Consider the following 54,291-nt stretch of genomic DNA (forward strand, 5'->3'; position numbering starts at 1 on the left):
GTTTATCCTGTCGTTCATACCAGTGGTCAACCTGATCGCCGCCCCGCTGTGGCTGCTGTTCGGCGTGTGGATGATGGCGATCCAATACATCGACTACCCAGCGGACAACCACAAGCTTGGCTGGAACGAGATGCTCGCCTGGCTGCGCCAGAAACGCTGGCAGAGCATGAGCTTCGGCGGGATTGTTTACCTGGTGCTGCTGGTACCGGTGGTCAACCTGCTGATGATGCCGGCAGCGGTGGCTGGGGCGACGTTGTTCTGGGTGCGTGAGCAAGGTGCCGAAGCGATGGCGCAGCAGCAAAAGATAACCCAGTCATAAATCCATCATCTCGATGACACAATGACGACATGGCCCGCGGTGACACTGTGGGTCATGACGACAGCTTCGCTTCACATCACCCTCATTACCGAAACCTTCCCGCCTGAGATCAACGGGGTGGCCAATACCCTTGGTCGCCTGTGCGAGGGGTTACGGGCCCGCGGCCATCAAGTCGAGCTGGTGCGCCCGCGCCAAGGTGTCGACCAGAGCCGCCCCAGCGACGACGCCTTGCTGCTGTGCCGTGGCTGGCCGCTGCCGGGTTATCCGGGGCTGCAATGGGGGCAGTCGTCGATGCACAAGTTGCTGCGGCGCTGGACCCGTCAGCGCCCGGACGTGCTGTACATCGCCACGGAAGGGCCTTTGGGCCTGTCCGCCCTGCGCGCCGCGCGTCGCCTGGGGATCAGCGTGGTCAGCGGCTTTCACACCAACTTCCAGCAGTACTCGAACCAATATGGCATGAGCCTGTTGAGCCGGATGGTCACTCACTATCTGCGCTGGTTCCACAATCGTTCGACGCTGACCCTGGTACCCAGCGCCAGCCAGCGCCTGGAGCTGGAACGCAAGCATTTCGAGCGTCTGGGGATGTTGGCGCGCGGAGTGGACAGCCAACTGTTCCATCCCGCCAAACGCGATAGCGCGCTGCGGGAAAGTTGGGCACTGAACAGTGAGCAAACCGCCGTGCTCTATGTGGGCCGACTGGCCCAGGAAAAAAACCTGGGCTTGCTAAAGCGCTGCTTCGAGGCCTTGCAAGACACCTATCCCCTGCGTCAGATGAAGCTGATCATCGTCGGCGATGGCCCGCAACGCGCGACGATGGAAAAGGAACTGCCAGAGGCGATTTTCTGCGGCACCTTGCGTGGAGAAGAACTGGCACGGCATTACGCGTCAGGCGATGTGTTCCTGTTTCCCAGCCTGACTGAAACCTTCGGCAACGTGGTGCTGGAAGCAATGGCGTCGGGGTTGGGCGTGGTGGCCTACGACCAAGCCGCTGCGACCCAGCATATTCGCCATGGCTACAACGGTGTGCTAGCGATGCCTGGGGATGAGAATGCGTTTTGCGAGGCGGCCAACTGGCTGCTGGAAGACGCTGAAAGCCTGCGTCGTATGCGCCTGAACGCGCGCCAGCATGCGAGTCGCCAGGGTTGGCCGGCGATTATCGAGCAGTTCGAGCGCCAGCTGCGCGGGGTATGCAAGGACGGGCACCCGGTGCCCGCCCTGTTGCCACTTACACCAGGGTCGTCAACGCCTCACGACTGAATGGCAGGATGTCGCTCTCGCGGCCTTCGCGCACCTTCACGGCCCAGTCCGGGTCCACCAGCAGGGCACGGCCCACGGCTACCAAGTCGAACTCGTCGTTGTTCAGGCGCTCCAGCAACTTCTCCAGGCTCGCCGGTTGCGCGACCTTGTCGGTGTTGACCATGAACTGCAGGAACTCGCCATCCAGGCCGACGCTGCCTACAGTAATGGTCGGCTTGCCGGTGAGCTGCCGGGTCCAGCCGGCCAGGTTGAGGTCGGAACCTTCGAACTCTGGCTCCCAGAAACGACGGGTGGAGCAGTGGAAAATATCCACACCCGCTTCAGACAATGGCTTGAGAAACTCGCCCAGCGCCTCGGGGGTTTGCACCAGGCGCGCGGTGTAATCCTGCTGCTTCCACTGGGAGAACCGGAAGATGATCGGGAAGTCCGGACCCACGGCAGCGCGGGTGGCCTGAATCAGCTCAATGGCGAAACGCGACCGGTTGGCCAGGCTGCCACCGTACTCGTCGGTACGCTGGTTGCTACCTTCCCAGAAGAACTGGTCGACCAGATAGCCATGGGCGCCGTGGATCTCAACGCCGTCCATGCCGATGCTCTGGGCATCCTTGGCGGCTTGGGCGAAGGCGTTGATCACCTCCTTGATGTCTTGATGCGTCATGCCGTGCACGACCACGTTGCCATCCTTGAGTTTTTCCATCGGGCCATAGGCCGGCACGCTGGCATCCGGCTCGGTGCCGATGCGGCGCACGCTGCCCACGTGCCACAACTGCGGGACGATCTTGCCGCCTTCGGCGTGTACCGCGTCGACGACTTTTTTCCAGCCAGCCAGCGCGGCTTCACCGTAGAAGTGCGGCACATTGGGGTAGCCATTCGAGGCTTGATGACCGACCACGGTGCCTTCGGTGATGATCAGGCCTACGCCGGCAGCGGCGCGGCGACGGTAGTACTCGATGACTTTGGCGTTGGGAACGCCACCCGGCGAGAACGAGCGGGTCATCGGTGCCATGACGACCCGGGTCGACAGTTGCAATGCACCGAGCTGAAAGGGTTTGAACAAAGCTTGGACGGGCATGGGAGCACTCCACGGAAGACGGGGTTTATGATGTGGATAATATGGGGAGCGCAAGGTGCTGGGTAGCACTATTGATCTGGGTGATTAAGGGGTAAAAGTGGCACAACCGGTTGCCGCTAACCTGTAGTGAGCGGGCTCGCCCCGCGCTGGGTGGCGAAGCCGCCCCAGTAAAAACGCCGCGTTCTGTCTAGAAATGCGGCGTCTGATTTTAGGGCGGCTTCGCCACCCAGCGCGGGACAAGCCCGCTCACCACAAAAGCCTCCTGGACGTCTTCAGGCCAGGGCTTTTTCGATGGCCTGGACGATCGTCGGATCATCCGGCGCAGTACGCGGGGAAAAGCGTGCGAGCACCCGCCCATCCTTGCCCAGCAGGAACTTCTCGAAATTCCAGGTGATGTCCCCAGGAAACTCGGCCCCCTCGCCCGCCAGCAAGCGGTACAGCTGATGACGATCAGGCCCATTGACCTCAAGCTTGCTGCCCAACGGGAAGGTCACCCCGTAATTCAGGCTACAGAACGCCTGGATTTCTTCCTCGGTGCCCGGTTCCTGACCGGCAAACTGATTGCACGGCAGGCCAAGTACGGTAAACCCCTGGTCCTTGTACTGCTGGTAGAGCTTCTCCAGCGCGGCGTATTGCGGGGTCAAACCACATTTGGAGGCCACGTTGACCACCAGCACCACTTGCCCCTTGAAGGGCGCCAGCGGTAGCTCTTGTCCGTCCAAAGCTTTGAGTTTCAGGTCGTGGAAAGCACTCATGACGAACTCCAGATATCCCATGTTCTTCGCATTGCGGCACGTCGAGATTACAACCCGCAAGCCAGCAATCATAGACGCCGATTGCAAAACCCGCCCGCGAGTTACTGAGCGGTCGGCCAGGGCAAAATCGGAATGGCGGTCACGGCGTTTTGCGGGCTGCCTTCGATCAGGCGGTCGCTGTACACCAGGTAAACCAGGGTGTTGCGCTTCTTGTCGAGGAAGCGCACCACCTGCATGGTCTTGAACACCAGCGAGGTGCGCTCCTTGAACACTTCGTCGCCGTCCTTGAGCTCGCCCTTGAAGCGGATCGGGCCCACCTGACGGCAGGCGATCGAGGCTTCGGCGCGGTCTTCGGCCAGGCCCAGGCCGCCTTTCACGCCGCCGGTCTTGGCACGCGACAGGTAGCAGGTCACGCCGTCGACCTTGGGGTCATCGAAGGCTTCAACCACGATCCGGTCGTTGGGGCCGACAAACTTGAACACTGTCGACACCTGACCGATTTCCTCGGCCGAGGCCAGCAACGGCATGGCCAGCAGCAGGCCGAGCAATCCCTTCATGACACGCATTGTGTATTCCTTTGGTTAGACCAGGATCAGGTTATCGCGGTGAACCAGCTCTGGTTCGGCCATGTAACCTAGTAGTCCGACAATCGCATCGGAGGATTGTCCAATGATTTTCTGGGCTTCAAGGGCGCTGTAGTTGGCCAGGCCACGGGCAATCTCACGACCGTCCGGCGCCACGCACACCACCATCTCGCCCCGGCGGAAGCTGCCCTGCACCAGCTTGACGCCGACCGGCAGCAGGCTCTTGTTGCCTTGGGACAACGCCGATACGGCGCCATCGTCCAACACCAGGGTGCCACGGGTTTGCAGATGACCGGCCAGCCATTGTTTGCGCGCCGCCAGCATGCCGCGTTCCGGCGACAACAGCGTACCGATGCGCTCGCCCGCCTTGAGCCGGTCCAGCACGCGCTCGATGCGCCCGCCGATGATGATGGTGTGGGCGCCGGAACGCGCCGCCAGGCGCGCCGCACGCAGCTTGGTCTGCATGCCGCCGCGGCCCAGGGCGCCGCCAACACTGCCGGCCACGGCGTCCAACGCCGGGTCATCGGCGCGAGCCTCATAAATAAGCTGGGCTTCGGGGTTGTTGCGCGGGTCGGCGTCGAACATGCCGTCTCGGTCGGTGAGGATCACCAGCAGGTCAGCTTCCACCAGGTTGGCCACCAGGGCGGCCAAGGTGTCGTTGTCGCCAAAGCGGATTTCGTCAGTGACCACGGTGTCGTTTTCGTTGATCACCGGGATAACCTTGAGTTCCACCAGCGCGCGCAGGGTGCTGCGGGCGTTGAGGTAACGCTTGCGGTCGGACAGGTCGTCGTGGGTCAGCAGGATCTGCGCCGTGTGCCGGCCGTGCTCGGCAAAGCTGGATTCCCAGGCTTGCACCAGGCCCATCTGACCGATGGCGGCGGCGGCTTGCAGTTCGTGCATCGCGCTGGGTCGCGCAGTCCAGCCGAGGCGGCTCATCCCGGCGGCAACCGCTCCGGACGACACCAGCACCAACTCCACACCGGCCTCATGCAGGGCCACCATCTGCTCGACCCAGACGCTCATGGCTGCACGATCGAGCCCCTTGCCATCCGCCGTCAGCAACGCACTGCCGATCTTTACTACCCAGCGCTGCGCACCTGTCACTTTGCTCCGCATCATCTTCAACCTTAGATTGAGGGCTGCGCGACCCAGCGCGGCCCATAACGTTAAACCCGGATACTAAAACGCCGCTCTAACAGGAGCGGCGTTCAAGTTTATCGCAACGACTCAGTCGCGCACGTAAATGATTTCAGGACCGTCTTCATCATCCACGTCTTCTTCGTCCCAATCGTCGTCACCGATGTCATGGACCGACTTCACGCCGCTGCGGCGCAGGGCACGCTGGTCGTCCAGCGCTTGCAACTGGGCGCGGGCTTCGTCTTCGATCTGTTGATCGAGCTCAGCCAGTTCGGCCTTGAACACCGGATCGGCCGCCAGGCGGTCGGCGCGGTCTTCGAGGTAGCGCATGATGTCACGGGTCAGGCGCTCGGTGCCTTCTTTGGCGATGGCCGAGATCACGTAGACCGGACCTTCCCACTCCAGGCGGTCAACGATTTCCTTGACGCGCTCTTCGTGCTCTTCTTCCAGTATCTGGTCGCACTTGTTTAGCACCAACCAGCGATCACGCTCAGCCAGGGCCGGGCTGAACTTGGTCAGCTCGCTGACGATCACTTCGGCGGCGTCCGGTGCGCTGGTGTCATCCAGCGGCGCCATGTCGACGAGGTGCAACAGCAAACGGGTACGCGACAAGTGTTTGAGGAAGCGAATCCCCAGGCCGGCGCCATCGGAGGCGCCTTCGATCAAGCCGGGAATGTCGGCGATCACAAAGCTTTTCCAACGGTCGACGCTGACCACACCGAGGTTTGGCACCAGGGTGGTGAACGGGTAGTCGGCGACTTTCGGCTTGGCGGCCGAAACCGAGCGAATGAAGGTACTTTTACCAGCGTTCGGCAGGCCCAGCAGGCCCACGTCAGCGAGTACTTTCATCTCCAGCTTGAGGTCACGCTGCTCGCCCGGCTTGCCTGGCGTGGTCTGGCGTGGCGCACGGTTGGTACTGGACTTGAATCGGGTGTTACCCAGACCGTGCCAGCCGCCCTGTACAACCATCAGCTTCTGGCCAGCCTTGGTCAGGTCGCCGATCACTTCCTGGGTCGCAGAATCGATAATCGTGGTACCGACCGGTACGCGCAGTACCAGGTCTTCGCCTTTTTTACCGGTGCAGTCGGTGCTGCCGCCGTTGGAGCCACGCTCGGCATCGAAGTGCCGGGTGTAACGGTAGTCGACCAGGGTGTTGAGGTTTTCGTCGGCCATCATGTAGATGGAACCGCCGTCACCGCCGTCACCGCCGTTGGGGCCACCGTTTTCGATGAACTTTTCGCGACGGAAACTCATGCAACCGTTACCGCCGTCGCCTGCTTTTACTCGGATGGAAACTTCATCAACGAACTTCATAACAAAACGCCTCTCGTCGCATGGACGAGCTTAAGAAACCAAGACATAAGACTCTTGCAAAAATGAGCGCAGCGACCTCAATCAGCGACCGCAAACCAGCGCCTGAGCCCATTACAAACAGCTTTGCAAGAGACTCACCCCACAAACGAAAAAGCCCCGTCGCAAGACAGGGCTTTTCCAGCGATCTCGCAATTAAGCTGCGACAACGCTCACGTAACGGCGGTTGAACGCGCCTTTTACTTCAAACTTGATCACGCCTTCGATTTTCGCGAAGAGGGTGTGATCTTTACCCATGCCAACACCGTAACCGGCGTGGAATTGGGTGCCGCGCTGACGCACGATGATGTTGCCCGGAATGATTTTCTGGCCGCCATACATCTTCACGCCAAGGCGTTTGGCTTCTGAGTCGCGACCGTTACGGGTACTACCACCAGCTTTTTTGTGTGCCATGAGTCAATTCTCCTAGTGAGGAATTAGGCTGAAATTAAGCCTGAATACCGGTGATTTTGATCTCGGTGTACCACTGGCGGTGGCCCATACGCTTCATGTGGTGCTTACGACGACGGAACTTGATGATGCGGACTTTATCGTGACGACCTTGGGAGATCACTTCAGCCACAACGGTAGCGCCAGCAACAACTGGAGCGCCGATGTTCACGTCATCGCCATTGGCGACCAACAGAACGCGATCAAAAGTAACGGATTCGCCGGTAGCGACTTCCAGTTTTTCGATCTTCAGGTATTCACCTGGGGCGACTTTGTATTGCTTGCCACCAGTAACAATTACTGCGTACGACATGGTATTTCTCCGATAATCCTGCTCACCCAGCGCTTTATAAGAAGAGGTATTGGCTGGCATGGCTGCATGGGATGGACGTCCCGAATGCAATTGCGTAAGGCAGGTGCTGCCCAGGAAGTTCAGGGTGCGCGATTGTACGCAAGGCTTTGATGCCTTGCAAGTGGCCGTCTATCGCGCCTTGACACTACGGGGCGTGGGTCCTAGCATGCCGCGCAACCCTTCTGGAGCGACTGTCGCTGATGCAACCCCAAGCTTTCTACCGCGCGGTCGCGGACGATTTTAGCGCCGTCGACGGCATCATCAAGCAGCAGCTGACGTCTAAAGTGCCGCTGGTCTCCAAAATTGGTGACTATATTACGTCGGCGGGCGGTAAGCGCCTGCGTCCTTTATTAGTGCTGCTGTGCGGCAAGGCCCTGGGTCGCGAAGGCGATGACCTGCGCCTGCTGGCCGCCACTATCGAATTCCTGCACACCGCCACCCTGCTGCATGACGACGTCGTCGACATGTCCGGCATGCGCCGTGGCCGCGAGACCGCCAATGCCATGTGGGGCAACGCCCCTAGTGTGCTGGTGGGCGACTTCCTGTACTCGCGCTCGTTCGAAATGATGGTTGAACTCGGCTCGATGCCGGTGATGAAGATTCTTTCACAGGCCACCCGCATCATCGCCGAAGGCGAAGTGCTGCAACTGTCGAAGGTCCGTGACGCCAGCACCACCGAAGAAACCTACATGGAAGTGATTCGCGGCAAAACCGCGATGCTCTTCGAAGCCTCCACCCACAGCGCCGCCGCGCTGTGCGGCGCAACGGCCGAACAGGCCGAAGCCCTGCGCACCTTTGGAGACCACCTGGGCGTGGCGTTCCAACTGGTCGACGACCTGCTCGACTACAAGGGCGACGCTGAAACCCTGGGCAAGAACGTCGGTGATGACCTGGCCGAAGGCAAGCCGACCCTGCCGCTGATCTACACCATGCGCGAAGGCACGCCGGAACAGGCCGCCCTGGTGCGCAAGGCGATCCAGAAAGGCGGGATCGAAGACCTTGAGGCCATCCGTGCCGCCGTGGAAGCCTCGGGTTCGCTGGAGTACACCGCACAACTGGCGCGTGACTACGTGGCCCGTGCCATCCAGTGCCTGCAAGCCCTGCCCGCCAGCGAATACCGCGACGCCCTGGTCGAGCTGAGTGAGTTCGCGGTCGCGCGTACTCACTAAAGCGCGGCCTATGTGGGAGGGCCCCCTCCCACATTTAGATTTCATACAACCTGTAAGACTGCAAAACCCTATATAATGTGCGCCCTTTAGCCATCCTGACTCTCAAGGAGCCTTAGTGAGCACGTTGCCACCCTGCCCGAAATGCAATTCCGAATACACCTACGAAGACGGCGCCCAGCTGATCTGTCCGGAATGCGCCCATGAGTGGTCCGCCAATGGCGAGGCCGAAGCAGCCAGCGACGAAACCGTGAAGAAAGATTCTGTGGGCAACGTCCTGCAGGACGGCGACACCATCACCGTGATCAAGGACCTCAAGGTCAAGGGCACTTCTCTGGTCGTCAAAGTGGGCACCAAGGTCAAGAACATCCGCCTGTGCGACGGCGACCACGATATCGACTGCAAGATCGACGGTATCGGCCCCATGAAGCTCAAGTCCGAATTCGTGCGCAAAGTCTGAATATGCTGCCCCCCATCCCGCGCCCGCCGCGGGATGGCGTTTCGCCCTCCCGTTTGATCCAGCGCAATATCCACACAGAAAAACCCAGAAACCGCCAATAGGCACTTGCTATTCTACGAATAAGAATTATTCTCATTGAAACCCATCAAGGAGATGAGACCCATGACTTATTTGATAGATGCCTGGCTGGACCGCCCACAGCCTTACCTGCGGATCCTGCATCGGGAAACCGGTGAAGTCTGTGCCGTGCTGGAAGAAGAAGCGCTGAATGAACTGCAGGACCAGGGCGACCTGGACGTCAATGGGCTGAGTTCGAGCGAACCTGGCGTGTTGAAGGAAGTGGTGCGCAATCTGTTTCTGTTCTGCTATGCCCGAGCGTTGCGCCCGGCGACAGAGCTGAATGGCAAGTTCCATCCATGAGCGAGGTTGAATGCACCTGCTTTATGTGGGAGCTGGCTTGCCTGCGATGGCATCAACTCGGTAAGACATCAGACCGAGTCGCCGGCATCGCAGGCAAGCCCGGCTCCCACATAAAGCCAGGCGCAGTAATCAGCAGGTCTTACAGAACGTCGAGCAGCTCGACGTCAAACACCAGAACGCTGTGCGGCGGGATGCTGCCAACGCCTTGAGCGCCGTAAGCCAGTTCGCTCGGCACGTACAGACGCCATTTGCTGCCGGCATTCATCAGTTGCAGGGCTTCGGTCCAGCCGGCGATCACGCCGCCTACCGGGAATTCCGCAGGCTGGCCACGCTCGTAGGAGCTGTCGAACACAGTCCCGTCGATCAGGGTGCCGTGGTAGTGAGTGCGCACTTGATCTTCACGGGTCGGCTTGGCGCCGTCACCGGCGGTCAGCACTTCGAATTGCAGGCCGGAAGCCAGAGTGGTGATGCCATCACGCTTGGCGTTTTCAGCCAGGAACGCCAGGCCTTCGCCAGCAGCCGCTTCAGCCTTGGCTGCCGCTTCGGCTTGCATGACTTCGCGGATCACTTTGAAGCTGGCGGCCATTTGCTCTTGATCCACACGGCTTGGTTGGCCGGCGAAAGCGTCGGTCAGGCCAGCGAGGATCGCGTCCAGGCTCACACCCGGTGGCGGGTTGTCGCGCAGTTGGTCGCCCAACTGACGGCCGATACCGTAGCTGACGCGGGTTTCGTCGGTGGACAGATTAACTTCGGACATTAAGAGGCTCCGCTGTAGGACAACACGGTTTCCCGCGCAATCCAGAACTAAAAGGGCCCGCAGACTAGCACACAAGACCGGCCCAAGATCAGCCCCCTCCCCGGCCAGCCACTGCGGCGGCGACCCTTCGTCGCACCTTACGAATTAGCATTTCAGATTCAACACCTGCCGCCGATACAGCCCTACACAGCAGCTGGCTCCAAAACCAATAACCGTCCAGCACCCCCCATCATTCTTGCGGAGCATTCGATGAATAGCTGGTTCGGCAACATTAGCGTCAATCTAAAACTGGGCCTGGGCTTCGGCCTGGTACTGGTCCTCACCTCGATCCTGGCCCTGACCGGCTGGACCAGCCTGGGCGGCCTGATTGATCGCAGCAACTGGATGAGCGACATCACTCAGCTCAATGCGTCGTTGACCAAGCTACGTATCGTGCGCCTGCAATATATGCTCGCCAACGGCGACGAAGCCGTGGCCCAGAACGTACAGACCAACCTGGATGCGTTCGCTGCCCAGCAACAGAAGCTGCTCGACAGCTTCAAAAGCCCGGAAAACCTCAAGCTGCTCAACGAGCAAAAGTCCATCATCACCGCTTACCAGCAGTCGCTGAACAAAATGCGCGAGGCCTACCGTAACGGCAACGCCTCGCGCCAGGTGATGGGCGACAAGGCGGATATCGCCAATGCGCAGATCAACGCATTGGAAACCAGCGTGAAGCAAATGCCCGACAGTTCGGAGCACCTGGCGCAGTTCCAGGCGGTGGCCGACGCCAAGATGCAGTTCCAGTTGGCTCGCTACGAAGTACGCGGCTACACCGGTAACGTCAGCCCGGAGACCGAAGCACGCGCGGCTGCACAGATTGAAAAAGCCATCGCCGGCGTGAAAGACCTCAGCGCCGCATTCGGCGCCAGCCAGCAAAGCGCGCTGACCGCATTGGAAACCGCCCTGGGCGCCTATCGCAGCGCCGTTCAGAACTACAAGGCAGCCAACGCCAACATCGTCACTGCCCGCGCCGAAATGACCACCCAGGGCGCTGATATCGTCACGATCAGCGACAAACTGTATGACATCCAACTGACCCGCCGCGACGCAGAAAGCGCCCAGGCCCGCAGCCTCCAGCTGATCAGCACCTTGTTGGCCCTATTGGTTGGCGTCATCGCAGCATGGGTCATCACCCGCCAGATCACCCGCCCGATCCAGGAAACCCTGGCGGTGGTGGAGCGCATTGCCTCCGGCGACTTGAGCCACAACATCCAGGTCACTCGTCGCGATGAACTGGGCGTGTTGCAACAAGGCATCCAGCGCATGGGCACCACCTTGCGCGAGTTGATCAGCGGTATTCGTGACGGCGTGACACAGATCGCCAGCGCCGCCGAAGAACTGTCGGCCGTGACCGAGCAGACCAGCGCCGGCGTAAACAGTCAGAAGATCGAGACCGACCAGGTCGCCACCGCGATGCACGAAATGACTGCCACCGTGCAGGAAGTGGCGCGCAACGCGGAGCAAGCTTCCCTGGCCGCCGCCGATGCCGACGGCCAAGCCCGCGCAGGCGACAAGGTGGTGGCCGAGGCCATCGCCCAGATCGAGCGTCTGGCCGCTGAAGTGGCGCGTTCCACCGACGCCATGACCCACCTGCAACAAGAGAGCAACAAGATCGGCAGCGTGATGGACGTGATCAAGGCCGTCGCCGAACAGACCAACCTGCTGGCCCTCAACGCGGCGATCGAAGCCGCGCGGGCTGGTGAAGCCGGGCGTGGGTTTGCCGTGGTCGCCGACGAGGTGCGCGGCCTGGCCCAGCGCACGCAAAAATCCACCGAGGAAATCGAAGGCCTGGTCGCCGGCTTGCAGAACGGCACCCAACAAGTGGCCAACGTGATGAACAACAGCCGCAGCCTCACTGACAGCAGTGTCGAGCTGACGCGCAAGGCCGGTGTGTCACTGGAGAACATCACCCGTACGGTGTCGAATATCCAGTCGATGAACCAGCAGATCGCCGCCGCCGCCGAGCAGCAGAGCGCCGTGGCTGAAGAGATCAGCCGCAGCATTGTGAATGTGCGGGATGTGTCGGAGCAGACCGCTACGGCGAGTGACGAGACGGCCAAGTCGAGTGTGGAACTGGCGCGGCTGGGTAGTCAGTTACAGCAGATGGTCAGTCATTTCCGGGTGTAAGAAACCAAAAAGCCGCCTCAGCCTAAACCGGGGCGGCTCCACTTCTCAGACCTTAGCGGTCATCGAAGCTGTCCCGCAGGAACTTCCAGACGTGATAAGCACGCAGGCAGTTCACCACGAGGTTCCACGTACGTCGTGCAAACTTAGACATACTCGGCCCTCCGTGAGTTGGGCCTTACCTCCAGCGCACTTACCGGAACACGTGAGCCTTCGGACGCGGGTCAATGCGTCCTTTGAGGTGGCCGGGCTAATGGTCCTTCCGCATCAATCCGGCACGGATTACTAGCCCGTGGCGGTCAGTCCAGAATTCGCGCGCAGACCCAGCCCACCCAAAAGCGACCAACGCAGAACGGGGAAGATCCTAACCAACATCCCCGTTGAAGGTGTTTCAAAGAGTGGTCAAATATCCAGTATTGACCGATAGATTCATTGCAAGCTTTTGCAGTCGAATCACGCGAGAAAAGAATGCCGAAAAGCGCTCCATGCCAACTATCCTTCCGTCTTGCGTGATGACGTGACCGGCGGTAGTATTCACCTGCGGGTCAATGCGTCTTTTGAGATCGCAACCCCAGCCGAAAACTGGGATTGCAAAAAAAAACCGCCCTACTAAGGCGGTTTTTTATTGCCTGCGATTTACCCCTCAGCCCTCGCCTTCCTCGACAAACACCACCCGATTCCCAAACGGGTCCTTGATGCTCATCTCCCGCGATCCCCAAGGCGTTTCCTCAACCCCAGGCTTGGCATACCGGTAATCCTTGCCTACCAATTGCTGCTGGTAAGCGTCCACACCCTGAGCCTGAATCCGCACCGCCGCGCCCGGGGAGGCGTCGCCATGATGCTCAGTCAAATGCAGCACGCACTCACCCAGAGACACTTGCAGGTACAACGGAAAATTCGCCTCGAAACGATGCTGCCAATCCACCTTGAACCCCAGGAAATCGACGTAGAATTCCAACGCCTTGGCCTCGTCGAAAATCCGCAGGATGGGGGTGACTTTTCCTAAGTGCATGGCAACCGCTCCGTCTAAATAAGCGTCCACTATAGAGGCGAAAAACCCCGACGCAAATCCCCACTGCGCGCCAGGAACCGACCCGGCCGCTGACCGTTCGCCTGCCCATCGCTGTAGCTCAACACCCCGTTGACCCACACCCCATCGATGCCCTCGGCCGCGCGCTGCGGTTCCTTGAAGTCCGCCACATCGCGCACGCGCAACGGGTCGAACAACACCAGGTCGGCCCAGTGCCCTTCGCGGATTTCACCCCGCTCCGCCAGGCCAAAACGCGCGGCTGAAAGGCCCGTCATCTTGTGCACGGCGGTATGCAATGGGAACAACCCCACATCCCGGCTGAAATGCCCCAGCACCCGTGGAAACGCCCCCCACAAACGCGGATGTGGGAACGGATCTTCCGGCAGCCCATCCGACCCGACCATCGACAACGGATGCGCCAGGATCCGTCGCACATCCGCCTCATCCATCCCGTAATACACCGCCCCTGCGGGTTGTAGCCGACGGGCTGCGTCCATCAACGAAACATCCCACTCAGCGGCGATATCCTGCAAATCACGCCCGCCCATTTCCGGGTGTGGTGTCGACCAGGTGATGGTGATCCGAAAGGCGTCAGTCACCTGCTTGAGATCCAGGGTCGAAGAACTCGCCGCATAGGGGTAGCAATCACACCCCACGGGATGGGTTTTAGCCGCCAGTTCCAGCGACGCCAACAACTGCGGGCTACGCCCCCAGTTACCGGCGCCGGCACATTTGAGGTGGGAAATGATCACCGGCGCTTTGGCATGCCGGCCGATCAGGAACGCCTCGTCCATCGCCTCCAGCACCGGCTCGAATTCACTGCGCAAATGGGTGGTGTACACCGCGCCGAATGCGGTGAGTGCTTCACTCAGTTGCAGCACTTCATCGGTCTCGGCATTGAATGCACTGGCGTACGCCAAGCCTGTGGATAAACCAAGGGCACCGTCTTCGAGACTCTCTTGCAACTGCGCGCGCATGGCGGCAATTTCATCCGCTGAGGCAGTGCGGTGCAAGTCATCCATATGGTTGCTGCGCAGCGCCGTATGGCCGACCAACGCCGCGACGTTGACCGCCGGGTGAGCGTTTTCGACCGCCGTGCGATAGTCGGTGAAACGCGGATACACAAACGCCGAAGCACTGCCCAGCAGGTTCATCGGATCCGGCGGATCACTGCGCAACGTCACCGGCGACGCGCTGATGCCACAGTTGCCGACAATCACCGTGGTCACACCCTGGCTCAGTTTGGGCAGCATCTGCGGATGGCGGATCACCACGGTATCGTCGTGGGTATGCACGTCGATAAACCCCGGCGCCAGCACACGTCCGCACGCCTCGATTTCATGCTCGGCCACAGCCGTCGACAAGTCGCCGATCGTCTCGATGCGCCCGTCGCGCAGCCCAACATCGGCGACGTAGCCTGGGGTGTTACTGCCATCAATGATCAGCGCCTGGCGGATCAACGTGTCGTACTTCATATCAGTCTCCAAGCGGCAGGCTGTCGGGGCCGCCGCGATAATCGTCCAGGGCCAGCTTGATCCGGCGCAGGCGTTCCTGGTTGTCGTCCGGCAGGGCCAATGCCAACTCGGTGGCGAGCAAGTCGATGGCCAGCAGCATTCCGTAGCGCGCCGCAGTGGGCTTGTAGATAAAACTGGTTTCGGCCGGTTGCAGCGGCAGCAGCACGTCCGCCAACTGGGCCAGGGGCGACTCGGCCAGGGTGATGGCGACAATGCGCGCGTCGTAGTTGCGTGCCAGCGTCACCACGTCCAGCAACTCGGGGGTGAGGCCGGTCAGGGAGCACACGATCAACGCATGCTCCGGTCCCAGCGTCGCCGCCGTGACGCGCATCATTACCGGGTCATGGCAGGCGGCAATCGGATAACCCAGGCGTACCAGGCGCACCTGCAACTCATCGCTGCACAGGCTCGACGGGCCGCCCATGCCGAACGCGTGGATCATCCGCGCCTTGCCCAGCAGGTTGACCGCATCGACAAAACCCGCCTGGTTGAACCCCGACAAGTGCTGACGCAACGTCGCCTCGATATCCCCCAGGATCTGCCGATGAAACGCCGATTGCTCCGGCAACCCCGCCGGGTCGAGGAAGCGACTGCCGACCCCGCTGGCCTGGGCTAATTGCAGACGCAAATCCCGCAGATCCCGGCAACCCACACTGCGCGCGAACCGCGACAAGGTGGCCGTACTGACCTCGGCCCGCTGGGACAACGCTTCCAGGCTGGCCGACGCGGCAAAGCCCACGTCCTCGAGCATCAGTTTGGCGATACGCCCTTCGCCGGCGCTGAAAGAGTCCTGGCGGGCGCGGATCTGGTAGAGGATGTCCATGGGCTCTCCGGTTACAAAATGCGGCTCATAAAACAAGAGACAGGCCGTAAGTCAGACCGAAGGCGACAACAGAAATCAGAGTCTCCAACACGGTCCAGGTCTTGAAGGTCTGGATCACCGTCATATTGAAGTATTCCTTGATCAGCCAGAAGCCGCCGTCGTTCACGTGGGAAAAGATCACCGAACCCGCGCCGGTGGCCAGCACCAGCAATTCAGGGTGTGGATAACCCAGGCCCATGGCAACCGGTGCTACCACGCCGGACGCGGTGGTCATGGCGACGGTGGCCGAGCCCGTGGCAATACGCATCAGCGCGGCAAACAGCCAACCCATTACCAAAGGCGACAGGTGGAAAGCATGGGCCAGGCCGAGAATTTCGTTGGTCACACCCGCATCCACCAGGATGCGATTCAAACCGCCGCCCGCGCCCACCAGCAGGGTAATACTCGCGGTCGGCGCCAGGCATTCATTGGTGAACTTGAGGATCGATTCGCGGTTGAAGCCTTGGGCGATACCCAAGGTCCAGAAGCTGACAAGGGTCGCCACCAGCAGCGCGATCACCGAGTTACCGATAAACAACAGGAACTGATTGAAACCGGTGCCCGGCGTGGAAATCACGTTGGCCCAACCGCCGATCATCATCAGCACCACCGGCAACAGGATGGTGCCCATGGTCAGCGTGAAACTCGGCAAGCGAGTACGCGGTTCGCGCTCGATGAATTGGCGTTCCAGCGGGTTTTCCGCCGGCAGATGAATACGCGGCACGATGAATTTGGCGTAGACGGGACCTGCGATGATTGCCGTCGGAATACCGATCAGGATGGCGTAGAGCACGGTCTGCCCCACCGACGCGTTGTACGCCAGCACTGCCATCATCGCCGCCGGGTGCGGTGGCACCAGCGCATGCACCACCGACAGGCCGGCGACCATCGGCAAACCGACCATCAGGATCGATACGCCTACACGCCGCGCCACGGTAAAGGCAATCGGCACCAGCAGCACAAAACCGACCTCGAAAAACAGCGGCAGCCCTACCAGGAAGGCGATGCACACCATGGCCCAGTGCGCATTGCGCTCGCCGAAACGGTTGATCAGCGTGCGCGCCACCTGCTCGGCACCGCCTGACTCGGCCATCATCTTGCCCAGCATGGTGCCTAGCGCCACCACCAGGGCAATGTGCCCCAGGGTCTTGCCGACGCCCGCTTCATACGAGCCCATGATGGTGTCTGCCGGCATCCCGGCCATCAGCGCCAGGCCAATGGACACCAGGGTGATGACGATAAACGGGTTGAGCCGGTAACGTGCTATCAGCACGATCAAAGCAATGATGGCGATGGCAGCGTATGCCAATAGCCCGAAGCCCGGTGATGCGGCCATGCGGTACTCCTCGGAAAGGGTCACGTCGAATTGGTTGTGAAACTCATAAATCATTACCGAAGAGTATTTTCAATTTTTATGAAAGTAATTTTCGCCCACGGATAAGCGCTGTCGCGCTGGGATATGCCCAACGGTCGCCTATGAAAATTCGGGGGGTGTTCTTACATGAAGATCAGAAGATGCTGGAAACTCAAACGCCGCCATCGAGTCATAGAATGCGCCTCCCCTCATGCCCAGGAAAACCGACCATGATTCGCACATCCCTAGCCGTCAGCGCTTTGTTTCTCGCCCTGTGCGGCAGTGCTGCGGCCGCTGATAACGCGGCGTTGAAAAAATGCATGGACAGCGCCGACACGACCGCGGACATGGTCAATTGCAACGCCAAGGAAGCCAAGGTCCAGGACACGCGCCTGAACAAGGCCTACAAGACCGCCCTCGCCGCCCAGGAAGGTGCGCGCAAGCAGCAACTGCAAGACGTGCAGCGCCTGTGGATAAAATACCGTGATGCCAACTGCGGCTTCGCCGGCTCCGCGACCGGCGGCACCATCGACCAGGTCAACGGCTCCGGCTGCGTGCTGGACATGACCCAGACCCGCGCCCAGGAACTCGAAGACCTGGTCGGGCCGTGATCACTTACTCATGATGGACCCGGGCGCGCTTGAGCAGTTTCTTGCAGCGCTCCGACAAATGCAGTACCCGCAGGTGCTTGCCGGCTTTGGTGTAACGCTCACGCAGGGTCATCAGCGCCGCAATCGCTGAATAGTCGACAAAGCTCAGGTGACGGCAATCCAGCGTCACCTGGGCCGGGTCGTTGGCCGGGTCGAACTGGTTGAGGAACGGCGTGGTCGAGGCAAAGAACAAGGTGCCATGCAGGCGATAGAGCTTGCTGCCATCGGCCTCCAGATGCTCATCGGCATACAGCTCGCGCGCCTGTTGCCAGGCGAAGTTCAGCGCTGCAATCACAATCCCGCACAACACGGCCGTGGCCAGGTCGGTGAACACGGTGATCACCGTCACCGCGATAATCACCAGCACGTCATTCAACGGCACTTTGTTGATCACCCGCAAGGACGCCCAGGCGAAGGTCTGCTGCGACACCACGAACATCACGCCCACCAGCGCCGCCAGCGGGATCCGCTCGATAAAGGGCGACAGGAACAGGATGAACAGCAGGATCATCACCCCGGCAAACACCCCGGAAAAACGCCCGCGCCCGCCGGAGCTGAGGTTGATCACGGTTTGCCCGATCATCGCGCAACCGCCCATGCCGCCAAACAGGCCCGAGACCATATTGGCCGCGCCCAGGGCTACGCTTTCGCGGTCCGGGTAGCCACGGGTCTCGGTGATTTCGTCGGTGAGATTCAGGGTGAGCAGGGTTTCCAGCAGGCCGACCATGGCCATCAGGAACGCGTACGGCGCGATGATGGCGAGGGTTTCCAGGGTCCAGGGGATTTGCGGCAGGGCAAAGGTGGGCAGGCCACCAGCGATATGGGCCATGTCGCCCAGGGTGCGGGTCGGCAGGCCGAGCAGGTACACCGCCAGGCCCACGCCGAGGATCGCCACCAATGCAGGCGGCACCGCGCGGGTGATGCGTGGCAACAGATAGACGATGGCCATGGTCACCAACACCAGGCCGATCATCACGTACAGGGGCGTGCCGCTGAGCCAGTGTTCACCGCTCTTGAAATGCTCCAACTGCGCCAGGGCAATGATGATCGCCAGGCCATTCACGAACCCTAGCATTACCGGGTGCGGCACCATGCGCACCAGCTTGCCCAGGCGCAGCAGGCCGAAGGCGACCATGATCAACCCGCCCAGCAACACCGTCGCCAGCAGGTATTCCACACCGTGTTGCACCACCAGCGCCACGATCACCACCGCCATCGAGCCGGCCGCACCGGACACCATGCCGGGTCTGCCGCCGAACAATGCCGTAAGGGTGCAGATGATAAAGGCGCCATAGAGCCCCATCAGCGGATTAAGGTGAGCCACCAGGGCAAAAGCGATGCATTCGGGCAGCAGCGCAAAAGACGTGGTGAGGCCGGCCAGGGCATCGGCGCGCAGACGGGTGAGATTCATGAGGTACCAGGGCATTGCGGGGGATAAGGCGGGGAATGGTACGGAATTGAAGGGAATGGGGCTAGTCTCGAAGACCGTATCGTCCCCTTCGCGAGCAAGCCCGCTCCCACATTTGACCGAGTTCCGGCTTTGGAATGCAGTCAGTGTGGAAGCGGCGGTGCGACGATTCGACTTGCTCGCGAAAGAAGCGCCCCGGTATCAAGCGAACATCACACCATCTCGTGGCGTATCCACTCCACCACCGACGTACGCTTCGGCGCCCAGCCCAGCAACTCACGGGCATGCTTGCCACGCACCCGGCTGTTGGAGCCCAGGCCATAGTTGGCCATTTCGTAGCCCCACTCGGCTTCAGCATCGACCAATGGCCAATCCTGGGGTTTGCCCAGATCCAGGGCTTCGGCGATGGCGGTGGTCATGTCGATAAACGCCGCCTCGCTGCTTTCCACAAAGTAGAAGGTGCCCGGTACGTTCTTGTTCAGTGCCAGCAGGTACAGCGCCACCACGTCTTCAATGTGCACGTTGGACCAGATGTTCTGCCCACTGCCCACATGGCGCACCACCCCACTCTTGCGCGCCTGCTTGAGCAGACGCGGCAATTGCACGCTGTCGCGCTTCACGCCCAGGCTGTGACCGTAGATCAGGGTGTTGCAGATCACCGCCGAGTTCACGCCTTCGTTGGCAGCCGCCAGGATCAGGTTGTCGATAGCGACGCGAGCGGCCTTGTCGACGGTCGGCTCCGGAAGGTTGTCTTCGAAGTAGATGACATCGCTGGACTTGCCGCCCGACGCATCCCCCACGATGCTTGAACCGCTGGTGTGCAGGAATGGCTTGTTCGAGCCCTTCAACGCTGCCAGCAGGGTTTCCACGGCTGCGCGATGGTCGCTGCTTGCGGCATTGATCACGGCATCGGCCTTGTGCGCTTGCTCGGTCAATACAGCGGCGTCATCCAGAGTGCCGATCACTGGGGTGATAACCAATGCGGTCATCTCGGCCGCCTGCTCAGCGCTGCGCACCAGGCCAGTCACGCTGTGGCCTGCCTTGACCAGGCCGGTTGCGATGGAACCCCCGATAAAACCTGCTGCGCCGGTGACGAATACGTTCATGGAGAGTGCTCCTGAGTGAGTAAGTGATGGCACCAGTATCAAGGGCCGATCCCTGACGAATAAGCCCTTATTGCCCAATTCACTCTTGCGCGAAGGTCACGAATCAGCAGGCATACCGCGCCAGCTTGGCCTGGATGAAGTCGAGGAAACACTGGATGCGCAAGGCCAGCTGCGAGTTACGGTAGAACACCGCGTGGATCGGCTGACGATAACCGCTGTTGAACGCTTCCAAGACCGGCACCAGGCGCCCGGCTTCAATGTCGTCGATGGTCATGAAGTTCGACAGGCAGCAGATGCCCTGCCCTTCCAGCGCCAAATGACGCACGGTTTCACCGCTGGACGCGGCCACGCCGGGCTGGATCAACCAGCGGTCGCCTTCCACATGGCGCAGCGGCCAGTGGTTGAGGGTCTCGGTCTGGGTGAACCCCAGCAAGGTGTGGTTCGCCAATTCGGCGACCGTAGTCGGCGTGCCGTACTGCTTAAGGTAGTCGGGGCTGGCGAGGATATGCAGCGGCGTACAACCGAGCGCGCGCGCATGCAGGGTGGAGTCGGCCAACGCACCGATGCGGATGGCGATGTCGGTACTCTGCTCCAACAGGTCGATGATCAGGTCATCGCTGTTCAGCTCCAGCTGGATATCCGGGTAAAGGCTGCGAAACTCTGCGATATACGGCACGATCCCATGCAGCATAAAGGGCACCGCCGCATTGATGCGCAGGCGCCCCGCCGGTTTTTTCTGGCGTGACGACAGGCGTTCTTCCAACTCGTCCATCTGCGCCAGGATCACCTTGGCCTGTTCGAAGAAGTACTTGCCTTCCTCGGTCAGGTCCATGCGTCGCGTCGTGCGGTTGATCAGCGTGGTGTCGAGCTTGGCTTCCAGGCGTGACAAGGTGCGGCTGACCGCCGAGGGCGTCTGCCCGACTTGTTCCGCGGCAGCGGAAATCGAACCGCATTCAATCACGCTGACGAAGATCTGTAGCTCATCGGATCGGGCTTTCACAGGCGCTCCTCGTTATCGGTTCACAGCAGCTTACACCGAGAAATTGAACACCTGCGCCAGATGCTGCTCATAGCGTGCTACGTCAGCCTCGATCGCCGGGCGCTTCATCACGTCCACGCACAAGAAGGTCGGCAGGCCAGTCATGCCAAGGAATTCGTTGGCCTTGTGGAACGGGAAATACACCGCGTCCACACCCTTGGCTTCGAAGAAGTCGGTCGGGTCGTCGAAGGCTTGCTGCGGCGCGTTCCAGGTCAGCGAGAGCATGTACTGCTTGCCCTGGATCAGGCCGCCGCTGCCATATTTCTGCGAGGCATCGGAGCGCGTGCGGCCGTCGCTGGCGTACAGGCTGCCGTGGCCTTCGGTGAAGACTTCGTCGATGTATTTCTTGACGATCCACGGCGCGCCCATCCACCAGCCGGGCATCTGGTAGATGATCACGTCGGCCCAGAGAAATTTTGCGACTTCTTCGGCCACGTCGTAGCCTTCGTCGATGTGAGTGACTTTGACGTCGAGGCCGGCGCGGTCCAGCACGGCCACGGCGGCATCATGCAGGGTGGTGTTGTAGCGGCCATCGGAGTGAGCGAATTTTTTGCCGCCGTTGAGCAGGAGGATTTTTTTCATGGGAGGGCATCCAGAAGGGTTAAAAATGTCTGCCGGCAGGCTATCGACATTGGCCCCTCGGAATAAGCGGCGGCACGGCAAAATACATTTGACCGCAAAGCACGAATTCACCACCCATTGTTAACCGCTGATCAGCAGATGCGCGCCCAGCAAGGCCATGCCGACGAAAAACACGCGCTTGAACAACACGGCACTGATGCGCTGACGCACCGCCTGGCCCAGCCACATGCCCAGCAGTGCCGGCACCAGCGCCAGCAGTGACGCGTTGATTTCACCCCCACCGAGGGTGCCGCGCCAGGCCAGCCCCGCCGCCAATGCCAGGGTGGAAGCCGTGAACGACAGCCCCAGCGCCTGTACCAACTGATCACGGTTCAAGCCCAGGGCCTGCAGATAGGGCACAGCAGGAATCACGAACACACCGGTCGCTGAAGTGATGACTCCCGTGATGACCCCGCACAGAGGGCCCAGCCAACGTTCAGTCTCAGGTTTTACCTTGAGCGTCGGCAGGAACAATCCGCTCAGCGCATACACCAGCAACGCACCGCCCAACGCCTGGCCCACCCAGCTTCCCCCGCTCATGCCCAGCCACAGCGTGCCAAACCCGGTGCCGAGGAAGATCAGCAGCAGCATCGGCCACAGGCGTTTGAGCAACGCACTCAGATGCCCACCGAACGCCAATTGCCACAGGTTGGTGATCGTCGAAGGGATGATCAGCAACGCCGCAGCCTGCGCCGGTAACATAGCCAGGCCGAGCAAGCCCATGGAGACTGTCGGCAAGCCCAGGCCGATAACACCCTTGACGGTGCCGGCCAGCACGAAGGTGCCGATCACCAGCAGGGTCAAGGCGGGGCCGATTTGTTGGTAGAACGCGAGGAAGGTATTCATGGGGGGATTGTGCGGCTTTTCGCTGAAGGCTGAAATTCGCCATATACTGAGGCAGCCTCTTGTTTTGTGAGAGGCTGATGCCGCCTTCGCGAGCAAGCCCGCTCCCATATTTGAAATGCGTTCCAAATGTGGGAGCGGGCTTGCTCGCGAAGGGGCCAGTCCAGTCACCCGAGAACCCCGGCATGCACTTTGACCTGATCGACCTGCGGCTTTATCTGCACATTCTCGACACCGGCAACATCACCGCTGGCGCCGGGCGCAGCCATTTGTCCCTGGCCGCCGCGAGTGCGCGTATCCGGGCGATGGAGGCTTCGCTGGGTATCGATTTCCTGGAGCGTAACCGTCGAGGTGTCACCCCAACGCCCGCCGGCAAAGCCCTGGCCCGCCACGCACGCCTGTTACTGCAACAGGCCGAACACCTGCAGCAGGACCTCGCGGAATACGCCAACGGCATCAAAGGCCAGGTGCGCTTGCTGTGCAACACCACCGCCCTCAGCGAATACCTGCCGGAACTGCTGGCAGACTTTCTATGCGAGCACCCCAACCTCGACATCGACCTGCAAGAGCTGCCAAGCCTGCGTATCACCCAGGCCTTGCGCCAGGGCACGGCGGATCTGGGGATCATCTCCGACGCCGTGGACACCCACGGCCTGCAGACCCAGCCCTTCCGTGATGACCCGCTGGTGCTGATCGCGCCACTGGATCATCCGTTCGCCGAGGGGAGTTTTGTCGATAGCCTGCAACACGAATTTATCGGCCTCGCCACGCACAGCGCGTTGACGGTTTACCTCGAAGAACAGGCACTGCACGCGGGTTTCCGCCTGCAGACTCGCATCCGTGCCGAGGGCTTTGACGGGGTGATTCGCATGGTCGCCCGTGGCGCTGGCTTGGGCATCGTGCCCCAAGCCGCGCTGGAGCGCTGGCCGCAGAAGCGCACCTTCAAGGCCCACCCTCTGCAAGAAGAGTGGGCCTGTCGGAAACTGCTGTTATGCGCGCGCTCGTTCGAACAGCTGCCCGGTTATGCCAAGGCCTTGTTCGACGCCTTGGCCCTGCCCTTGCGGAAAAACCCGTAATACACCGCCGACAGAATCAACAGGAACGGCACACCAAACACCAGGGTCATCTTGAACGCCTCGGTGAAATACGTGGTGATCATCACCGCGCCCATCAGCACCAGACCCAGCGACGTGCTGTAGGGAAACAGCCGCAGTTGGAACGACAGCTTCGGCCCACCGTGACGCTTGCGGTAGCGACGGAAAAACAGGTGGGTGAGGAAGATCATGAACCAGGTGAAGATCGCGCCAAACATCGAGATCGCCATCATCAGGGTGAACGAGCTTTCCGGGTACACGACGTTGAGCAACGTCGCCAGCGCAATGCCCGAGCTGGACAACAGCAACGCGTTCAGCGGGATGCCACTCTTGCTCAACGCACCCATGGATTTGGGGGCAAAGCCGGCGCGGGACAGGCTGAACATCATGCGGGTAGTGATGTAGAGCTGGCTGTTCATCGCCGAGAGCGCCGCGATCAGGATCACGAAGTTCATCACCCCGGTGGCGCCGGGAATGCCGATGGTCTGCATCACCGTGACGAACGGGCTCTGGGTTTGTCCAGCCTGGTTCCAAGGCACGATGGCCAGCATCAGCGCCAGGGTCAGCAGGTAAAACACCACCAGCCGCACGATGGTGGCGCGGAAGGCTTTCTTCACCGCCTGTTCCGGATCAGCGGCTTCACCGGCCGCCACGGCAATCATCTCCACGCTCAGGTAGCTGAAGATCGACACGATGACCGCGATCCACATACCGCTCAGGCCATGGGGGAAAAAGCCGTCGTGGGCCGTGTAGTTCTGCACCCCGTATTCCGGGTTGCCGGAGCCGAACACCACGTACACGGCGAGGATGATGAAGCCGACAATGGCGCTGATCTTGATCGTCGAAAACCAGTATTCGAAGTTGCCGAAGGTCTTCACGCTGATCGCATTGAGCAGGATCAGCACGCTGGAAAACGACACGATCCACACCCATTCCGGTACGTTGGCGAACCAGTACTTCATGTACATCGCCACCGCTGTGACCTCGGCGCCCACCGCCAGCACAATCGCCGCCCAGTAGGCATAACGCACCAGGAACCCGGCCAGCGGGCTGATGTAGAACTCGGCGTACGCACCAAAGGAGCCCGAGGTGGAATGGGCCACCGTCATCTCCGCCAGGCAGCCCATCAACAGCAAGGTGATCAATGCGCCAATGGCATAGCTCACCAAGACGCTGGGCCCGGCATAACCGATGGCGTAGGCGCTGCCCATGAACAGCCCAGTGCCAATGGCGCCGCCGATGGCGATCATGCTCATCTGGCCGGAAGTGAGCTGGCGCCGCAGGCCCAGTTCGCGGTGGGTGATCTCTGCAAAGCCGTTGTCTGGCGTGGTCACGTGGGGTGCCCCTTTATTATTGTGATTGCACAGGAAATTTGCGCCGTCCTGTGTAGGAGCCCGGCTTGCCGGCGATGGCGATCTCAAGGCCGCTATCGCCGGCAAGCCGGGCTCCTACAAGGGAGGGGTCGTTCTTAAGTGACGCTGTTGCGAACTTTGAATTGCGGCTGGTCCCAGGTGTGGTGGTCGAGGATGTCGCCGAGGATTTCTACGGCGTCAAACACCTCGGTAAAGCTGGTGTACAAAGGCGTAAAACCAAACCGCATGATGCGCGGCTCACGGTAGTCACCGATCACCCCACGGGCGATCAAGGCCTGGATCACCGCGTAGCCTTCGGGGTGTTCGAAGCTCACATGACTGCCGCGCCTGGCGTGCTCACGTGGGGTGATCAACTTCAAGTCATGGGCAGCGCAACGGGCTTCGACCAACGCGATAAACAGGTCGGTCAACGCCAGGGACTTGCTGCGCAAACTCGCCATATCGGTCTGGGCAAAAATCTCCAGCCCACATTCAACCATCGCCAGCGAAGTAATCGGCTGCGTGCCACACAGGTAGCGAGCGATGCCGGCACTCGGTGCATAAGTCGACTCCATGGCGAACTGCCGGGTATGCCCGAACCAGCCTGACAACGGCTGGCGCACCACATCCACCAACGCCGGGTTGACCCACACAAACGCCTGGGAACCCGGGCCGCCGTTGAGGTACTTGTAGGTGCAGCCGATCGCATAATCGGCGCCCGCCTGATGCAGGTCGATAGGCACCGCGCCGGCCGAATGCGCCAGGTCCCAGATGCTCAGCGCACCGCACTCATGGCTCAAGGCGGTCAGCGCCTGCATGTCGTACATGTAGCCGGTCTTGTAGTTGACGTGGGTGAGCATCACCACCGCCACGTCCTGGTCGATGGCCTGGGGCAGTTCATCCGGGCTGTTCACCAGGCGTAGGGAATAGCCCTGCTGAAGCAGTTCGGCCAGGCCCTCGGCGATGTACAGGTCGGTGGGAAAGTTGCTCGCCTCGCTGACGATGACCTTGCGATGCGGCTGGCGTTGACGCTGCACAGTCAACGCGGCGCTCAGCACCTTGAACAGGTTGATCGAGGTGGTATCGGTGATCACCACTTCGTTGTCGCGCGCGCCAATCAACGGCGCCAGGCGATTGCCCAGGCGTTGGGACAAATCCGCCCAGCCCGCGCTGTTCCAACTGCGGATCAGCCCGTTGCCCCACTCTTCGGCAATCACCGCCTGCGCCCGCGTCAACGCCGCCACCGGGCGTGCGCCGAGGGAGTTGCCGTCGAGGTAGATCACGCCCTGCGGCAAGGCGAACTGGCGGCGCAAGGGCGCCAGTGGGTCTTGGGCATCGAGGGCTTGGCAATGGCTTCGAGTGGTCATGGGCGATCCTGGTTTTTATAAGTAAGAATGGACCAAATAATGAACGAAGTTTTAGAGAATTTTCGTGCAAAGTGAGTAGCAACAGGCTAATTAAGCTGTAGGAAATTCGAATTTAACCCCCAAACACGCGGATTTATTCTAACCATGATTCTCGACGCCACCGACCTGCGCCTCCTGCATTTCCTGCAACAGGATGGCCGCATCAGCAACCAGGAACTGGCGGAAAAAGTCGCGCTGTCGCCGTCCGCCTGCCTGCGCCGTTTGCGCTTGCTGGAGAGCGAGGGAATCATCAGCGGCTATCGCGCGGTGTTAAACGCAGAGCAACTGGGGATTGAACTGGAGGCCATCGTCCACCTGTCCTTGCGCCAGGATGTGGAGGATTGGCATGAGACGTTCATCAAGAAGGTGCAGGGCTGGCCGGAAGTGGCCAGCGCCTATGTGATCACCGGCGCCAGCAACTATGTGCTGCGGGTGCAGGCACGCAACCTCAAGCACTTTTCGGACTTTATCGTGAACCACCTGAACCGCACGGCGGGGGTGATGGATATACGCTCGGAGATTGTGTTGCAGAAGATCAAGGATCGGGATGAGGTGCTTGACCTGGTCATCCGCAAATAGCGGCAACACCACAAAACTCTGTGGGAGCAAGCCCGCTCCCACATTTTTAACCGTGTTTAATCTTCCAAAGCACGCACGCGCTGCATGCGCTTTTGCTCTACCGGCGCATCCGCCACTTGCAACTCAAAGTCAAAATCAATCTGCGCAAACCGCCCTTCCACGCCAAACTCTCGCGCCAACTGCGGATCTTCACTGAAGCGAATCTCGGCGATCAACTCATCCCGCGTCGCATAGGCAAAATCATCATGCAGGTACGGGTCATCCGACAGGTTGATCTGCGTGGTCAGGTGCCGATGCCCCGGCGCCGAAATGAAGAAGTGAATATGCGCCGGCCGCTGCCCGTGGCGCCCCAGTTGATCCAGCAGTTGCTGGGTCGGCCCGGTCGGCGGGCAGCCGTAGCCGGATGGCACGATACTGCGGAATCGGTAGTTGCCCTGGGCATCAGTCTCGATGCGTCGGCGCAGGTTGAATTCGGACTGTGTCGGATCGAACCACGAATACGTACCACCGGTATTGGCCTGCCACACATCCACAATCGCCCCAGCCAGCGGCTTGCCCTCGGTGTCACGCACTTGCCCGCGCATGAACAGCGGCACCGCTTCATCGTTGCCATCATCCAACCGTGCCTCGACCTTCGACAGCGGCGCACCGGCCACATACAACGGGCCTTCGATGGTGCGCGGCGTACCACCGGATTTGCCGGCCTCCTCATCGGCCGCGTCCATCAACAGGTCGAGGTAATGCTCCAGGCCCAGCCCGGCGGCGAGCAGACCGGCTTCTTGGTTCTTGCCCAAGTCGTTCAGATAGTTGACCGCCTTCCAGAATTCTTCCGGGGTCACTTCCAGGTCTTCGATGATGTTCACGGTGTCGCGCAGGATCCGGTAAATCAGCGCCTTGGTGCGCGGGTTACCGCCGTCGTTGAGGTTGCCGCTGGCTTCTTCGAGAAACTGTTGGGCATGGGCAGTCTGGGACAGTCGGATGGACATGGTGCATTCCTCATCTTGTAGTTATTAGGGTGAAAACCGGCTTAGCGGTCATCCTCATGGATCGACGACGGGTGACGGCACAGGGCATTCACTTCGATGGCCATGTAGGGAAAGAGCGGCAGTTGCATCAGCAAATCGTGCAGGTCCTGCACGCTGTCGACATCGAACACGCTGTAGTTGGCGTAGTGCCCGGCGATGCGCCACAGGTGGCGCCATTTGCCTTCCTGTTGCAGGCGCTGCGCCAAGGCTTTTTCCTCGGCCTTGAGGCCAGCGGCGCGCTCGGGGTTCATATCGAGGGGCAGGTTCACGGTCATTTTTACGTGGAACAACATGGCAGGTGCCTCTTAGTGTTTGTCACGACGGAAGAACGCCAGACGCTCTTCATCGATGGCCAGGCCCAGGCCCGGTGCGGTGGAGACATGCAGCTGGAAATCGCGGTACACCGGCGGCTCGGTGAGGATGTCTTCGGTGAGCAACAACGGGCCGAACAGTTCGGTGTCCCACGCCAGTTTGCTCAGCGTGAGAAAGGCATGGGCCGACGCCAGGGTGCCGATGCCGCCTTCCAGCATGGTGCCGCCGTACAGGCCGATGCCCGCCGCTTCGGCAATCGCCGCCGTACGCAACACCGCACGCGGGCCGCCGTTCTTGGCGATCTTGAGGGCGAACACCGACGCCGCGCCTTCGCGGGCCAGGTTGAATGCATCTTCGACGCACTCGATGGATTCATCCGCCATGATCGGCGCCGGGCTCGACAGGTTGAGCCGCGCCATACCGCCGCGATTGTTGCGTGAGATGGGTTGTTCGATCAGGTCGATACCGTTGTCGCCGAGCACCTTGCAGGCACGCAGTGCCACCGCTTCATCCCAGGCCTGGTTGACATCGACGCGCACACTGGCGCGGTCGCCCAGGGCTTTTTTGATCGCGATCACATGGGCCAAGTCGTGGCTGACTTCACCGGCGCCGATCTTCAATTTGAAAATGCGGTGGCGGCGCAGGTCGAGCATTTTTTCGGCTTCGGCAATGTCCTTTTCCGTGTTGCCGCTGGCCAGGGTCCAGGCCACCGGCAAGGCATCGCGCACACGGCCGCCGAGCAGTTCGCTGACCGGCAGGTTCAGGCGTTTGCCCAGGGCATCGAGCAAGGCGCTTTCGATCCCGGACTTGGCAAAGGTGTTGCCGCGAATGCTGCGCTCCAGGCGCAACATGGCCGCGTTGATATTGCTCGCGTCTTGGCCGATCAGCAGCGGCGCGAAGTGGCGGTCGATGTTGACCTTGATGCTGTCGGGGCTTTCGTTGCCGTAGCTCAGGCCGCCAATGGTGGTGGCCTCGCCAATGCCTTCGATGCCGTCGGCGCAGCGCAGGCGGATGACCACCAAGGTCTGGTTTTGCATCGTGTGCATCGCCAGCTTGTGCGGGCGGATGGTGGGGAGGTCGACGATGATCGTGTCGATCGACTCGATGGCGCAAATCGGCATGGCTATACCCGTTGGGTTCTTTATAGATTTGAGCCGATTCTGTGCCGTATCTTTCAAGGGTTCCAATATAGAATGGGTCTCGAACAATACCCTCAAGGTATGAAAGGAGCCGTCATGGAACTGCGTCACCTGCGCTATTTCCAGGTGCTGGGGGAGACCCTCAACTTCACCCGCGCGGCCGAACGCCTGCACATCGCCCAGCCGCCGTTGAGCCGGCAGATCCAGCAATTGGAGGATGAACTGGGCGTCATTTTGCTTGAGCGTGGCCGACCGCTGCGGCTGACCGAGGCCGGGAGGTTTTTTTATGAACACGCCAACGTGCTGCTGGAACAACTGAACAAGGTCTGCGACAACACGCGACGCATCGGCCAGGGCGAAAAGACTTGGCTGGGCATCGGCTTTGCGCCCTCGACCCTGTATGGCGTGCTGCCGGAACTGATTCGCCGGCTGCGCACCCATGAGGCGCTGGAGCTGGAGTTGGGGTTGTCGGAAATGACCACCTTGCAGCAGGTCGAAGCGCTCAAGGCCGGGCGCATCGATGTGGGATTCGGGCGGATTCGCATCGACGACCCGGCCATTGTACAACGCGTCTTGGTCGAGGATCGGCTGGTCGCTGTGCTGCCTGCCGGCCATCCGTTGCTGGGCGCGCCCACCACCCTCGCCCAACTGGCCGCCGAGCCTTTTGTGCTCTACCCCGGCAACCCACGCCCCAGCTACGCCGACCATGTGATCGCACTGTTCGACGCCCATGGCTTGAGCCTCAGGGTGGCGCAGTGGACCAACGAATTGCAGACCGCCATCGGCCTGGTCGGCGCCGGCATGGGCGTGACGCTGGTGCCCGCGTCGGTGCAGGTGTTGCACCGTGCGGACATCGGCTACACGCCGATTGTGGAGGCGACTGCGACCTCGCCGATCATCCTCAGCCGACGGGTGAATGATCAATCGCCGGGGCTCAGTCATTGCCTGCAACTGGTGGAAGAGTTGATCTAGCCACGCAGGCGTCGCGCATCATTGCGCTGCAGGGTCTGGCTCGGCGACTCATCGAACAGCTTGCGGTACTCCGCCGAGAACCGCCCCAGGTGGGTAAAGCCCCAGCCCAGGGCAATCTCAGAGATGGTGCGTGTAGAGCCGTGCTCAAGGATTGCCTGGCGCACCGCAGAAAGCCGATGCTTCTTCAAATAAGCCATCGGCGACAGCGCAAAGTACTTGCGAAACGCATCGAACAGCTTGAACCGCGACACACCCGCAGCGGCTTCCAGGTCTTCCAGGTGCACCGCTTCGCGAGCGTTGTCGTGGATGTACTGGCGCGCACGGATCAGGTAATGCGGCAGTTTCACCCCCAGTACATCGCGCAGCTCTTCGGAGTAGTTGTTCGGCTGGGCCAGGATCAGCCCCTTGATCAACGAGCTTTCCAGGTCGCGGGTAAAGGCGGCCTGCTCATACAACTCGCTGCCGTGCTCCAGTTCTGCAATGAAGTAGCGCGCCATGCGCCACCACGCCGCCGATGCGCCGTCCACCGCGTCCATCCCCGACTCAAAGCGCAGCGGCGCATCAATCGGCCGTTGCAGCAAACCTTCCAGCGACTCACTCATCGCCGCCCGCGTGATCACCACCTGCAACTTGCGGCAGTCGCCGGAAATCGCCAGCACCTGGTGCTCGTTGGGCGAGATGATCACGCCCTGGTCGCGGTTGGAGTTCAGGCGCTCACCGTTCTTGCTCAACTCCTGCTCGCCCACCAACGGGAGGCTCAGGCTGTAGCTGCTGAAGTGCTCGGCGTCTTCGATGTCGATGGTCACGTCGGTGCCGTATTCGATCACACCCAAGGTGGTGGCGCGGGACTTGAACATATTGGCACTGTGGTGGAAACGCAGGCGCTCGGGCGTGGCGGTGGCCAGGCGATGGGGCCCGCAGATGCCGGACATCCAGCTGCGTGCGCCTTCCAGGTCGAAGCGTTGAATCGTTTGGCTGCTCATCAGGGTGCACCCACGGCGGTTAGGCTGTTGCGCGCTCTGATGGCGCGTCGTTGTTGTTCGACAGCAAATAATGCGCCACGCCGACGCAATGGCCAGCGGGTGGATAGCAATGGTCGACTAAGTGGATAAGACGCCGACTTTTACGGCCATTACCCTGCCAGACAGTAGCGCATCCCGTCACCGCTGCGCACCGGGTTGGGTATTTGCTGCCCAATTATCCGGCGCAGGTTCCCCCACTAACCGGATAGCCCGCGCCCTGCCCCGCTGCCTCTAATAAACCACCGATTAGCCCTATCAAAAGGTGCCTCCCATGAGTGGTGCAAGAAGCGTCGAGCAGTGGAAAACATTTATCGAAGGTTGTCTGGATTTTCGCCCGGCGGATGAAGTGTTCCGCATCGCCCGTGACATGTTCACCGAGCCGGAGCTGTTCGATCTGGAGATGGAACTGATCTTCGAAAAAAACTGGATCTACGCCTGCCACGAAAGCGAACTGGCGAACAACCATGACTTCGTGACGATGCGCGCCGGGCGCCAGCCGATGATCATCACCCGCGACGGCGAAGGTCGGCTCAATGCACTGATCAATGCTTGCCAACATCGCGGCACCACGCTTACCCGTGTCGGCAAGGGCAACCAATCCACCTTCACTTGCCCGTTCCATGCCTGGTGCTACAAGAGCGATGGCCGGCTGGTGAAGGTCAAGGCGCCGGGGGAATACCCGGAGGGTTTCGACAAGGCGACGCGCGGGCTGAAAAAGGCACGCATCGAGAGCTACAAAGGCTTTGTGTTCATCAGCCTGGATGTGGCGGGCACCGACAGCCTGGAAGACTTCCTGGGCGACGCCAAAGTGTTCTTCGACATGATGGTCGCCCAGTCCGCTACCGGCGAGTTGGAGGTATTGCCAGGCAAATCCGCCTACACCTACGACGGCAATTGGAAGCTGCAAAACGAGAACGGCCTGGACGGTTATCACGTCAGCACCGTGCACTACAACTACGTGGCCACGGTGCAGCATCGCCAGCAAGTAAACACCGAAAACGGCACCGGCGCAGGTAGCACCCTGGACTACAGCAAGCTTGGCGCGGGTGACGCCAACACCGACGACGGCTGGTTTGCCTTCAACAATGGTCACAGTGTGTTGTTCAGCGACATGCCCAACCCCAGCGTGCGCTCCGGCTACGCCACCATCATGCCGCGCCTGGTGGAAGAACACGGCCAGCCAAAGGCCGAGTGGATGATGCACCGCCTGCGCAACCTGAATATCTACCCGAGCCTGTTCTTTCTCGACCAGATCAGCTCGCAACTGCGCATCATCCGCCCGGTGGCGTGGAACAAGACCGAGATCATCAGCCAGTGCCTGGGGGTTAAGGGCGAATCCGACGCGGATCGCGAAAACCGTATTCGCCAGTTCGAGGACTTCTTCAACGTCTCGGGCATGGGCACGCCGGATGACCTGGTGGAATTTCGCGAAGCCCAACGCGGTTTCCAGGGCCGCCTGGAACGCTGGAGCGACATCTCACGCGGCAGCCATCGCTGGGAAACCGGCCCCACGCCGAACAGCGAAGCCATCGGCATCCAACCGGCCATGACCGGCACCGAATTCACCCATGAAGGCCTTTACGTGAACCAGCACCGCAACTGGCAGCAGTTCCTGCTCAAGGGCCTGGACAGACAAGCGCTGACATTGCGGGAGGTGGAATGATGAATGCGCAACTGCAGTACCAGATCGAGCAGTTCTTCTACCGTAAATCCGAGCTGTGCGACGCCCAGGATTGGGACGCTTATGTGCAGCTGTTCGACCCGCAGAGTGAGTTCCACCTGCCGCAATGGGACTCGGAACACGTCTACACCCGTGATCCCAAGCGCGAGATGTCGTTGATCTACTACGCCAACCGCTCGGGCCTGGAAGACCGTGTGTTCCGTTTGCGCACCGGCAAAGCCGCGTCGGCCACACCGATGCCGCGCACCTTGCACCTGATCAATAACGTGCGCATTGCCGAGCAGGCGGATGGAACGCTGGAGGTGAAATTGAACTGGCACACGTTGTTCTATCGATTGGCTACGTCGGAGCAGTTCTACGGACAGGCTACCTACAGCCTCAAGCCCCATGACGACAGTTGGTTGATCACCCGCAAACACGCGCTGCTGCTCAACGACACCATCAACTCGGTGCTGGATTTCTATCACCTGTAACCCTGTAGGAGCCGGCTTGCCGGCGATGGCGTCTGACCTGTTGAACACTGTCGCCCGACAGACCGCTATCGCTGGCAAGCCAGCTCCTACAGTTATTGAATCCATGGAGAATGGTGGATGAATCACAAAGTGGCCTTCAGCTTTGCCGACGGCAAGACCCTGTTCTTTCCCGTCGGCGCCCATGAAATCCTGCTGGATGCGGCACTGCGCAACGGCATCAAGATCCCACTGGATTGCCGTGAAGGTGTGTGCGGCACCTGCCAGGGCCGTTGCGAGTCCGGCGATTACAGCCAGGACTATGTAGACGAAGAAGCCCTGTCCAGCCTCGACCTGCAACAGCGCAAGATGCTCAGTTGCCAGACGCGGGTAAAGTCCGACGCGACGTTCTATTTCGACTTTGATTCGAGCCTGTGCAACGCGCCGGGACCGGTTCAGGTCAAGGGCAGCGTGAGCGCGGTGGAACAGGTGTCGGCCAGCACGGCGATCCTGCAGGTGCAGTTGGATCAGGCACTGGATTTTCTGCCTGGCCAATATGCGCGCCTAGCGGTGCCTGGCACGGACAGTTGGCGGTCCTATTCTTTCGCCAACCTGCCGGGCAATCACCTGCAATTTTTAGTGCGCCTGTTGCCCGATGGGGTGATGAGCAACTACCTGCGCGAACGCTGCCAGGTGGGCGATGAACTGTTGATGGAAGCGCCCCTCGGCGCCTTCTACCTGCGCCACGTCACCAAGCCATTGGTACTGGTGGCGGGTGGCACCGGGTTGTCGGCCTTGCTGGGCATGCTTGATGAACTGGCCACCAATGGTTGCGACCAACCGGTGCACCTGTATTACGGCGTGCGCGGTGCCGAGGACTTGTGCGAAGCGGCGCGTATCCAAGGTTATGCTGCAAAAATCGCAGGCTTTCGCTACACCGAAGTCCTCAGCGCTCCCTCCGACGATTGGCCCGGCAAGCGCGGCTACCTCACTGAGCATTTTGACCTGGCCGAATTGCGGGACAGTTCGGCGGATATGTACCTGTGCGGCCCCCCTCCAATGGTCGAATCCATCCAGCAATGGCTGGCGGATCAGGCACTTGATGGCGTTCAGCTGTATTACGAAAAGTTTACGCAGAGTAATATCTGACCCCTCAGCACTTCTGAGGGGCTGATGCGGCGTGCACTCAACCCTGAGAAAAACAAGTAGAAGGGAATGTTAATGGCGGATGACATGGTTAACCCGGTAGGCCTCAAGCGTGGCCTGAAGAACCGGCACATTCAGCTGATCGCCTTGGGAGGGGCGATCGGCACGGGGTTGTTCCTCGGCTCGGCCGGGGTGCTCAAGTCGGCGGGGCCGTCGATGATCCTGGGTTACGCGATTGCGGGTTTCATCGCGTTCCTGATCATGCGCCAGCTCGGCGAGATGATCGTCGAAGAGCCGGTGGCCGGTTCCTTCAGCCACTTCGCCCACAAATACTGGGGCGGCTACGCAGGCTTCCTGGCGGGCTGGAACTACTGGGTGCTCTACGTGCTGGTGGGCATGGCCGAACTGACGGCGGTGGGTAAGTACATCCAGTTCTGGTGGCCGGAGATCCCGACCTGGGTCAGTGCACTGGTGTTCTTTGTCGCGGTGAACCTGATCAACACCCTGAACGTGAAGTTCTTTGGTGAAGCCGAGTTCTGGTTTGCGATCATCAAGGTGGTGGCGATTGTCGGCATGATCGTGCTCGGCTGCTACCTGCTGTTCAGCGGTACCGGCGGCCCGCAAGCCACGGTCAGCAACCTGTGGAGCCACGGCGGGTTCTTCCCGAATGGCGGCATGGGGCTGTTGATGTCCATGGCGTTCATCATGTTCTCGTTCGGTGGCCTGGAGCTGGTCGGCATCACTGCCGCCGAAGCCAGCGAGCCGCGCAAAGTGATCCCGAAAGCGATCAACCAGGTGGTCTACCGGATCCTGATTTTCTACGTGGGTGCCCTGACCGTGCTGCTGTCGCTGTACCCGTGGGACCAACTGCTGCAAACCCTCGGCGCGTCGGGCGATGCCTACAGTGGTAGCCCGTTCGTGCAGATCTTCTCGCTGATCGGCAACGACACCGCCGCACACATCCTCAACTTCGTGGTGCTGACCGCGGCGCTGTCGGTGTACAACAGCGGCGTGTACTGCAACAGCCGCATGCTGTTCGGCCTGGCCGAGCAAGGTGATGCACCGAAATCGCTGATGAAGCTGAACAAACAAGGCGTGCCGATCCGCGCCCTGGCGATTTCAGCGTTGGTGACGATGCTGTGTGTAGTGGTCAACTATGTGGCACCGCAGAGCGCGCTGGAGCTGCTGTTCGCGCTGGTGGTTGCCTCGTTGATGATCAACTGGGCGCTGATCAGCATCACCCACATCAAGTTCCGCAAAGCCATGGGCGAACAAGGCCTGACGCCGTCGTTCAAGACCTTCTGGTTCCCGTTCAGCAACTACCTGTGCCTGGCGTTCATGGTGATGATCATCAGCGTGATGCTGGCGATTCCAGGCATCAGCGAGTCGGTGTATGCGATGCCGGTGTGGGTGGGGATTATCTACATTGCCTACCGTTTGCGGGTTCGAAACACGAAAGCAGCCGTGGCGCAGTAACCCCTGTGGGAGCGGGCTTGCTCGCGAATGCTGTGCGTCAGTCACCAGATGTGCGGGCTGACCCACCGCTTTCGCGAGCAAGCCCGCTCCCACAGCGTGGATAGCATTCCAAAACAAAAAGCCCCGGAATTCCGGGGCTTTTTGTTTACAGCGTTGAGCGCACTCGCCACAACTCGGGGAACAACACCGTGTCGAGCATCTTGCGCAAATACCCCACACCTTCCGTGCCGCCCGTGCCGGGCTGGAAGCCGATGATCCGCTCTACCGTCGTCACATGGCGGAAGCGCCATTGGCGGAACGAGTCCTCCAGGTCGATAAACTTCTCGGCCAACTGATACAGGTCCCAGTAGCGGTTCGGATCGCGATACACCTCGCGCCACGCCGCCTCCACCGATTCATCGTGAACCGTCGCCGCCGTCGGGTCGCGCTCGGCACGTTTCGGGTCAATCGCCAGGCCAGCCTTGATCATCAGGTTGATCGCTTCGTCGTACAGCGACGGCGTGGCAATCGCTACTTTCAACTCGTTCAACAGCTCCGGCCGATGGGCGTGAGGCCGCAACAGCGCCGCGCTTTTGTTGCCGAGGATAAATTCGATCTCACGGTACTGGAACGACTGGAACCCCGACGACTGCCCCAGGAACGGACGGATCGACTTGTACTCCGACGGCGTCATCGTCGCCAGCACTGCCCAGGCATGCACCAGTTGATCGAAGATCCGCGACACCCGCGCCAGCATCTTGAACGCCGGCGGCAACTCGCCCAGGCGCACGTGTTCGCGGGCGGCCTTGAGTTCGTGGAGCATCAGTTTCATCCACAGCTCGGACGTCTGGTGCTGGATGATGAAGAGCATTTCGTTGTGGTCCGGCGACAGCGGGTGCTGGGCGCTGAGGACTTTGCCCAGGTCCAGGTAATCGCCGTAGCTCATGGACTCGGAGAAATTCAGTTCGGCGTTATGCCATTCTTCAGGCGGCTGGTAGTCAGCAGAGAAAGGACATTGGCTCATCGCGTGGGCTCCTTGAGCGGGCGGAGAATGGCGCGGACCGGGCTCGCGTCCAGGTTGGCAAACCGCAGCGGCAGTGCGATCAATTCATAGTCGCCCTCCGGTACGTCATCGAGCACGATGCCTTCGAGAATCGCCATGCCATGGCGGGCCACGGCGTTGTGAGAATCCATAGTCTTGGACTGCTGCGGGTCCAGCGAGGGCGTATCGATGCCGATCAAGCGCACCCCCAGACTGGCCAGCAGTTCGATGGTTTGTGGAGCGATGGCGGTGAAATTCGAATCCCATTCAGTCAGCGGCGCTTGTGGATAAGTGCGCAGCAACACACGCTCGGGCAGGTTATCCACACGGCTTTCCAACTGATGCGGCTGCACCAGCGCGCCGCTGTCCAGGCAATGCAGCACCCGGCATGGGCCCATGTACACATCCAGCGACACTTCGCCAATTGGCGCACCGTCCGCGCTGTAATGCAGCGGCGCGTCCACATGGGCGCCGGTGTGCGGAGACAAGGTGATACGCCCGACATTCACCGGACACTCCGGGCCAAACTGCCACACGCGCTCTTCCTGGAACGGCGTATCTCCCGGCCAGGTCGGGGTCGCCGTACTCAAGGGCGGGCTGATATCCCACCACGTTTTTATTGGGTTCATTTGAAGGCTCTCGGCGGTTACTGGGGTGAATGATACGAGGGCCGGCTGCGAATTTTCTTGCGAATTCTGGCGTGAGGGGGGAAATCTTTCGCACTTACTGCGAGGAAATGACGGATTGGTGATGGGTTATATCAAATAAACACCGCTGCGCTTCTGGGCATCCCGATGTCGAGTTCAGACCACTGACGCAACGCCCTAGGCCTTAGGGTGGACCTTTCCATTCCCTGCCCTGGAGACACCATGTCCAAGCCCATCACCGTACTGCGCGACACCCACCCCCTGCCGGTCCTGGACGCCTGCAAATGGGAAAAACTCGAAGGCGATCCGCATACCGTCAATCTCAACGCCTACACCAGCGAAGACGGCAGCAAGATCATGGGCACCTGGATCTGCACCCCGGGCAAGTGGTACGTGGACTACGTGAAGTGGGAATACTGCCACTTCCAGGAAGGCTACTGCATCATCACGCCCGAGGGGTTGGCGCCGATTCACTTGCGAGCTGGGGATATCTTCGTGGTGGAACCGGGGATGAAGGGGACGTGGGAAGTTGTGGAGACAGTGCGTAAGTATTTTGTGTTTGCTTGAGCCGCAAAAACCCGGGAGCCCACTATTAGCAGGCTCCCGGAAACGCCCCTATTTGGGCTTGCGATAGCTGTTGATAATCGCCGAGAAGTCCTTGCCCCCTTCCCCACGCTGGCTCATCGATTGATACAACTGCTGGGCCACAGCGCCCAGAATCACGGGTTGCTTGGCCTGACGCGCCGCTTCGGTGGCCAAGCCCAAATCCTTGAGCATCAGGTCAGCACCAAACCCACCGGTATAACCACGCGACGACGGTGCGGTTTCGATCACGCCCGGCCATGGGTTGTAGGTATCGGAACTCCAGCAACGTCCGGTGGAGCTGTTGATGATGCCGGCCAGCACCTGGGTGTCGATGCCCAGCGCATCGCCCAAGGCCATGGCCTCACTGACGCCGACCATGCTGATCCCCAACAACAAGTTGTTGCAGATCTTCGCGATTTGCCCCGTGCCCACATCACCGCAGTGCACGATGTTGCGGCCCATCTGCGCCAGCACCGGTTGTAGGGTGGCGAACAGTTCCGGGGTAGCGCCGACCATGAAGGTCAGCGTCCCGGCTGCGGCGCCGCCCGTGCCTCCGGAGACGGGGGCGTCGGCTACGGCCACACCTTGTTTGGCCGCCACAGCCGCTACGTCGCGGATGGTCTGCGGGTCGATGGTGCTGCAATCCACCGCCGGTACGCCTTTACCGATGCCGGCAAGTACACCGTCTTCATTCAGCCAGACGCTGCGCACATGGGCGGCGGCGGGCAGCATCGTGATCACCAGTTCAGCACCGGTGGCCGCATCACGCGGCGAATCGCTGATGGTGCCACCCAGCTCGGCCAGTTCCTTGAGCACCGTCTGGTTCAGGTCGAACAGGTTCAGCGCATGGCCGGCCTTGATCAGGTTGCGGGCCATGGGTGCGCCCATGTTGCCCAAGCCGATAAATGCAATCTTCATGGTCTTCTCCCAGAATCAGCGCAGGTTGATGGTGGTGTTGACGCCATCGTTTACCGTGTCGTCATCGAACCAGCGGCTGGTGACGGTCTTGGTCTGGGTGTAGAACTGCACCACTTGCTTGCCATACGGGCCCAGGTCGCCGAGCTTGGAGCCACGCGAACCGGTGAAGCTGAAGAAAGGGACGGGCACCGGGATCGGGATGTTGATGCCGACTTGGCCTACGTCGATTTCGCTCTGGAACTTGCGCGCCGCCGCGCCGCTCTGGGTGAACAGGCCGGTACCGTTGCCGAACGGGTTGGCGTTGACCAGGGCGATGGCCTCGTCGAGGGTCGCGACCTCCAGCACCACCAGCACCGGGCCGAAGATTTCCTGGGTGTAGATCTGCATATCGGTGGTCACGCCCGAGAACAGGGTCGGGCCGACAAAGTTGCCTTGCTCGAAGCCCGGCACCTTGATGTCGCGGCCGTCCAGTTCCAGCTTGGCGCCTTCTTTCACGCCGCTCTCGATGAGTTCCAGGATACGTGCCTTGGCGCGCTTGGAAATCACCGGGCCGACATCCGTGCCCGCTTCACTGCCCGCGTTGACCTTGAGCTTTTGCGCCAGCACTTTCAGGTCCGGCAGCCATTGCTTGGACGCGCCCACCAGCACCACCACCGAGGTCGCCATGCAACGTTGGCCCGCCGCACCGAAACCGGCGCCGACCAGAGCATTGAGGGTGTGTTCACGGTTGGCATCCGGCAGCACCACGGCGTGGTTCTTGGCACCCATCATCGACTGCACACGCTTGCCGTGTTTGCCGGCCAAGTCGTAGACGTGAGTGCCCACTGCGGTCGAGCCCACGAAGGACACGGCCTTGATGTCTTTGTGAGTGCACAGCGCATCCACCACATCCTTGCCGCCGTGCACCACGTTGAGCACGCCAGCCGGCACGCCAGCTTCCAGCGCCAGCTCCACCAGCAGCATCGTTGACAGCGGGTCCTGCTCGGACGGTTTGAGAACGAAGGTGTTACCGCAGGCGATGGCCATCGGGAACATCCACAGCGGGATCATCGCCGGGAAGTTGAACGGAGTAATGCCGGCGCACACGCCAATGGGTTGGCGAAGGGTGTAGGTGTCGACGCCACCTGCGACGTTTTCAGCAAACTCGCCCATCTGCAGGGTGCCGATGGAGCAGGCGTGCTCCACCACTTCCAGACCACGGAAAATATCGCCCTCAGCATCGGCAATGGTCTTGCCCTGCTCGTTGCTGAGCACCACGGCAATGCGCTTGGAATGTTCGCGGATCAAGGCTTGCAGCTTGAGCATGATGCGCATGCGCGCGCCGATCGGCGTCAGCTTCCAGGTCTGGAAGGCGCGGTGGGCAGCGTCGATGGCAGCGTTGACTTCATCGGCAGTAGCGAATGGGACTTTGGCCAGCACCTCTTGGGTGGCCGGGTTGACGATGTCTTGCCACTCGGTGGTCTTGGACTCGACCCACTCGCCGTTGATCAGCAACTTGACCTGTTGCACGGAAATATCGGCAGATGCGTTCATGTGGTCTCCAATCTTATATTTATGCAGAGACAAGGCGCGTAACCGCCTTGGGAAATGAGGCGTTCGGACTGTTTTTGGAGTATAGATGTGCAAATCTCTAATAAGAACGCACATAAAAGCCGGACCAATATGCAAAAAAACATCACGTCGCTGGGCTCCCTGAACTGGGATGACCTGAAGTTTTTCCTCGAAGTGGCCCGCACCCGCAAGGCCAGCGTGGCCGCCAAGCGCCTGGCGGTGGACTACACCACCGTGTCGCGGCGCATCAGTTCACTGGAAGTGTCCCTCGGCACCCTGCTGTTCGAAAAATCCCGGACCAACGGTTTCGTGCTCACCACCGAGGGCCAGCGTTTGCTGGGCTACGCCGAGTCCATCGAAAGCACCCTGCACATGGCCTGCGAGCAAGTCTCCGGCTCAGGCGTGGCGCTGTCGGGCCATGTGCGCATGGGCTGCACCGAAGGGTTCGGGAGCTTCTTCGTCACCCCGCAGTTGAGCCACTTCGTCGACACCTACCCGGCCATCTCAGTGGACATCCTGCCCCTGCCCCACTTCATCAGCCTGTCCAAGCGCGAAGCCGACATCGTCATCGCCCTGGAACGGCCGGAACATGGGCCGTATGTGTGCTGCAAACTGTGCGACTACAAATTGCAGCTGTACGCGACCCAGGAATACCTCGACCAGCACCCACCGATCCGCAAACCGGCGGATTTGGCCGAGCATCCGTTTATCAGCTATGTGGATGACTTGGCGTTCAGCTCGGAGTTGCTGTATCTGGCCAACGTGGTGCCCGGCGCCAGCGCCAGCCTGCGCAGTACCAGCGTGATCGCGCAGTACGTGGCGGCGCAGCAGGGTCGGTCGATGGCGATATTGCCGTGTTTTTTGGCGGCGCAGGATCCACGGTTGTTACCGGTGCTGGGGGAGCAGATTTCCATCACTCGCCAGTTCTGGATGTATTGCCGGGAGGATTTGCGCAAATTGAAGCGGATTACGTTGTTGTGGGACTACATCAGGGAAGTGACGGAGCAGAATCAGGGGTTGTTGATGGGGGAGACACGGGAGATCAGGTTTGCGGATTAAAGGGCCATCAATGGGTAAAGCCAGTGTCGATGACCTGACACAAGCAATGACGCCGAGCCGTTAAGCGAACACGTTAGCAAGCGCGCCGCAAGGCTCCTACCGTTGAGCGCGTTTCAAACTGAAGGCGGGCTCAGTCTGACTTCACCACAATCGACACCCGCCGATTCTCCGTGCGCCCCGCCACCGTGGTATTCGGCGCCACCGGCTCGCTGCTACCCAGCCCGCGCAGTTGAATGTTCTCTTCCTTCATACCCACACCGGTCAACACCGCCGCCACGCTTTTTGCGCGGCGCAGGGACAGTTGCTGGTTGTAGGTTTCCTTGCCCGACGCATCGGTGTGGCCGTCGACGCGTACGCGTTCGATGCCAACGCTCAGCAAGGCCTTGCCGATGCGCTGGACGATGTCGGTGCTGGGTTGGTTGAGGGTTTCGACATCGCTGCCGAACAGCACTTTGCCGGACAGGCCGAATGCCCAACCGTCGTCGGTCAGCTCAAAACCTTGTTGTTTGAGAACGGCCACTTGCTCCGCGGTCAGGCCTTTGGGGGGCGGCGTCTGGCAGCCGCCGAGGGCGAGCAGTGCTACCAGCAGGGTGATAAACATGAAACGTGCGGTCGTGAACAAGGGGTCAACTCCTGTGTTGAACGTTGACGACGGGGTTATCCGACTCCGCCGTTTGCTGGCCGCCCGAGGATAAACGCTTGGCCTGATACATCGCCGCGTCGGCGGCGTTGAGCAAGGTGCCAGGAGTGGCGCCATGCTCGGGGTAGATCGCAATGCCGATACTGAGGGAGGTCAATACCTGGGTGTTGCCGGGCACGGGGATGGGCAGGTCCATGCTGGCGATGATCTTTTCGGCAATACGCTCGGCGTCTTGCGCCTTGTGCAACGGCGCCAGCAGGATGGCGAACTCATCGCCGCCCAGGCGCGCCACCAGGTCATCTTCACGCAATTGCGCACGCACGCGCTCGGCGACGGCGACGAGGACGGCGTCGCCGGCGGCGTGGCCAAAGCTGTCGTTGATCTCTTTGAAACGGTCACTGTCGAGGTATAGCACCGCCACCTGTTCTTTGGCCTTGGCTGCGCTGCGCAGGGCGCGGATCAAACGGCCTTCGAAGAACGCACGATTGGGCAGGCCGGTCAGGCTGTCGTGGTTGGCCTGGTGGGCGAGGGATTCGTTCTCGCTTTGCAGGTGGCTTTGCCAGGCTTCCATTTCGCCGAGCAAGGCATTGAAGTCACTGCCCAGGTTGTCGAGTTCGGCGATACGCGCCGGCGGCACGCGGCGGTCGAAGTCGCGCTCGCTGCGGGCGGCGTGGGCCACGGCGGCAAGGCTTTGCAGCGGGCCGGTAATGCCGCGCAACAGGCGTCGCGCCAGGTGTAGGGCAATCCACGCGCTAAGCGCGGTGCAGATGAGGATCCCGGCCAGGCCGCTGAGCAGGAAGCGCAGCAGACTACCGCCGTGGCCGGTGAGATGAATGCTGCCGATGGCTTTGCCTTGATGCAGGATCGGCTGGCTGATGGGTTGTTCGAGCAGGGTATGCGCCAACTCCAACTCGACCCGCGAGAGCATGCCGGTTTCCGGGCGTATCCACTTCGCCAACAGCTTGCCATTGGCATCGAACACTTCGGCCTCAGCCACTTCTTCGGTGGAGGCGATCAGACTGAGGGCTTCAGTGGCCGCCGCGCTGTCGTTGAACACCACCGCCGCTTCCACCGTGTAGTTGATAGAACGTGCGATCAGGTGCAGGTTGTGCTCGGCATAAACCCGCAGCGCCAGTACGCCGAGCAGGGTCAGTGAGACGCTCGCCAGCGCCACCGCCACCAGCGCCAGGATCATGTGCCCCCGGCCGATGACGGAACGCAGGGTCGGCCGCGCTTTGACGGCTTTCATGACGCCGGCGCTCGGCGACGGGACAACTGCAGCACGCTGGGATGAATGCGCACGCCGCTGCGGGCGACGGAGTCGAGGTTGACCTCAAACGACACCTGCTCATCGCTCACGCGCAGGCAGAACAGACTGCCCACGGTGCATTGGTCGCCGCCTTCGCTGATGCTCAATACCGGATGGCCGATCAACGACGTGAACAGCTGGCTGCGCTCATCAGCACTGAGCTTGCCGATGTACACCGCGTCGCACGCATTGACGATATCGGGATGGCTGGCCAGCAGGCGCTGCACCACCACTGGGCGACCGGTGGCCTGGGTGGTGCCTTTGATCAGGTCGTCGGTGTATTGAGTCGGGCCGACGATGCACAGGCGCAATTGCGCAGGTTCTACCGGCCAGCGCGCATAACTGAGGATACCGAGTACCACTTGGGTGACGGCCTGCGCGCGATGGGCGGCAAGGCTCGCAGGGTCGGACGCCTGGGCGAAGGTGTGTGGCGCGACCACGCACAGGACCGCCACCAGCAGCATGCGTCTCCAGCTCAAACTGCGCTCTGTGGGCGAGACAGCCACGTTCATGCAGCGATTCTCTCAGGTGTTTTTAGATGATGCCGCAACGATAGCACAGCGGCGGAAAACCCCGCGAAGAGTAGGTCTTCGCAGGGGGCGCTATTTTTCCAGAAAAATCAGGCGACTGAACCAGAAATCTGACATGACCTAGCAGTCAGTTATTTTCGGATTCGTGACCCAACTCCAGCATCAACCCACTCAAACGCTTGACCTTGCGCCTGACGGCTTCTTCAAACACGCCGCCACGGGGCTCGATCAGGCTGAACCAGCGCTTGGCCCTTGTGATGCCGGTGTAGATCAGCTCCTTGGTCAGCACCGGGTTCAACGCATCCGGCAGGATCAGCGCGGTATGGGTGAATTCCGAGCCCTGGGATTTGTGCACGGTCATGGCGTACACAGTTTCTACATCGTTCAGACGGCTGGGCAGCACAAATCGCACACCGCCCTGACCGTCATTGCGTGGGAAGGCCACGCGCAGCATCTGGGGGCCGCCGTCGCTTTCGGGCAGTTTCAGCGCGATGCCGATGTCACCGTTCATCAGGCCCAGGCCGTAATCGTTACGGGTCATCAGCACCGGGCGGCCTTCGTACCATTGCTCGTCGCCTTCGATCAACCGCACCTTGCGCAGGGCGGCGGTGATGCGCAGGTTCAGGCCTTCCACGCCCCAGGGGCCTTTGCGTACCGCGCAGAGCAGTTGGAAAGCGTCGAAGGCTTGCAGCAGTTGTTGCGCCCAGTGGGTCCAGGCTTGGCTTTCACGGGGCGTATCCGGCGACGGACGGGCGCTTTGCAACAGTTTGAGGTAATAGCGATAGCCCTCGGCACCGTCACCCTGCCCGTCCAGCACCAAGCGTTCCAGGGCGTGATCATGTTCGCCCTTGAGGCTGACGCAAAACAGATCAGCGTGACTCCGCGCGGCCAGCAGTTTGCGGGCTTCCTCTGCGTTTTGCTGGTTGACCCAACGCGCCAGTTGGCCGATGCCGCTGCCTTCGCCGAAACGTCGCGAGTAACGCAGCATCACCACCTGCTGGGCCAAGGGGTGGCTGGCGTCGAGGTCTTCCTGCAGGCCGCTGGCGCTGAGGTCTTCACCGCTGACGGCTTGCAGCCATTGGCGGGTCTCGGCGCTGTAGAAACCGGCTTCGGCGTCGCGACACAAGTCACCGAGGACGGCGCCCGCCTCCACCGATGCGAGTTGGTCCTTGTCGCCCAGCAGTACCAGGCGCGCATGGGGTGGTAAGGCGTCGAGCAGGTTAGCCATCATTTCCAGGTCGATCATCGAGGCTTCGTCCACCACCAGCACATCCAGGGGCAGCGGATTGCCGAGGTGATGACGAAAATGCCGCGTGCCTGGGCGACTACCCAGCAAGCGGTGAACGGTGGTGACCTGGGTCGGGATTTTTTCCTTCACGCTGTCCGGCACTTTCAGTGACAGCACTTGTTGGCTGATGGACTCGGTGAGGCGTGCGGCGGCCTTACCGGTGGGCGCGGCCAGGCGAATGCGCAATGGACTGCCGGACTCCACAGCCGGCGCCTGCAACAGCGCGAGCAAGCGCACCACGGTGGTGGTTTTGCCAGTGCCAGGGCCGCCGGTGACGATGCTGAATGCACCGCGTGTAGCCAGGGCGCAGGCGAGCTTTTGCCAGTCGATCACGCCGTCAGGGGGCGGTTGATCGAAGAGGCTGTTGAGGCGCTGCGGCAAATCGACGGCCACGTTTTCCTGGGTGGCAAGACGCAGGCGCAAGGCGCTGTCGATGCGCCGTTCGTAAGTCCAATAGCGGCGCAGGTACAGGCGCTTGCCGGACAGGACCAAAGGCCGACTCTGCGCGGATTCGCTGGCATCGACCGCCAGCGCGACCAGATGACTGGCGGCCAGTGCGTGGCACCAGTGGGCGCCGTCCAGGCCTTCCAGTAACTGCGACGGCAGCAACATGGCGCCGGTTTGCAGGTCGCCTTCAGGCGGCAACGACAGCGCAAAGTCCGGCGCCTTGAGGGTTTCGAACAGGTCGAGGCAGACGTGACCATGGCCCAGTTGATGGCTGGTCAGCGCGGCAGCCAGCAGCACCAACGGGTCGGCCTGTGGATCGAGTTCGTGCAGGAAGCCGACGAAGGCTTTGTCCAAGGCACGCAACCAGCCACGGTCGACCCAACGCTCCAGCAATTGCACCAGGTCGGCGGCGCGGCTGAGGGGCGTCAGCTCCTCCAGCGGTAACGGCGACAGGCTCATAACAACACTCCTTGTTCCCAGGCAGGCTCAACCTTGGGCGGGATGGGCTTGCCCTGGAACAGCAGGTCCAGGCCTTCGATCAGTTCCCGCGGCGGTCGGGTGAAATACGCACCCTGGCTCGCGGACTGCGTGCCCCGTAGGAAAATGTACAGCGCACCGCCGACATGGCGGTCGTAGTCGTAGTCCGGCAGCCGCGCCTTGAGTTGGCGGTGCAGGGCCAGCAGGTAAAGCACGTATTGCAGGTCGTACCGATGATCGAGGATCGACTGTTCCATGGCATCCAAGGTGTAGGCCGAATCGTCGGGGCCAAGCCAGTTGGATTTGTAGTCGGCCACGTAATAGCGGCCGTCATGTTCGAAGGTCAAATCGATGAAGCCCTTGAACATGCCGTTGAGCAGCACAGGCTCGGCGGCGACGCGGGAAACGCCGTTGTGGGTGTATTGGCACACCAGCTTGTCGAGGGCGAGTACGTCGACCTTGTGGCTGGCAAACCAGAACTCCATCTCGATCTGGTACTGCTGCAAAGCGCTGAGGGAGACGTGGCCGTTGTCCACAGGCAGTGGCGTTTGCAGCAGGTGGCCGAGCCAACTGCTGAGGGTGATGATCCAACCTTCCCAGTTGCGCCGGTTGCAGCGGGCGCCCACAGCCTTTTCGATGGCCTCGGGCGTAACGCTGAAACCCTCCTCCCCAGCCCATTCCAGCAAGCCGTGCAGGAAGGTCCCTGGGTTAGGGCCACGAGGGAAACGATGAATATCGCCGCCGGATGCCGCCACTTCGCGGGGTGCGTCGGGGTCGAGGCGTTCGTCATCGAACAGCTTCTGGGCCTGCGGGCTTTCCGGTGCTTCGAGCGTGGCAGCGCTCATGCTGTCGCCAATGCGCAAGGCGCTGTAGGAGGCTATCCACCAGTTTTCTGCAGCCTTGCGCTTGGGCAGCAAGGGTGCTCGCAGTGTGGCTTCGTTGCGCGGTGGGTGGAAAAGGATGTCTTGCGCTTCGGGCACCTGGACGTAGTTGATTGCGGTGCAACCTTCTTGAAGGTCCAGGAGCCAGCGCGCCAAGCCGGCGGATTCACCCAACGAGGCGCCTGCACCGAGCAAATAGCCCAGCGCCGACAGGTGCAGCACGGAGCTGTTGCTGTTGCCGCGTTTGAGGTCGGCGATTCCGAGCCAGCACGCATGCTTGGCACGGGTCAGGGCTACGTAGAACAGGCGCAGGTCTTCGGCCAGGCGCTCATTGTCGGCTTGGACGATCAGCTCAGGCGTAGGGCGCAGGCTGACTTGAGATTTGCCGTTTTCATCGTGGTAGTGCAGCGGTAAGCGGCTGCCATCCACGGGTTTGGCTGAGCAGATGAAGGGCAGGAAAACCAGGTCGTATTCCAGGCCTTTAGATTTGTGGATAGTCACGACCTTGACCAGTTGCTCATCACTTTCCAGGCGCAGGATTTGTTCTTCACCCGCCTGCCCCGAGAGCGCCAGATGCTCGGCCAGATGGCGGATCAGCGCCTGTTCGCCATCCAGTTCAGAGGCAGCCTGTTGCAGCAGTTCGCTGAGGTGCAGCAGGTTAGTCAGCACACGCTCACCGTCACTGCGCGCGATCAGGGTTTGCGGCAGTTTGAAGTCGTGTAGCAGACGACGCAGCATCGGCAACACGCCTTGGGTACGCCAGATCGCACGGTAGCCACGGAACTGCATGACTCGGCTTTCCCACGCCAGTTCATCCTGGTTCAGACGCTCCAACTCCGGCAGTGACAGGTTCAGGGTGACGCAGGCCAGTGCGGCGCGCAGCGGGCGCTCGACATCCGGCTCGGCGCAAGCCTTGAGCCAGGCCAGCAGGTCGTGGGCTTCCTGGGCGGCGAAGACCGAGTCCTTGTCGGACAGATAGACGCTGCGCACGCCACGGCCGGCCAACTCGGCGCGCACGGCCTGGGCCTCTTTGCCGTCGCGCACGAGGATGGCGATGTCTGACGGGCGCACGCCGTTGAAGCTGCCGTCCGGTTGTAGGAAGCCTGCGCTGCCTTGCTGCCCGCCGTTGAGCAATTCAACGATGTGCGTGGCACAGGCCGCCGCAAGCTGCTGACGATACAGCACGTTGGAAACCGGCTGGTCAGTAGGCAAGTGCCAGAGGTTCAAGGCTGGCAGCGTTTGGCCATTTACCTGCAATTGTTCTTTACGTCCCTGGGACAGTACCGAGTGGAACGGCACCGGGTTTTCACCATTGGGCTCGCGGAACAGGAACGCGCCGCGACCGGTTTCCGCACGCTGGAACACGTGGTTCACCGCGTCGACCATCGCGTGGCTGGAGCGGAAGTTGGTGCCCAAGGTGTGGTGACGACCGGTGGTGGACTGACGGGCGCGCAGGTAAGTGTAGATATCGGCGCCGCGGAAGGCGTAGATCGCTTGCTTGGGGTCGCCGATCAGGAACAGGCCACTGTCGAGGTGGTTTTCTTCGATGCGATAGATGCTGTCGAAGATGGCGTATTGCACCGGGTCGGTGTCCTGGAACTCGTCGATCAAGGCCACCGGAAATTGCTCGCGAATCACGCTGGCCAGGCGTTCGCCGCCGTCAGCGTGCAGCGCGGCGTTGAGGCGGATGAGCATGTCGTCGAAGCCCATTTCGGCGCGACGGCGTTTTTCTTCTTCAAAGCGTTTGCCGACCCAGCCGGCCGCGTGTTGCAACACGGCGGCGTCGGGGGTTGGCAGCGCATCAAGCGCCGCCTTGAGGCCGGCCATTGCGTCGATACCGGGATGCTGCGGTGGCTCACCTTTCCAGGCTTCGGCCATGCCGTCGGGTGTCAGGCGCGTGAAACCGGTGCCGATGTCGAGTTGTTCGAGGGTTTCGTCAGCAGCCCAGGCGCTGATCTTTTCGAACCAGGGCTCGAAGTAGCGCGCCTGCATCTTGCGCCCGTCGACGGCTTTGGCGGCTACGGCTTGCAGGCAGATGTCGCGCAGCTCGGCGGCCCATTGTTGCCAAGGCATCTTGAGGGTTGTCAGCGCTTGTCGACGCTCGTGCAGGCAGGCCGTGATCAGTTCTGCGGGCTCGCGGGTTTCATCCGTCGGCCGTTCGCTGCCGAACAAAGCGCGCACTCGCGGCATCAACGCGGCGGGGCCACTCCAGTTGTTGCGCACCCAATTGAGCGCATCGTCGTGCATCGGGTAGCAGAACAGTCGCCAGTAATCGCGCAATACTTCGCCGAGCAAGTCGCTGTGATCGGTTTCCAGGGTCTGGGTGAACAGGCTGCCACTGTCGAAGGCATGTTCGCGCAGCATGCGCTGGCACCAACTGTGGATGGTCGAGACGGCTGCTTCATCCATCCATTGGGCGGCAATGTCCAGGCGATTGGCGCAGGCGGGCCATTGTTCGGCTAGGTAATCGGCGCGCAGATCGGCGATCAGGGCGTCTGGCTGTTCAATCTCTTCACGAAAAAACCGCGCGGCTTCGGCCAGGCGAATGCGGATGCGTTCGCGCAGTTCTTTGGTGGCGGCATCGGTGAAAGTCACTACCAGGATTTGCGGTGGCAGCAGTTCGCGGCCAAAGCCTGATTCATCGCCTCCATGGCCGAGGACCAGGCGCAGGTAGAGGGCGGAGATGGTGAAGGTCTTGCCGGTGCCAGCGCTGGCTTCAATCAGCTGGCTGCCTTTGAGCGGGAAGGCCAGGGCCAAGGGTTTGCTGGTCATGCGCCGGCCTCCTCGCCAGTGAGTGATCGCCATGGGGCGTTGAGCAGCGGGCGATACAGGGTTTCGCACCAACCTTCGAATTCTTCGCTGGCAATCAGCGTGGCGTAGTCGGGGAATTGCCGGGTAAGCGCCGGGGTTTCGCGGCGCTCACCATCGGTGGTCAGGCCATCGCCTTCGTAAGCTTTGCTGGCGGCCGCCTGGGCCTTGGCAGGATCGGTTTGGCTAAGCCAAGCGAAAGCGGTTTTGACGGCGACGGGCAGCGGCTGGCTCATCCCGGTATGCCAGGCCAGCAATAGGTTACCGAGTAGTTCCTGGGCATTGGTTTTATCCAGCGGCGGCAGCAACAGGGTGTCATCGCTGGCCACCAAGCCGGTGCTCAATGGCAGACCGCAGGCGCAGGCAACCACATGATTGACCCAGGGGCGAATCAGGCGATGCCACTTGCGGGTCTTGATCGAGCCTATGCTGTTAGGGATGGTGGTGACGCTGAGCAACCCGCCATCGCTGCGTCGATGCAGACCACTGATCCAGCCTTCCAACTGAACGCCATTATGCTCAAAAATGACCGGTTCGGCACCGGTGTGCGGGGTGGGCCAGAGGGCGAGTAATTGCTGATAGCGTCGCAACAGATCGGGTAACGGTTCGATCAGTTCGTTGCGTAGGCATTCGCCGAAACCGACCATCGGCAACAGGCCACTCCCCTGCAGGCGCAGGGCCTGGGCGTTCAGTGCCTGGTCGAGATGATCAGGCTGGGTGAGTGCGGCGCTCAGTAGGCTGTCGCTCAGGCTGTAGCGTTGCAGGGCATCGAGGACGAAGGGTTCTTCGTCGGCCAGTGGCACTTCGGCGGCTTCGAAGAACACTTTCAGGCGTTGGCTGAAGAAATGTTTGACCGGGTTGCGCAGGAAGTCTTGAAGCTGACCGAGGCTCAGGGGTTCGTCCTGTTGATGCGAGCTGAGTTCCTCTTCTTTTTGCATGGCATCCGGCGTTTCGTGCAGTAATTGCCACTCACGGGCGTAGCTGAACAGCGCGTCGCCCTCATGGAAGTAGCGGGCGCTGAAAGGTTGCAGTGGGTGCTCTTGCGTCATGGCTTCGATAAGCGATGCGTCGCTGTTGGCGTGGTGCCAGCCGCTGGCGAGATGGTCGCGTAGTTGGCCTATCAATACCGAGGCCGGGCGGTCGCTGTTGTCGCGGATGCTACGACCTACCCAACTGATGTACAACTGGTCGCGGGCTGAAAGCAGCGCTTCGAGCAGCAGGTAGCGGTCGTCCTCGCGGCGCGAACGGTCGCCGGGGCGGTAGTCGCTGCCCATCAAGTCGAAGTCCAGCGGGGGTTGCGCGCGCGGGTAATCGCCATCGTTCATGCCGAGCAGGCAAACGAGCTTGAATGGGATCGCTCGCATAGGCATCAAAGTACAGAAATTGACAGCCCCGGCGAGGAAACGTTGGGACAGGCGACCTTGATCCAGACCCGCGAGCCAGGCTTCGCGGACTACGGTGAGAGGTAACTCGTCCTGCAGTCCTACAGATTCGCAGGTTTCCAGCCAGGTTTCCCTGAGTTGTTCGAGTTGGCCCAGCAGGTAGTCATCGTGTTCGCTGCTGGGTAGGAAGAACAGTTGCATCAGGCGTTGCAGACGACCGCCCCACTCCGTCGGAGAAGCCGGTAGCGACAATGCTTGATGCGCGTCGCTAAGTGCGTCGAGCAAAGCGACCAGAGGACCAATGAGCGCCGCGTCGAGGCCACCGATTTCATCGTAGGGCTCGATACCCTCACACGCTGCGCCGGTGCCTACGGCGTAACCGAGCAACATGCGCCGCAGGCCGAAACGCCAGCTGTTTTGTTCCAACTCCTTTGGCAGGCCCAGGCCGGCACGTTGTTCGGCGTTGAGCCCCCAGCGGATGCCGGCACCTTCTATCCAGCGATGCAGCGTAGGCAGGTCGCGCTCCTTGATGGCGAAGCGTTCGCGCAGGGCCGGAACGTCGAGCAGGTCGAGGATCTCGCTGACGGGGAAGCGGCTGTCGGGCAGTTTCAGCAGGTGTTCGACGGCGATAAGCAGCGGGTCGCGGCCGCGTTGGCCTTGGTCGGTCAGGGTGAACGGGATGAAGCGTGGGTCATTGCGTTCGAGTTGGCCAAACACGGCGCGAATGTGCGGCGCGTAGCTGTCGACATCCGGAACCATGACGATGACATCTCGCGGACGCAGCGAGGGGTCGGCACTGAAGCGTTGGAGCAGCTGGTCGTGGAGGATTTCCACTTCGCGCTGGGCGCTGTGGGCAATGTGGAAGCGGATTGAGGTATCGTGATCCAGATCAACGGCAGGCCATAGCTCGCGGGTTTCGTTGAGTGGACGCAGTTCCAGGATGTCGTCCTGGAGCTGATTGAGCAGTGTGGTGGGCTCACTGTCGCTGAACAGGTCAATGCGACCATCGCGGAATGCAGCGCGATAACTGTTGGGGTCGTCGTAGCTGTCCAGCAGGCTGATGTAGTCACGGCCTTGCTTGCCCCAGGCGGCCAGTAGCGGGTGGGCGTGCTGGTGCAGGGTTTGTGGGTCGATGGTGATCGGCATGCCGGCTTTACGCGCTTGGCGTTTATATTCGTTACGCAGCAGGTCTTTGTCGGCGACGATGTCAGACCAATGGTGACGGCAGGGGTTGTGCACGCAGAGCAGGACTTGGCTGAATCGCGCGAGGCCGGCGAGGGCCTCAAGGGCCTGGGCGGGCAACGAGGAGATGCCAAAAACTATGACTCGGGATGGCAGGCCCTCGGGTGCTGTTTCCATTGTATTGATGCGCTCGATAAAGCGTTGGTGAACGCCGGCGCGGCTTTCGGCCATGCCTTCTTCACCGACATCCAGCAACAGTGCGCGCCATAGTTCGGCTTGCCAGCAGTTGGCTGGGTTGAGCGGTTTTGATTCGCCTCGACCGTTGCGCAGTTGGTGGCGGCCGGCAGCCCAGTCTTCGAGCCAATCGGCGCGGTAGACCTGATATTGGTCGAACAGGTCAGCCAGGCGCTCGGCGAGTTGGTAGCGTTTGCGCAAATCGGTGTCGTGGGTGAGAAAACGCTGCAGCGGTTCGAAGTGCGGCTGATCGATAAGCTCCGGGAGCAGTCGCATAAGGCGCCAGGTCAGCGGGGCTTTGTCGAGCAGGGACTTGGGCGGAATTTCATCTTTGCCCAAGACCATACGATAGAGCTGCCACATGAAGCTGCCAGGCAGTTGAACATCGATTGCTGCGGCTATTCCGCAGCCGCCCATGTCGTCTTCTTCCGGATCTTCAGCCAGGGCCAGCTTGAGCCATTGGGCGATGCCGTTGCTTTGTACCAGGGCAATTTCGTTTTCCAGGGGCGCCAGGGGATAGCGGCGCATCCAACTGACCACCAGGCTGCGCAGTTCGTCCAAGCGGTTGCCGTGAACCACCATGAATCCAGGGCTGAGGGACGTCGCATCCGGCATAACGGCTTCCTTGGGAAAAGCAAAAATCGAGGGTGCGACTTTAGCACTGTGGGCAGTTGTTGGAGGAATTGGGATGTTAGCTGTCTTTTCGACCGCCCAAAACAAAACCCCATCTGCTTTCGCAAATGGGGTTTCGGAATTTAATCTTGACGATGACCTACTCTCACATGGGGAAACCCCACACTACCATCGGCGATGCATCGTTTCACTGCTGAGTTCGGGATGGGATCAGGTGGTTCCAATGCTCTATGGTCGTCAAGAAATTCGGGTACTGAATCGTGGCTTATGCCTCGCTTCAGCAAATTGGGTATGTGACAGCTTTCGGTGTTTTGTGAGCGTCGAACTTTCGGTTCATTTTCGTCTTCACACACCGCAATCTGATGCTCGTTAGA

The 54,291-nt window shown here is 60.9% G+C and carries 49 protein-coding genes, 1 rRNA gene and 1 pseudogene (1 of these 51 running past the window's edge); 17 read left to right on the forward strand and 34 right to left on the reverse strand.

Going from position 1 to position 54,291, the window contains the following annotated elements; all coding sequences use genetic code 11:
- Both cysZ and U367_RS0116930 read left to right on the forward strand, forming a co-directional pair.
- On the forward strand, window positions 1-319 hold the final stretch of the coding sequence (gene cysZ / locus U367_RS0116925) for a sulfate transporter CysZ (RefSeq protein WP_028617904.1). Its footprint begins 449 nt before the window's first position; 319 of the gene's 768 nt are visible here — the last part of the coding sequence; its start codon lies beyond the left edge, outside the window; its stop codon occupies window positions 317-319.
- A 54-nt stretch (window positions 320-373) separates the two neighbouring features.
- Window positions 374-1,576 carry a glycosyltransferase family 4 protein gene (locus tag U367_RS0116930; RefSeq protein ID WP_028617905.1) on the forward strand — a complete coding sequence of 401 codons (1,203 nt, stop codon included), beginning with the start codon at window positions 374-376 and terminating at the stop codon, window positions 1,574-1,576.
- On the opposite strand, the gene U367_RS0116935 is transcribed toward U367_RS0116930, so the two are convergent.
- From U367_RS0116935 to rplU, 7 genes are all read right to left on the reverse strand, one after another.
- A complete protein-coding gene (locus U367_RS0116935; protein ID WP_028617906.1) occupies window positions 1,545-2,648 on the reverse strand; it encodes an NADH:flavin oxidoreductase in 1,104 nt (367 codons plus the stop codon). The genes U367_RS0116930 and U367_RS0116935 overlap by 32 nt on opposite strands.
- Window positions 2,649-2,920: 272 nt before the next feature.
- Window positions 2,921-3,403 carry a glutathione peroxidase gene (locus U367_RS0116940; protein ID WP_028617907.1) on the reverse strand — a complete coding sequence of 161 codons (483 nt, stop codon included), beginning with the start codon at window positions 3,401-3,403 and terminating at the stop codon, window positions 2,921-2,923.
- A 101-nt stretch (window positions 3,404-3,504) separates the two neighbouring features.
- Complete coding sequence (locus U367_RS0116945; RefSeq protein ID WP_015885841.1) at window positions 3,505-3,969, reverse strand: CreA family protein; 465 nt, start codon at window positions 3,967-3,969, stop codon at window positions 3,505-3,507.
- A 15-nt stretch (window positions 3,970-3,984) separates the two neighbouring features.
- Window positions 3,985-5,103, reverse strand: coding sequence for a glutamate 5-kinase (proB, locus tag U367_RS0116950; protein ID WP_025999729.1), 1,119 nt, complete (start codon window positions 5,101-5,103; stop codon window positions 3,985-3,987).
- A gap of 111 nt (window positions 5,104-5,214) precedes the next feature.
- Window positions 5,215-6,438 carry an Obg family GTPase CgtA gene (cgtA, locus tag U367_RS0116955; RefSeq protein WP_016976186.1) on the reverse strand — a complete coding sequence of 408 codons (1,224 nt, stop codon included), beginning with the start codon at window positions 6,436-6,438 and terminating at the stop codon, window positions 5,215-5,217.
- 192 nt (window positions 6,439-6,630) lie between these two features.
- Window positions 6,631-6,888 carry a 50S ribosomal protein L27 gene (rpmA, locus tag U367_RS0116960; RefSeq protein ID WP_003176049.1) on the reverse strand — a complete coding sequence of 86 codons (258 nt, stop codon included), beginning with the start codon at window positions 6,886-6,888 and terminating at the stop codon, window positions 6,631-6,633.
- Between the two features lie 34 nt (window positions 6,889-6,922).
- Window positions 6,923-7,237 (reverse strand): 50S ribosomal protein L21, encoded by a 315-nt coding sequence (gene rplU / locus U367_RS0116965; protein ID WP_007950961.1) that lies wholly within the window; start codon window positions 7,235-7,237, stop codon window positions 6,923-6,925.
- A gap of 239 nt (window positions 7,238-7,476) precedes the next feature.
- On the opposite strand from rplU, the gene U367_RS0116970 reads away from it, so the two are divergent.
- The 3 genes from U367_RS0116970 (at window position 7,477) to U367_RS0116980 (ending at window position 9,322) form a co-directional block, all read left to right on the forward strand.
- Window positions 7,477-8,445, forward strand: coding sequence for a polyprenyl synthetase family protein (locus tag U367_RS0116970; RefSeq protein ID WP_028617908.1), 969 nt, complete (start codon window positions 7,477-7,479; stop codon window positions 8,443-8,445).
- Between the two features lie 115 nt (window positions 8,446-8,560).
- Complete coding sequence (locus U367_RS0116975) at window positions 8,561-8,902, forward strand: zinc ribbon domain-containing protein YjdM (RefSeq protein ID WP_027617845.1); 342 nt, start codon at window positions 8,561-8,563, stop codon at window positions 8,900-8,902.
- A 162-nt stretch (window positions 8,903-9,064) separates the two neighbouring features.
- Window positions 9,065-9,322, forward strand: coding sequence for a PA4570 family protein (locus U367_RS0116980; protein ID WP_028617909.1), 258 nt, complete (start codon window positions 9,065-9,067; stop codon window positions 9,320-9,322).
- A 139-nt stretch (window positions 9,323-9,461) separates the two neighbouring features.
- Here U367_RS0116980 and U367_RS0116985 read toward each other — a convergent pair whose 3' ends face one another.
- Window positions 9,462-10,079 carry an FKBP-type peptidyl-prolyl cis-trans isomerase gene (locus U367_RS0116985; RefSeq protein WP_028617910.1) on the reverse strand — a complete coding sequence of 206 codons (618 nt, stop codon included), beginning with the start codon at window positions 10,077-10,079 and terminating at the stop codon, window positions 9,462-9,464.
- Window positions 10,080-10,463: 384 nt separating this feature from the next.
- On the opposite strand from U367_RS0116985, the pseudogene U367_RS1000000132760 reads away from it, so the two are divergent.
- Both U367_RS1000000132760 and U367_RS1000000132765 read left to right on the forward strand, forming a co-directional pair.
- Window positions 10,464-11,393, forward strand: a pseudogene (locus tag U367_RS1000000132760) (methyl-accepting chemotaxis protein); the annotation flags it as partial.
- Window positions 11,385-12,248 carry a methyl-accepting chemotaxis protein gene (locus tag U367_RS1000000132765; RefSeq protein ID WP_370636473.1) on the forward strand — a complete coding sequence of 288 codons (864 nt, stop codon included), beginning with the start codon at window positions 11,385-11,387 and terminating at the stop codon, window positions 12,246-12,248. The pseudogene U367_RS1000000132760 and the gene U367_RS1000000132765, both read left to right, overlap by 9 nt.
- A gap of 640 nt (window positions 12,249-12,888) precedes the next feature.
- Here U367_RS1000000132765 and U367_RS0116995 read toward each other — a convergent pair.
- Genes U367_RS0116995 through U367_RS0117010 form a run of 4 tightly spaced genes read right to left on the reverse strand, consistent with a single transcriptional unit; the run spans window position 12,889 to window position 16,987 of the window.
- Window positions 12,889-13,257, reverse strand: coding sequence for a glyoxalase superfamily protein (locus U367_RS0116995; protein WP_028617912.1), 369 nt, complete (start codon window positions 13,255-13,257; stop codon window positions 12,889-12,891).
- Between the two features lie 29 nt (window positions 13,258-13,286).
- Complete coding sequence (locus U367_RS0117000; protein WP_028617913.1) at window positions 13,287-14,750, reverse strand: N-acyl-D-amino-acid deacylase family protein; 1,464 nt, start codon at window positions 14,748-14,750, stop codon at window positions 13,287-13,289.
- A 1-nt stretch (window position 14,751) separates the two neighbouring features.
- Window positions 14,752-15,612 (reverse strand): MurR/RpiR family transcriptional regulator, encoded by an 861-nt coding sequence (locus tag U367_RS0117005; protein ID WP_028617914.1) that lies wholly within the window; start codon window positions 15,610-15,612, stop codon window positions 14,752-14,754.
- 25 nt (window positions 15,613-15,637) lie between these two features.
- Window positions 15,638-16,987 carry a GntT/GntP/DsdX family permease gene (locus U367_RS0117010; protein WP_099492621.1) on the reverse strand — a complete coding sequence of 450 codons (1,350 nt, stop codon included), beginning with the start codon at window positions 16,985-16,987 and terminating at the stop codon, window positions 15,638-15,640.
- Between the two features lie 248 nt (window positions 16,988-17,235).
- On the opposite strand from U367_RS0117010, the gene U367_RS0117015 reads away from it, so the two are divergent.
- On the forward strand, window positions 17,236-17,616 hold the full coding sequence (locus U367_RS0117015) for a lysozyme inhibitor LprI family protein (protein WP_028617916.1): 381 nt from the start codon (window positions 17,236-17,238) through the stop codon (window positions 17,614-17,616).
- 4 nt (window positions 17,617-17,620) lie between these two features.
- Here the strand turns inward: U367_RS0117015 and U367_RS0117020 are convergent, their stop codons facing one another.
- The 5 genes from U367_RS0117020 to U367_RS0117040 form a co-directional block, all read right to left on the reverse strand.
- Window positions 17,621-19,066 carry a SulP family inorganic anion transporter gene (locus U367_RS0117020; RefSeq protein WP_028617917.1) on the reverse strand — a complete coding sequence of 482 codons (1,446 nt, stop codon included), beginning with the start codon at window positions 19,064-19,066 and terminating at the stop codon, window positions 17,621-17,623.
- Between the two features lie 209 nt (window positions 19,067-19,275).
- The gene (locus U367_RS0117025) at window positions 19,276-20,169 is read right to left on the reverse strand and encodes an NAD-dependent epimerase/dehydratase family protein (RefSeq protein ID WP_028617918.1); all 894 of its coding nucleotides are present in this window, start codon (window positions 20,167-20,169) and stop codon (window positions 19,276-19,278) included.
- A 103-nt stretch (window positions 20,170-20,272) separates the two neighbouring features.
- On the reverse strand, window positions 20,273-21,169 hold the full coding sequence (locus U367_RS0117030) for a LysR family transcriptional regulator (RefSeq protein ID WP_028617919.1): 897 nt from the start codon (window positions 21,167-21,169) through the stop codon (window positions 20,273-20,275).
- A gap of 30 nt (window positions 21,170-21,199) precedes the next feature.
- Window positions 21,200-21,790 carry an NAD(P)H-dependent oxidoreductase gene (locus tag U367_RS0117035; protein WP_028617920.1) on the reverse strand — a complete coding sequence of 197 codons (591 nt, stop codon included), beginning with the start codon at window positions 21,788-21,790 and terminating at the stop codon, window positions 21,200-21,202.
- A gap of 120 nt (window positions 21,791-21,910) precedes the next feature.
- Window positions 21,911-22,675 (reverse strand): sulfite exporter TauE/SafE family protein, encoded by a 765-nt coding sequence (locus U367_RS0117040; RefSeq protein WP_028617921.1) that lies wholly within the window; start codon window positions 22,673-22,675, stop codon window positions 21,911-21,913.
- Window positions 22,676-22,857: 182 nt separating this feature from the next.
- Here U367_RS0117040 and U367_RS0117045 point away from each other — a divergent pair, with 182 nt between their 5' ends.
- Window positions 22,858-23,748 (forward strand): LysR family transcriptional regulator, encoded by an 891-nt coding sequence (locus tag U367_RS0117045; RefSeq protein ID WP_028617922.1) that lies wholly within the window; start codon window positions 22,858-22,860, stop codon window positions 23,746-23,748.
- Here U367_RS0117045 and U367_RS0117050 read toward each other — a convergent pair.
- Entirely contained in the window at window positions 23,694-25,100 is a 1,407-nt protein-coding gene (locus U367_RS0117050; RefSeq protein WP_028617923.1) for an amino acid permease, read from the reverse strand. The genes U367_RS0117045 and U367_RS0117050 overlap by 55 nt on opposite strands.
- A gap of 134 nt (window positions 25,101-25,234) precedes the next feature.
- Window positions 25,235-26,485 (reverse strand): kynureninase, encoded by a 1,251-nt coding sequence (gene kynU / locus U367_RS0117055; protein WP_028617924.1) that lies wholly within the window; start codon window positions 26,483-26,485, stop codon window positions 25,235-25,237.
- A 144-nt stretch (window positions 26,486-26,629) separates the two neighbouring features.
- Here kynU and U367_RS0117060 point away from each other — a divergent pair, with 144 nt between their 5' ends.
- Window positions 26,630-27,103 (forward strand): Lrp/AsnC family transcriptional regulator, encoded by a 474-nt coding sequence (locus U367_RS0117060; protein ID WP_016974903.1) that lies wholly within the window; start codon window positions 26,630-26,632, stop codon window positions 27,101-27,103.
- A gap of 56 nt (window positions 27,104-27,159) precedes the next feature.
- On the opposite strand, the gene catA is transcribed toward U367_RS0117060, so the two are convergent.
- From catA to U367_RS0117075, 3 genes are read right to left on the reverse strand one after another with little or no spacing between them, the layout of a single operon-like run.
- Window positions 27,160-28,089, reverse strand: coding sequence for a catechol 1,2-dioxygenase (gene catA, locus U367_RS0117065; RefSeq protein WP_028617925.1), 930 nt, complete (start codon window positions 28,087-28,089; stop codon window positions 27,160-27,162).
- Window positions 28,090-28,130: 41 nt separating this feature from the next.
- On the reverse strand, window positions 28,131-28,421 hold the full coding sequence (catC, locus tag U367_RS0117070) for a muconolactone Delta-isomerase (RefSeq protein ID WP_016974901.1): 291 nt from the start codon (window positions 28,419-28,421) through the stop codon (window positions 28,131-28,133).
- A 12-nt stretch (window positions 28,422-28,433) separates the two neighbouring features.
- Complete coding sequence (locus U367_RS0117075) at window positions 28,434-29,561, reverse strand: muconate cycloisomerase family protein (protein ID WP_028617926.1); 1,128 nt, start codon at window positions 29,559-29,561, stop codon at window positions 28,434-28,436.
- Between the two features lie 114 nt (window positions 29,562-29,675).
- On the opposite strand from U367_RS0117075, the gene U367_RS0117080 reads away from it, so the two are divergent.
- Window positions 29,676-30,551 carry a LysR family transcriptional regulator gene (locus tag U367_RS0117080; protein WP_028617927.1) on the forward strand — a complete coding sequence of 292 codons (876 nt, stop codon included), beginning with the start codon at window positions 29,676-29,678 and terminating at the stop codon, window positions 30,549-30,551.
- On the opposite strand, the gene U367_RS0117085 is transcribed toward U367_RS0117080, so the two are convergent.
- Window positions 30,548-31,534, reverse strand: coding sequence for an AraC family transcriptional regulator (locus U367_RS0117085; RefSeq protein ID WP_028617928.1), 987 nt, complete (start codon window positions 31,532-31,534; stop codon window positions 30,548-30,550). The two genes, U367_RS0117080 and U367_RS0117085, sit on opposite strands and share 4 nt — an antisense overlap.
- A 310-nt stretch (window positions 31,535-31,844) precedes the next feature.
- Between U367_RS0117085 and antA the strand changes: the two genes are divergently transcribed.
- The 4 genes from antA (at window position 31,845) to U367_RS0117105 (ending at window position 36,325) form a co-directional block, all read left to right on the forward strand.
- Window positions 31,845-33,236 carry an anthranilate 1,2-dioxygenase large subunit gene (antA, locus tag U367_RS0117090; protein WP_028617929.1) on the forward strand — a complete coding sequence of 464 codons (1,392 nt, stop codon included), beginning with the start codon at window positions 31,845-31,847 and terminating at the stop codon, window positions 33,234-33,236.
- Window positions 33,236-33,727: an anthranilate 1,2-dioxygenase small subunit gene (antB, locus tag U367_RS0117095; RefSeq protein ID WP_028617930.1), complete on the forward strand. Its 492-nt coding sequence runs from the start codon at window positions 33,236-33,238 to the stop codon at window positions 33,725-33,727. Before antA ends, antB begins: the two co-directional genes overlap by 1 nt.
- A 117-nt stretch (window positions 33,728-33,844) precedes the next feature.
- Complete coding sequence (gene antC, locus U367_RS0117100; protein ID WP_028617931.1) at window positions 33,845-34,852, forward strand: anthranilate 1,2-dioxygenase electron transfer component AntC; 1,008 nt, start codon at window positions 33,845-33,847, stop codon at window positions 34,850-34,852.
- Window positions 34,853-34,924: 72 nt separating this feature from the next.
- On the forward strand, window positions 34,925-36,325 hold the full coding sequence (locus U367_RS0117105) for an amino acid permease (RefSeq protein WP_028617932.1): 1,401 nt from the start codon (window positions 34,925-34,927) through the stop codon (window positions 36,323-36,325).
- A 145-nt stretch (window positions 36,326-36,470) separates the two neighbouring features.
- Here U367_RS0117105 and kynA read toward each other — a convergent pair whose 3' ends face one another.
- Window positions 36,471-37,328 carry a tryptophan 2,3-dioxygenase gene (gene kynA, locus U367_RS0117110; RefSeq protein ID WP_028617933.1) on the reverse strand — a complete coding sequence of 286 codons (858 nt, stop codon included), beginning with the start codon at window positions 37,326-37,328 and terminating at the stop codon, window positions 36,471-36,473.
- On the reverse strand, window positions 37,325-37,975 hold the full coding sequence (gene kynB, locus U367_RS0117115) for an arylformamidase (protein ID WP_028617934.1): 651 nt from the start codon (window positions 37,973-37,975) through the stop codon (window positions 37,325-37,327). The genes kynA and kynB overlap by 4 nt, the downstream gene beginning before the upstream one ends.
- A gap of 240 nt (window positions 37,976-38,215) precedes the next feature.
- Here kynB and U367_RS0117120 point away from each other — a divergent pair, with 240 nt between their 5' ends.
- Window positions 38,216-38,560 carry a cupin domain-containing protein gene (locus U367_RS0117120; RefSeq protein ID WP_025858010.1) on the forward strand — a complete coding sequence of 115 codons (345 nt, stop codon included), beginning with the start codon at window positions 38,216-38,218 and terminating at the stop codon, window positions 38,558-38,560.
- A 48-nt stretch (window positions 38,561-38,608) separates the two neighbouring features.
- Here U367_RS0117120 and mmsB read toward each other — a convergent pair whose 3' ends face one another.
- Window positions 38,609-39,496 (reverse strand): 3-hydroxyisobutyrate dehydrogenase, encoded by an 888-nt coding sequence (mmsB, locus tag U367_RS0117125; protein ID WP_028617935.1) that lies wholly within the window; start codon window positions 39,494-39,496, stop codon window positions 38,609-38,611.
- A 15-nt stretch (window positions 39,497-39,511) separates the two neighbouring features.
- Entirely contained in the window at window positions 39,512-41,029 is a 1,518-nt protein-coding gene (locus tag U367_RS0117130; protein ID WP_028617936.1) for a CoA-acylating methylmalonate-semialdehyde dehydrogenase, read from the reverse strand.
- Between the two features lie 129 nt (window positions 41,030-41,158).
- Between U367_RS0117130 and U367_RS0117135 the strand changes: the two genes are divergently transcribed.
- A complete protein-coding gene (locus U367_RS0117135) occupies window positions 41,159-42,106 on the forward strand; it encodes a LysR family transcriptional regulator (protein WP_028617937.1) in 948 nt (315 codons plus the stop codon).
- 130 nt (window positions 42,107-42,236) lie between these two features.
- Here the strand turns inward: U367_RS0117135 and U367_RS0117140 are convergent, their stop codons facing one another.
- The 7 genes from U367_RS0117140 to rrf all read right to left on the reverse strand — a co-directional run bounded on the left by U367_RS0117140 (window position 42,237) and on the right by rrf (window position 54,159).
- Window positions 42,237-42,728 carry an OmpA family protein gene (locus U367_RS0117140; RefSeq protein WP_028617938.1) on the reverse strand — a complete coding sequence of 164 codons (492 nt, stop codon included), beginning with the start codon at window positions 42,726-42,728 and terminating at the stop codon, window positions 42,237-42,239.
- 4 nt (window positions 42,729-42,732) lie between these two features.
- Window positions 42,733-43,995, reverse strand: a complete 1,263-nt coding sequence (locus U367_RS0117145; protein WP_028617939.1) for a diguanylate cyclase domain-containing protein — start codon at window positions 43,993-43,995, stop codon at window positions 42,733-42,735.
- Entirely contained in the window at window positions 43,992-44,567 is a 576-nt protein-coding gene (locus U367_RS0117150) for a YfiR family protein (RefSeq protein ID WP_028617940.1), read from the reverse strand. Before U367_RS0117150 ends, U367_RS0117145 begins: the two co-directional genes overlap by 4 nt.
- Window positions 44,568-44,712: 145 nt before the next feature.
- A complete protein-coding gene (recD, locus tag U367_RS0117155; RefSeq protein WP_028617941.1) occupies window positions 44,713-46,779 on the reverse strand; it encodes an exodeoxyribonuclease V subunit alpha in 2,067 nt (688 codons plus the stop codon).
- On the reverse strand, window positions 46,776-50,450 hold the full coding sequence (gene recB, locus U367_RS0117160; protein WP_028617942.1) for an exodeoxyribonuclease V subunit beta: 3,675 nt from the start codon (window positions 50,448-50,450) through the stop codon (window positions 46,776-46,778). Before recB ends, recD begins: the two co-directional genes overlap by 4 nt.
- Window positions 50,447-53,899, reverse strand: coding sequence for an exodeoxyribonuclease V subunit gamma (gene recC, locus U367_RS0117165; protein ID WP_028617943.1), 3,453 nt, complete (start codon window positions 53,897-53,899; stop codon window positions 50,447-50,449). The genes recB and recC overlap by 4 nt, the downstream gene beginning before the upstream one ends.
- A 144-nt stretch (window positions 53,900-54,043) precedes the next feature.
- A 5S ribosomal RNA gene (rrf, locus tag U367_RS0117170) occupies window positions 54,044-54,159 on the reverse strand.
- Window positions 54,160-54,291: the final 132 nt, after the last annotated feature.

The sequence above is a fragment of the Pseudomonas canadensis genome (assembly GCF_000503215.1).
GTDB lineage: Bacteria > Pseudomonadota > Gammaproteobacteria > Pseudomonadales > Pseudomonadaceae > Aquipseudomonas > Aquipseudomonas canadensis.

What these genes read in the sequence shown, in the direction of transcription:
- U367_RS0117035 (WP_028617920.1), bottom strand. Translation starts at nt 21,790, where the DNA reads ATGAAAAAAATCCTCCTGCTCAACGGCGGCAAAAAATTCGCTCACTCC.
- recC (WP_028617943.1), bottom strand. Translation starts at nt 53,899, where the DNA reads ATGCCGGATGCGACGTCCCTCAGCCCTGGATTCATGGTGGTTCACGGC.
- U367_RS0116980 (WP_028617909.1), top strand. Translation starts at nt 9,065, where the DNA reads ATGACTTATTTGATAGATGCCTGGCTGGACCGCCCACAGCCTTACCTG.
- rpmA (WP_003176049.1), bottom strand. Translation starts at nt 6,888, where the DNA reads ATGGCACACAAAAAAGCTGGTGGTAGTACCCGTAACGGTCGCGACTCA.
- U367_RS0117075 (WP_028617926.1), bottom strand. Translation starts at nt 29,561, where the DNA reads ATGCCGATTTGCGCCATCGAGTCGATCGACACGATCATCGTCGACCTC.
- antC (WP_028617931.1), top strand. Translation starts at nt 33,845, where the DNA reads ATGAATCACAAAGTGGCCTTCAGCTTTGCCGACGGCAAGACCCTGTTC.
- U367_RS0117040 (WP_028617921.1), bottom strand. Translation starts at nt 22,675, where the DNA reads ATGAATACCTTCCTCGCGTTCTACCAACAAATCGGCCCCGCCTTGACC.
- U367_RS0117045 (WP_028617922.1), top strand. Translation starts at nt 22,858, where the DNA reads ATGCACTTTGACCTGATCGACCTGCGGCTTTATCTGCACATTCTCGAC.
- cgtA (WP_016976186.1), bottom strand. Translation starts at nt 6,438, where the DNA reads ATGAAGTTCGTTGATGAAGTTTCCATCCGAGTAAAAGCAGGCGACGGC.
- U367_RS0117015 (WP_028617916.1), top strand. Translation starts at nt 17,236, where the DNA reads ATGATTCGCACATCCCTAGCCGTCAGCGCTTTGTTTCTCGCCCTGTGC.
- recB (WP_028617942.1), bottom strand. Translation starts at nt 50,450, where the DNA reads ATGACCAGCAAACCCTTGGCCCTGGCCTTCCCGCTCAAAGGCAGCCAG.
- kynB (WP_028617934.1), bottom strand. Translation starts at nt 37,975, where the DNA reads ATGAACCCAATAAAAACGTGGTGGGATATCAGCCCGCCCTTGAGTACG.
- kynA (WP_028617933.1), bottom strand. Translation starts at nt 37,328, where the DNA reads ATGAGCCAATGTCCTTTCTCTGCTGACTACCAGCCGCCTGAAGAATGG.
- U367_RS0117005 (WP_028617914.1), bottom strand. Translation starts at nt 15,612, where the DNA reads ATGGACATCCTCTACCAGATCCGCGCCCGCCAGGACTCTTTCAGCGCC.
- catC (WP_016974901.1), bottom strand. Translation starts at nt 28,421, where the DNA reads ATGTTGTTCCACGTAAAAATGACCGTGAACCTGCCCCTCGATATGAAC.
- U367_RS0117085 (WP_028617928.1), bottom strand. Translation starts at nt 31,534, where the DNA reads ATGAGCAGCCAAACGATTCAACGCTTCGACCTGGAAGGCGCACGCAGC.
- U367_RS0117145 (WP_028617939.1), bottom strand. Translation starts at nt 43,995, where the DNA reads ATGAAAGCCGTCAAAGCGCGGCCGACCCTGCGTTCCGTCATCGGCCGG.
- U367_RS0117020 (WP_028617917.1), bottom strand. Translation starts at nt 19,066, where the DNA reads ATGAATCTCACCCGTCTGCGCGCCGATGCCCTGGCCGGCCTCACCACG.
- U367_RS0117000 (WP_028617913.1), bottom strand. Translation starts at nt 14,750, where the DNA reads ATGAAGTACGACACGTTGATCCGCCAGGCGCTGATCATTGATGGCAGT.
- U367_RS0116945 (WP_015885841.1), bottom strand. Translation starts at nt 3,969, where the DNA reads ATGCGTGTCATGAAGGGATTGCTCGGCCTGCTGCTGGCCATGCCGTTG.
- U367_RS0117150 (WP_028617940.1), bottom strand. Translation starts at nt 44,567, where the DNA reads ATGAACGTGGCTGTCTCGCCCACAGAGCGCAGTTTGAGCTGGAGACGC.
- mmsB (WP_028617935.1), bottom strand. Translation starts at nt 39,496, where the DNA reads ATGAAGATTGCATTTATCGGCTTGGGCAACATGGGCGCACCCATGGCC.
- antB (WP_028617930.1), top strand. Translation starts at nt 33,236, where the DNA reads ATGAATGCGCAACTGCAGTACCAGATCGAGCAGTTCTTCTACCGTAAA.
- recD (WP_028617941.1), bottom strand. Translation starts at nt 46,779, where the DNA reads ATGAGCCTGTCGCCGTTACCGCTGGAGGAGCTGACGCCCCTCAGCCGC.
- kynU (WP_028617924.1), bottom strand. Translation starts at nt 26,485, where the DNA reads ATGACCACTCGAAGCCATTGCCAAGCCCTCGATGCCCAAGACCCACTG.
- U367_RS0116935 (WP_028617906.1), bottom strand. Translation starts at nt 2,648, where the DNA reads ATGCCCGTCCAAGCTTTGTTCAAACCCTTTCAGCTCGGTGCATTGCAA.
- U367_RS0117080 (WP_028617927.1), top strand. Translation starts at nt 29,676, where the DNA reads ATGGAACTGCGTCACCTGCGCTATTTCCAGGTGCTGGGGGAGACCCTC.
- catA (WP_028617925.1), bottom strand. Translation starts at nt 28,089, where the DNA reads ATGTCCATCCGACTGTCCCAGACTGCCCATGCCCAACAGTTTCTCGAA.
- U367_RS0117025 (WP_028617918.1), bottom strand. Translation starts at nt 20,169, where the DNA reads ATGAACGTATTCGTCACCGGCGCAGCAGGTTTTATCGGGGGTTCCATC.
- U367_RS0117130 (WP_028617936.1), bottom strand. Translation starts at nt 41,029, where the DNA reads ATGAACGCATCTGCCGATATTTCCGTGCAACAGGTCAAGTTGCTGATC.
- U367_RS0116985 (WP_028617910.1), bottom strand. Translation starts at nt 10,079, where the DNA reads ATGTCCGAAGTTAATCTGTCCACCGACGAAACCCGCGTCAGCTACGGT.
- U367_RS0116970 (WP_028617908.1), top strand. Translation starts at nt 7,477, where the DNA reads ATGCAACCCCAAGCTTTCTACCGCGCGGTCGCGGACGATTTTAGCGCC.
- U367_RS0116930 (WP_028617905.1), top strand. Translation starts at nt 374, where the DNA reads ATGACGACAGCTTCGCTTCACATCACCCTCATTACCGAAACCTTCCCG.
- U367_RS0116995 (WP_028617912.1), bottom strand. Translation starts at nt 13,257, where the DNA reads ATGCACTTAGGAAAAGTCACCCCCATCCTGCGGATTTTCGACGAGGCC.
- U367_RS0117135 (WP_028617937.1), top strand. Translation starts at nt 41,159, where the DNA reads ATGCAAAAAAACATCACGTCGCTGGGCTCCCTGAACTGGGATGACCTG.
- U367_RS0117010 (WP_099492621.1), bottom strand. Translation starts at nt 16,987, where the DNA reads ATGGCCGCATCACCGGGCTTCGGGCTATTGGCATACGCTGCCATCGCC.
- antA (WP_028617929.1), top strand. Translation starts at nt 31,845, where the DNA reads ATGAGTGGTGCAAGAAGCGTCGAGCAGTGGAAAACATTTATCGAAGGT.
- U367_RS0116940 (WP_028617907.1), bottom strand. Translation starts at nt 3,403, where the DNA reads ATGAGTGCTTTCCACGACCTGAAACTCAAAGCTTTGGACGGACAAGAG.
- U367_RS1000000132765 (WP_370636473.1), top strand. Translation starts at nt 11,385, where the DNA reads ATGGGCACCACCTTGCGCGAGTTGATCAGCGGTATTCGTGACGGCGTG.
- U367_RS0117105 (WP_028617932.1), top strand. Translation starts at nt 34,925, where the DNA reads ATGGCGGATGACATGGTTAACCCGGTAGGCCTCAAGCGTGGCCTGAAG.
- U367_RS0117120 (WP_025858010.1), top strand. Translation starts at nt 38,216, where the DNA reads ATGTCCAAGCCCATCACCGTACTGCGCGACACCCACCCCCTGCCGGTC.
- U367_RS0117060 (WP_016974903.1), top strand. Translation starts at nt 26,630, where the DNA reads ATGATTCTCGACGCCACCGACCTGCGCCTCCTGCATTTCCTGCAACAG.
- rplU (WP_007950961.1), bottom strand. Translation starts at nt 7,237, where the DNA reads ATGTCGTACGCAGTAATTGTTACTGGTGGCAAGCAATACAAAGTCGCC.
- proB (WP_025999729.1), bottom strand. Translation starts at nt 5,103, where the DNA reads ATGCGGAGCAAAGTGACAGGTGCGCAGCGCTGGGTAGTAAAGATCGGC.